The following is a 54,177-nucleotide window of genomic DNA, read 5'->3' as shown; positions in this document are numbered from 1 at the left end:
CGCCCCGGGCCCACGCCGCCGTCACGCTCACCCGGGTGAGCGACTTCGGCTCCAACCCGGGCGCCCTCACCATGTACGTCTACCGGCCCGCCACCCTGCCGGCCCACCCACCGGTGGTCGTCGCCCTGCACGGCTGCACGCAGAGCGCCCAGGTCTACGCCGACAACTCCGGGCTGCCCCAACTCGCCGACCGCGACGGCTTCCTGCTGGTGCTCGCCGAGACCGGCACCGCCAACAACGCGAGCAAGTGCTTCAACTGGTTCCAGACCGGCGACAACCGGCGCGGTCAGGGCGAGGCCCTGTCCGTCCGGCAGATGGTGAGCCAGGCCGTCACCACCTACGGCGCCGACCCGCAGCGCGTCTATGTCACCGGCCTGTCGGCCGGCGGCGCGATGACCGCGGTCATGCTCGCCGCCTACCCGGACGTGTTCTCGGCGGGCGCGGTCGTCGCCGGGCTGCCCTACGACTGCGCCCGGGACAACAGCCCCTACACCTGCATGAACCCCGGCGTCGACCTGAGTCCGGCCGCGTGGGCCCAGCGGGTGCGGGACGCCTACCCCTCGTACGGCGGGCCGTGGCCGCGCGCGGCCATCTGGTACGGCGACCAGGACACCACCGTCGCACCGCGCAACGCCACCGAACTGCGCGACCAGTGGACGGCCCTGCACGGGCTGTCCCAGACGCCCACGCGCACGACGACGATCGGGCCGGACGCCACCCGGCAGGACCAGTACCTGGCCGCCGACGGCACGGTCGCCGTCGAGGTCGACCGGGTCCCGGGCATCGGGCACGGCACCCCGGTCGACCCGGGGACCGGCGGCGAACAGTGCGGAAGCACCGCGGCCCCGTACTTCCTCGACTCGATCTGCTCCAGCCGCTGGATCGCCCGGTTCTTCGGCCTGGACACCAGCGACCCGGGCGGCGGGGACCCGGGCGGCGGGGACCCCGACCCGGGCGGCGGCACCGCCGCCTGCTGGACGGCGAGCAACTACGCCCACGTACAGGCGGGCCGGGCCACCACCAGCGGCGGCTACACCTACGCCAAGGGATCCCAGCAGAACATGGGCCTCTACAACACTTTCGTCACCCACACCCTGAAGGAAGCGCCCCAGGGATACTTCACCCTCGCCGACACCGGCTGCCCCTGACGGGCGGTCAGCGACCGAGACGGGCCACCATGGTGGCCGACGCCGCCGAACGCGCCGTCATCATGGTGGCCCCACACATGTCCGGAACCCCTATACCGCCCCTAGCCTCCAGCGCGTCCCCAACCCGCCGGAGGAACCGCATGCTGCCCCACCACACACCACCGCTCGGCCGCCCCGGACGGCCCGACCCCGGACGGCGCGTCCGGGCCGTGCGGCGCACCGCGTTGACCGCGCTCTCGCTCGCCGCCGCCTGCTCCCTCCTGGTCACCCCCGCCACCGCGGCACCCGTCGGCCCAGAGCCCATGGACGCCCACTGCGCGGAGCAGGCCGGCCTGCGCGTCCCCGGGGCCGCCCGCCAGCAGGCCGACTGCCTGGACGAGCTGACCACCGCCGGGACCGTGGCCACCGGCCACACCGACCCGGCCGACTACGCGGGCCTCACCCCCAAGGACCTGCCCACCCCCAGCGGCGTCCCCGGCATCCAGATCGACGGCTACTTCCCGGACACCTCCACCACCAACACCAACCACGGCTGGCACCACGACTCCCAGTTCGTCATCCGGCTGCCCGACCACTGGAACGGCGGCCTGGTGGTCGCCGGCACCCCCGGCAACCGCGAGCAGTACGCGAACGACCGGGCCATCGCCGACTGGGTGCTCGCCCGCGGCTACGCCTACGCCGCCACCGACAAGGGCAACACCGGCACGGCCTTCTACCGCGACGGCCGCCGTCCCGGCGACGCCATCGCCGAATGGAACACCCGCCTCACCCAGCTCACCCGCGCCGCCCGCGCCGTCGTCACCCAGCGCTACCAGCGGCCCCCGGCCCGCACCCTCGCCACCGGCATCTCCAACGGCGGCTACCTGGTGCGCTGGCAGCTGGAGCACCACCCCGAGCTGTACGACGGCGGAGTCGACTGGGAGGGCACCCTCTGGCGCACCGACGGCCCCAACCTGTTCACCTTCCTGCCGGCCGCGCTGCGCCACTACCCGGCGTACGCCGCGGGCGGCCCCGGCGCGGCCGAGGCCGAGGCGGCGCTGCACCGGGCCGGCTTCCCGGCCGGCTCCGAGTTCCTGTGGCCGTACCACTACCAGGTCTACTGGGACCTGACCCAGCGGATCTACCGCGAGGAACTCGACCCCGGCTACGACGGTGACACCGAGGCCGGCACCCCGTACTGCGCCTCCGGCACCCCGGCGTGCGACGCCGACTACGCCTACCCGGACCGGCCCGCCGCCGTCCACCGGGCGGTCGACCGCATCGCTCTGACCGGACGCATCGGCAAGCCCTTGATCACCCTCCAGGGCACCCTCGACGTACTGCTGCCGATCAGCCAGGACTCGGACGTCTACGCGCGCATGGTGCACCAGGCGGGCCGCGGCTCCCTGCTGCGCTACTACCGCATCGAGGACGGCACGCACACCGACTCGCTCGCCGACGTCTTCCCCGACCGGCTCCGCCCCATGGTGCCCTGCCACCGCTCCGCCTTCACGGCCCTGGAACGCTGGCTCGCCGGGACCGCCCGCCCGCCCGCCGACCGCACCGTTGCCCGCCCCGCAGGCGCCGGCCCCGCCACCCTGCTCACCAGCTGCCCCCTGCGCTAGGTGCGCTGTCCCGGGACGGGTCCGAACGGCAGGGCGTAGTCGATCTTCCGGGCGCCCACAGGTCACCCGCCGGAGCCCGGGCACGTACCATGGCCGCATGTCGTTCCTCCGCCGCCGCAGCGCGACCCCTGCCGGACCCGACTTCGACGTGCTGGCCATGGACCCGGGCGACTGGCCGGGCAACCTCGGCGCGGGTCTGCTGCCCGCCCCCGACGGGACCTGCCAGGGCGTCTTCCTGCGTTACGACCTGTTCGGCGGACGCGGCCCCGCCATGATCATCGGCAACCTCCCCGCGGGCTCCCCGGCCCGTGACGTCGCCGAGGGGGAGATCCCCTTCGAGGTGGGGCAGCTGCTGCTGGCGCTGGAGAACGACGAGGAGGTCACCGTCGTGGGCGTCGAGGACACCCCGGTGCTCCAGGGCGACAACCTCCTCATCGTGCGGCGGCTGAAGCTCTCCGAGAGCCGGATCTCCTGCGTCCAGTTCGACCGCAGCGACGGCGTCCTGGTCACCATCGCCGCCTGGGACCGCCCGATCACCGACGACCTGTACGCCCTGCTGAAGCCGCTCCCGGCGGAGCTGTTCCAGCAGGGCTGAGAGCAGGGACGCGCGCGGGGTGAGGGCCGGGGTGAGACACCCCGGCCCTCACTGGTGCGCCGGCCTTTCGAGCGTCACGTCCGCCGCCCGGACGAACGCGACCCGGTGGCCGTACTGGATCTCGTAGTACAGGTCCTGGCCCACCACGACGCGGTGGGAGTCGGGCGTGAAGGTCACCGCGTAGTAGTACTCGCCCGGTACCTCGTCACCCACCACGTACTTCTGCCCGGCCGGGATCGTGTAGGGCAGCGGCACCACCGACTGGGCGGGGACGCCCGCCGGGTAGGCCTCCTTCTCCGGGTAGGCGCGGCCGTACACCGGGACGCTGGTCAGGCCGTCCCTCGGCCGCACCAGGAGGCCCCTCGCCGGCACGGCCGCCGGGTCCTTGAGGGGGTTGCGGAACCAGGCCTTCTGCCCCAGGTACCAGATGGCCGTCCAGTCGCCCCAGCGGTCCGCCACCGCGTACTGCTGGCCGGTGGAGACCCGTGAGGACAGGTCGTTGACCCCGTCCGTCGGGTCCGTCTTCAGGCCGATGTCCCTGACCAGCGGGGCGGTCACGTCATGATCGGTGTACAGCCGCACCTCGCTGGACCCGTGCGCCGGGCACGGCTCGCCCTTGGTGGTGCAGCCGGTGTACACGGGCCGGTTCGAGGTGTAGTCGGGCAGGATCGTCACCACGCCGGCGTGCCGGCCGGCCGTGGGCCGGAACGGGTGGCCGAGCAGCTGGAAGTAGTGCTGCCAGTCCCAGTACGGGCCGGGGTCCGTGTGCATCCCCGGGACACTGGACGCGGTCGGACCGGGCACGTTGTCGTGGCCCAGGATGTGCTGCCGGTCCAGCGGGACGTCGTACGTCCGGGCCAGGTACCGCACCAGCCGCGCCGAGGACCGGTACATCGCCTCCGTGTACCAGGCGTCCGGCGAGACGAGGAACCCCTCGTGCTCGATGCCGATCGACTTGGCGTTGACGTACCAGTTGCCGGCGTGCCAGGCCACGTCCTTGCCCTGGACGTGCTGGGCGATCAGACCGTCGGTGGAGCGGATCGTGTAGTTCCAGGACACATAGGTGGGGTCCTTGATGAGGTTCATGACCCCGTCCCAGGCGCCCTCGGTGTCATGGATGACGATGTACTTGACGCTCTGCGACGCCGGGCGGTCGCCGAGGTCGTGGTTGCCGTAGTCGTTGTCGCCGAACTCCTCGTACGGCGCCGGGACCGACACGCAGGACACCGACCGGGGGCACTCGGTGCCGTCCGCGGACAGCGTGCGCAGGCCCGTCCGCCCCAGCCTGCTGCTGTCGGCGGTCAGCCGTGGCCGGGCGGGCAGGGACACCCGCTGGCCGTCGTCCGTGACACGCTCCTCGCCGGTGCGCAGCACGTCGTACACGTCGTCGGCGTACGCGGTGGCGGTCGCGGTGTCGTCGGCGCCGGAGAACCGGGCCACCGCCCCGTACCAGTCGGCCGGGTCGGCGCTCAGCGGCCGGTCCAGCTCCTTCTGCGTGGCGGCGAGCAGGGCGGCGCCGCCCGCCACGTTCGCCGCCGGGTCGGTGCGCAGCTCCTCGGCGGGGATGCCGCTCAGCTCAGCCGCCCTCGGCAGCGTCTTCAGCCGGGCCGGGACCGCTGACTCGGCCGGCACGTCGGCCACGGGGTGCAGCGCGGCACGAGCGCTGTCGCCCCGGGCGTCCTCCGTCCCCTCGGCGAAGTGCTCCGCGGTGGCGAGCGCGGTCCGGGCGTCGGTGAGGTGCATCGGGCCGTAGCCGCCGGTCACGCTCGGCGCGCCACCGTGCGCGTCCCAGCGGGACTGGAGGTAGGAGACGGCCAGCAGCACGCTCTGCGGCACGTGGTAGTCGGCCGCCGCGGTGGCGAACGCGTGCTGCAACCGGTGCGCGGAATCCGCGGCGGCGGGGGCCGGGGCGGCGCCGAGCAGGGGCAGCAGCAGGGCCGCGGAGGCCAGCGGGACGGCGGTCCGCCGCAGACGTCTGTGGCCGGGAGCGGACGTGGGGGCGGTGTCGGGTCCTCGCAATGCGGCCTCCTGTGACGGGCAGGGCGTGGCGGGGCGTACGGCGCCGAGCTGGGTCAGTGGTACCGGCTTGCCGACGATCCGTCAATGATGCCCGGGGGAACGTGATTTCCCATGTCACGGAGGGTTTCCGGCGAGTTTCGCGGCGGCGGCGCCCGGGCCTGCGGGGCGTCACTGGCATACACCAGTGGATCCCGGCTCTGGGCATGCTCACGAACGTCCGCGGTGCGCCGCCGCTCAGGGCGCACCGCGGAGCCGTCGCCCGGTCAGCGAGTGCCGACCGCCGCGCGGACGGCCTTGCGGGCCATCTGGCAGTCGTCGTGCAACCGCCTGAGCAGCAGCCGCTGTTCCTCGCCGGACGGCATGGCACCGGGATGGGCCGCGACCGGTGCCGCCGGGGCCGTGTCCTGCATCGAACGCTGCACGGCCGTCTCGTACGTACGGATCTCCCGGGTCAGCAGGAGCATCAGGTTCACCAGGAAGGCGTCCCGGGAGGCCGGGCCCGCCGACTGGGCGATCTGGCTGATCTGCCGCCGGGCCACCGGCGCGTCCCCGAGGACCAGCCACAGCGTCGCCAGGTCGTACCCCGGCAGGTACCAGCCCGCGTGCTCCCAGTCCACCAGCACTGGACCGGCCGGTGACAACAGGATGTTCGACAGCAGGGCGTCGCCGTGGCAGAACTGGAGCATGCCGTGCCGGCCCACCTCATGGGCGATGCCGTGCAGCAGCTTCTGCAGGTCGCCGAGGTCCCGGTCGGTGAACAGGCCCAGTTCGTGGTACCGGGAGATCCGGGCCGCGTAGTCCAGCGGCATGTCGAAGGTGCCCGCCGGCGGCCGCCAGGCGTTCAGCCGGCAGATCGCGCCGAGCGCGGCCCGGATGTCCGTGCGCGGCGGAGCCTCCACCGGATGCCGCTGGAACGAGGCCGTCCGGCCCGGCATCCGCTCGATCACCAGTGTGCAGTTGTCCGGGTCCGCCGCGATCAGCCTCGGCACCCGGACCGGCGGCCGGTGCCGGACGAACGAGCGGTATGCGGCTATTTCCTGGCGGCTCCGCTCCGCCCAGGCGGGCGAGTGGTCCAGGAGACACTTCGCGACGGCCGTGCTGCGCCCTGTCGTCCCGACGAGAAGGACGGACCGTCCGCTGCGCCGCAGGACCTGCACAGGGGCGAACTCCGGGCAGATCCGGAGCACCGAGGCGAGCGCGGTGCGCAGCTGCGCGCCCTGGGGGCCGGACAGGTCCAGCCTCCCGCTGAGCGGTTGGGTGCCGGGCTGGCCCGGGACCCGCCGGGCCCGGCCCGCGACCGGCACGGGACCGCCCGGGCGCGGTGCCGGGTCGAGGTAGGGCCCGCCGCCCGCCGGGCGGGGGCGCAGCGGCCGGGGCGGGGCGGACACGGAGGACGATGCTGCGTACATGGGAGAAACAGATCCCTTCGTGTGCCTGCGGTGCCTGCCTGTACGTCCGCGTCCCGAACTCGTGCTCAGGTCGCGTGCCCCGTGAGCGTGGTTCCGGGAGCGTGCGCCCACCCGGCCCGGCCGTCCGGGTACACCCTGGGGAGTGTGCCCGTCGTCGCCCGCCGTGTTCCGCCGTATACGGCCGTCATATGCGGGTGGCGACCGGGTCGGGGTGGCGCGTTCCTACCTGACACCCGATCGCCGGTGGCACACCATCTGGCGGACCCTGGCGAACCGTGGCGAATAGTCGCTCGGCAAGTTGCACCGGGCTACTGTCAACTCAGCCGAGAACCTGGGGGCTTGACGTGAGCGGACGACCCAACACCCGCCTTGCGGACCTGTTCGGCCTGGCCGGCTGGTCGAAGGGCGAACTCGCGAGGCTGGTCAACCGGCAGGCGGCGGCCATGGGCCACCCCCAGCTGGCGACCGACACCTCCCGGGTGCGGCGGTGGATCGACATGGGAGAGATCCCGCGCGATCCGGTGCCGCGGGTGCTGGCGGCCCTGTTCACCGAGCGTCTCGGCCGTGTCGTGACCATCGAGGACCTAGGTCTGGTGCGGCACGGGCGTACGGGGAAACGGCAGAGCGACGGGATCGAGGAACATCCCGACGGTGTGCCGTGGGCGCCCGAACGGACCGCCGCGGTCCTCACCGAATTCACGGGAATGGACCTCATGCTCAACCGACGCGGCTTGGTGGGCGCGGGTGCCGCGCTCGCCGCGGGATCCACACTCAGCAGCGCCATGCACGACTGGCTGCACACCGACCCGGCCCTGAGGGCCGACGCCCCTGTCCTCGACGACCCCTTGAACGCCGACCCCGCCGGATACGACCGCTACGAGGCCGCTCCCATCGGGTCCCAGGAGATCGAGGAGCTGGAACGCTCGGTCGAGGTGTTCCGCGCCTGGGACGCGGCCCGTGGCGGCGGGCTCCAGCGCAAGGCGGTCGTGGGCCAGCTCAACGAGGTGGGCGGCATGCTCGCCTACCACCATCCACCCCACCTCCAGCGGCGCCTGTGGGGCGTCGCGGCCAACCTCGCCGTCCTCGCGGGCTGGATGTCGCACGACGTCGGCCTGGAGCCCACGGCGCAGAAGTACTTCGTCATCGCCGCCCACGCCGCCAGAGAGGGCGGTGACCGGCCGCGCGCGGGCGAGGCGCTGTCCCGGGCGGCCCGGCAGATGGTGCACCTCGGCCGGCCCGACGACGCCCTGGACCTGATGAAGCTCGCCCGGTCCGGCGCCGGCGACCGGCTGCAGCCACGGACGAAGGCGATGTTCCACACCATCGAGGCCTGGGCGCAGGCGTCGATGGGCAAGGGCCAGGCGATGCGCCGCACGCTCGGGCGGGCGGAGGACCTCTTCGTCTCCGACCGGCAGGACGTGGAACCGCCGGACTGGATGCAGACCTTCAAGGACGAGGATCTGTACGGCATGCAGGCGCTGGCGTACCGCACGCTGGCGGAGTTCGACCCGGGCGCGGCCGCGCACGCCCAGCACTACGCGGAGAAGGCGCTCGCCCTGCGCGTCGACGGGCGGGAGCGGTCGAAGATCTTCGACCATCTGTCCATGGCGTCGGCCTGCTTCATCGCCGACGACCCCGAACAGGCCGACCGCTACGCCCGGCTGGCCCTGATGTCCATGGGCTCGAACTCCTCCCGGCGCACCTGGGACCGGCTGCGGCAGATGTACCGGCTGACCGCGGAGTACGCCGGCTACCCGAGGATCCACGAACTGCGGGAGGAGATCCGGCTCGCGCTGCCCAAGCCCAGGAGCAAGGGGGACGGCACCAGCGCACAGGCATAGGGGCAGGTGCGCCGACCGGCCCGGCGGGGTCGCTCACATGGGGTGACCGTCAGGTCGTGACCTTGGCCACGAGCACGCACGCGTCGTCCTCGCGTCCGGCGCCACCGAACTCCTCGACGACCGTGCGCACACAGTCCTGCGCGGTGCGCGCCGCGCCGAACCGCGGGGCGAGGCCGAGCAGCCGGTCCGCGGCCGCCGTCCCGCTGTGCCCCGACAGCAGCCCGTCGGTGTGCAGGAGGAGCAGGTCGCCCGGTCGCAGGGTGAGGACGGACTGCCCGTAGACGGCGCCCGAGGAGGCGCCGAGCAGGACGCCGTCCGGTGTGTTCAGCACGCGCCCCGTCCCGTCGCGGTACAGCAGCGGGGCGGGGTGTCCTGCCTGCGCCCAGAGCAGGGTGCGGGTCCCGGGCCGGTAGCGACAGCAGACGGCGCTGCCGAGGGCGGGCTGCACGGTGGTGTCGAGTAACCGGTTGAGCAGGGTGAGCAGGTGACCGGGCTCGGTGCCGGCCATCGCCATCCCGCGTACGGCGCCGAGCAGCGTGGCCATGCCGGAGGCGACGGCCACGCCCTGTCCGGTGAGGTCGCCGACGCTGAGCAGCGTCTGGCCGTCGGTCAGTTCCAGGGCGTCGTACCAGTCACCGCCGAGCAGCGTGGGAGTGGCGGCCGGGAGTCGGTGGGCCGCCAGGTCCAGCGCGCCCGGCCCCTGGCGCGGGAGCCGCAGGGAGCCGCGCCAGGGCGGCAGCACGGCTTCCTGCAACTCTGCCGCGATCCGGTGTTCGGTCTGCTCCTGCCGGCGGTGGCGGTGCAGCGAGTCACGGGTCTCGCGCACCGTCCGCTGGCTGCGGCGCAGTTCGCTGACGTCGCGCAGCACGGCCCACATGGAGGTCGTCCCGCCGTCGGCGCCGAGCACCGGCTCGCCCATCATGTGCACGGTCCGCACGGAGGCGTCGGGCCGTACGACACGGAACTCGCCGTCGATCGGCTTGGCGTCGACCAGGCAGTCCGTGACCATGGCGGTGAGTTTCGGCCGGTCCTCGTCCAGGACCAGACTGGGCAGCTCGTCCAGGGTGAGGGCCGGACGGGCCGGGTCGAGGCCGAGGATCTGGTACAGCTCGCCGGACCAGGTGGCCTCGTCCGTCAGCAGGTCCCACTCGGCGCTGCCGACGCGGCTGAGCAGCGAGCCGCTCGGGGCGGCGGCCGGCGCGGGCGGCTCCGGGGGCGCTGTCGCGGGCTCGGCCGGAGCGGGCTGCGGGCCGTCCCGCAGCTGGGCCAGGTGGGCGTCCAGATCGTCGAGTTGGTGCAGGGCGAGGTCGCACAGGGCGCGCTGCCAGCGTTCCTCGGGGTCCGCACCGTCGCTCCGGGTGTCCCGCCGCACGGCGTCCACGTCGCCTTTGAGTCGCCGCGCCTGCGTGATCAGCGCTTCGACCGAGCCACGCCCGGGCGGCTGGGCGGCTGGGCGGTCCGCGGAGACTGGGGACGGCATGACGCACTCCGATGGGGGACGGTACGACGGGGACGATGGGGGACCGCTACGACTGTCGCACAGCCCGCGACGCCCTGTAAGGGATTTGGCAACACACGATACGGTGGTGCTTCCGGCATATGCCAGAGTCTTCCCGGAGGGTTCCGCGGGGACGAATGGCGTACGCGGCGGGGCGGTCAAGTCGTAGCATCGATACGCGAGTTGAGCCAGTCGACGCTCTCCGGCCCCGAGGTTCAAGCGCGTGTTCGTCGCATATGTGTTCCATGGCGATGCCAAGCGGCCGGTACCCGCCGAAGTCTGACCGGAATTGGCGGCATGCGACGGGGCCGCGCCGACTCCTTAAGAGCATGGACATCTCCGTCGCACAGCTCGCCGAGGCCCGGCTCGTCACCGCCCAGGACCAGGACGTCCCGGTGTCCGCCACTCTTCGTTACACCGCCGACGACCCCCTCGCCGTGTTCGTGGACTTCCCGGCCGAGGCCGCGCTCAACGGCGAGGAGGTCACCTGGACCTTCGCCCGCGCCCTGCTCGACCAGGGGCTGCGGGCCCCGGCCGGCCACGGGGACGTGCGGATATGGCCGTACGGCCGGACCCGGACGGTCGTGGAGTTCCACTCGCCGCACGGCATGGCCCTGCTGCTGTTCCCGGCGTCGTCGCTGCGGCGCTTCCTGGTGCGCACGTACGAGGTGGTGGCGGGCGGGCAGGAGGACGTGGCGGACGTGGTGGAGCGGGGGCTGAGCGCGCTGTTCGGCGGGGTGTGAGGCGGCGGTTCCCCGAGCGGCGGCGGCTGGGTCGCCGGCCGGCAGGGCGGTCCCGGCCGGCCGCGCCCCGGCGTCAGCGGCTCGCGGTGGCGTACAGGTCCGGACGCGGGGCCAGGTCGACGGCCGCCCGGCCTCCCGTCTCCAGCGCCCGGACCCCCGCCTCGGCGACGGCGGACGCCGCGTAGCCGTCCCACACGTCCGGCCCGGTGACCTCCCCGCGCCGGGTCGCGTCGACCCACGCCTGCACCTCGCGGTCGTAGGCGTCGGCGAAGCGGACGAGGTAGTCCTGCGCCACCTCTTCCCGGGCGCCGCCCCGGGTGGTGACCACCATGGTGTGCTCGTCGCCGATCCGGGCGCTGCCCGCCTCGCACACGGCCTCGCAGCGCACCTGGTAGCCGAAGCCGCTGTTCACGAACACCTCCACGTCCACCAGCGCGCCCCGCTCGGTCTCGAACAGCACGAACTGCGGGTCGAGCAGGCCCTCGGGCGCGCCCGAGGCCGGCGTGGGCCGCAGCACGGTGACCGCCGTCAGCTCCTGCCCGAGCAGCCAGCGGGCCGCGTCGATCTCGTGCGAGACGGAACTGTTGACGAGCATGGCGCTGGTGAAGCCGGCGGGGGAGGAGACGTTGCGGTGCGTGCAGTGCAGCATCAGCGGCCGGCCCAGGCCGCCCCCGTCCAGCAGGGCCTTCAGCCGCCGGTACTCGGCGTCGTAGCGGCGCATGAAGCCGATCTGGGCCAGCCGGCGGCCGAACGCCGCCTCGGCCTCCACGATCCGCAGCGCACCGGCGGAGTCCGGCACCATGGGCTTCTCGCACAGCACCGGCAGCCGACGCGCGAAGGCGGCGAGCAGCGCCTCCTCGTGCGCGGGGCCGGGGGAGGCGATGAGGACGGCCGCGACACCGGGCGCGTCGAGCGCGGCGAGCGGGTCCGTGTGCACGCTGACCCCGTCGAGCCCGGCCACCGCTGACGCGGCCCGCTCGGCATCGGGGTCGGCCACCGCCGCGACCCTGGCTCCGCTGACCACCCGGTCGAGCCGTCGTATGTGATCGGCCCCCATGTGTCCGGCACCCAGCACCGCCACACCCAGCAGGTCACCCATGCGTGTGCTCCCTTACGCCGACGATCACGCCGTAGCGTACGCCGACGCACGGGGGCCCTCAGGGGTCAGTACCGCAGCACTCCCGCGATGCCGTGGGCGTCGCCGAGCGCGCCGTCGGGCACGAAGCGCACCTCGGCGCCCGTCTCCAGGCACTGCTCGACGATCTCGTCCACGATGTCGTCGCGGGCGTCCAGGTCGCCGGGCTCGGCCGGCACCAGATGTTCGCCGAGATCGCGGACGGTGGCCCGGAAGTCCTCCTCCACCGCCAGCAGCCGCACCCGGCCCTCCCGGGCGCTCTGCCACAGCTCGTCCAGCCCGGCCGCGTACGTGCGGTGACCGCGCGCCGAGACCAGCTCCTCGACCACGGCCGTGGTGTCCTTGCGGGACTCCTCCTCCAGGACCGGGCGCAGCGCCTGCCAGACCGCGTCGGGGCCGGCGTGTCCGAGGCCGCCGCGCGGGACGTGGACGGCGCACGCGGCGACGCTGCCGACCTCGCCCAGCAGCGACAGCGCCGCCTGCTCGCCGATGACGTAGAGCGGCCGGGGCTGTTCGCGCAGGACCGTGCTCATGGCGGTGTCCGCCTCGCGCAGGAACTGGCGGGTGCCCTCGTCGCGGAAGGTGCTCGGCAGATCACCGATGCGCATCTGGCGCTCCGCGTCGAAGTTCTCCCGCCTGCGCTCCAGCGGGAAGCCGCCCCAGTGTTCCTCCACGACGCGGTCCGGGCCGCCGCTCCACAGGGTGACGCGGTCCGCGGAGACGGACAGCACCCAGTAGGGCCGCTCGGCGGTGTGCGCGGCGACCAGGTTGCGGGTGAGGAAGGTGTCGGACAGCACCACTCGGTCGGGGACGGTCCGGGCCAGGGACCAGACCTGGTGCTCACCCGGCGCCGCGAAGATCACCAGACCGTCCTCGGCATGCGTCAGGTCGACCTCCGCGAGGGCGCGGTCGAGCTGTGCCACGACGTCGGCGCGCCGCTCACGGGTGACGGCGGGGTCGGACTCCAGGCGCCTGCGCGCCTCGGTCAGCGCGTTGCGCAGCCGGACCGGGTCCTGGCCGCTCCCGCGTTCGCGACGGTGCGTCGGGGTCAGTACGGAGACTGCCGGATAGGGGCGCGGGCGCCGCAGTTCGGCAAGGGTCACGGGACTCAGTGCGTGCTCCATGACACGACGATAGGGCGGATTCACCGTTACGGCATTCGGGCTAATCCGGGCCCTGGTGCCCCCTGGCCGACCGCCGTCGGCGGCCCCGGTGAACGGCGGTGACGCGGACCCCGTGGCCGGTGACCGCGGAGCCCGGCCGGGCCGGCCCGGGTGCCGGGATCGTTTCTGACCGCGAAGGTGTAGCGGGGGCGTGCCGCCCGAGCCGCTTGAGGAAGTTTTTGCCTGTGGCCGGTTCGTTTCGCCCCGTGCCCGGTGGCGGGCCTGTCCGCGGATTTCGCTGAGGCAAAACGCGGCCGAAACCGTGGGGCGGATGTCCCCGCCGTGTTACGGCCGCGTTGACTCGGCCGACCGGCTGACGGACGCTCGTCATATAGGTGCTCGATACAACTGGTTTGCCGGCCGAACTCCCGCGACCGCGAAAGCGCAGGTGAACGGGGGGCCGACGGGCAGCCGGAGGCAGGAGGTAGCGCATGTGCGGCATCACCGGGTGGGTCTCCTTCGACCGTGACCTGACGGCCGAGGCCACCACATTGCATGCGATGACCGAGACGATGGCCTGCCGGGGCCCGGACGACCGCGGCACCTGGACCGAGGGCCCCGCCGCCCTCGGACACCGCCGGCTCGCCATCATCGACCTCCCCGGCGGCCGGCAGCCGATGTCGCTGGCGACCCCCGAGGGCACCGTCGCCCTCGTCTACAGCGGGGAGGCCTACAACTTCACCGAGCTGCGCCGGGAACTGACGGACCGCGGTCACCGGTTCACCACCGACTCCGACACCGAGGTCGTGCTGCACGGCTACCTGGAGTGGGGCGACGCCGTCGCGGAACGGCTCAACGGCATGTACGCGTTCGCCGTGTGGGACGGCCGCGCCGGCAAGCTGGTCATGATCCGCGACCGCATGGGCATCAAGCCGTTCTACTACCAGCCCACCGCCGACGGCGTCCTCTTCGGCTCGGAACCCAAGGCGATCCTCGCCAACCCGCTGGTCCGGCCCCGCGTCACGCTGGACGGCCTGCGCGAGCTGTTCGTCATGGTCAAGACGCCGGGCCACGCCTTCTGGGACGGCATGCGCGAGGTGGAGCCCGGCACGGTCGTCACCGTCGACCGCTCCGGCCTGTCCACCCGCGTGTACTGGAGCCTGGAGACCCGCCCGCACACCGACGACCGCGACACCACCATCGCCACCGTGCGCTCGCTCCTCGACGACATCGTGCGCCGCCAGCTGGTCGCCGACGTGCCGCGCTGCACCCTGCTCTCCGGCGGGCTCGACTCCAGCGCCATGACCGCCCTGGCCGCCCGGCAACTCGCCGCGCAGGGCGAGAAGGTGCGTAGCTTCGCCGTCGACTTCGTCGGCCAGACCGACAACTTCGTCGCCGACGAACTGCGCGGGACCCCCGACACGCCCTTCGTGCACGACGTGGCCCGGCTCGCCGGCACCGACCACCAGGACATCGTGCTCGACGCCGAGGCCCTCGCCGACCCCGCCGTCCGCGCCCAGGTCATCCGGGCCCGCGACCTGCCGTCCGGCCTCGGCGACATGGACAGCTCGCTGCTGCTGCTCTTCCGCGCCATCCGGGAGAAGTCCACGGTGGCCCTGTCCGGCGAGTCCGCCGACGAGGTCTTCGGCGGCTACCTCCAGTTCTTCGACGAGGAGGCGCGCCGCGCCGACGCCTTCCCGTGGCTGACGACCATGAGCCGCCACTTCGGCGAGGACGCCGGCGTGCTGCGCGCCGACCTCGCCAAGTCCCTCGACCTGGAGAGCTATGTCGCCGACGGCTACCGCACCGCCGTCGCCGGCATCGACCGGCTGGACGGCGAGAGCGACTTCGAGTACCGGATGCGGCAGATCAGCCATCTGCACCTGACCCGCTTCGTGCGCATGCTGCTCGACCGCAAGGACCGCATGAGCATGGCCGTCGGACTGGAGGTACGGGTGCCGTTCTGCGACCACCGGCTGGTCGAGTACGTCTACAACACGCCCTGGGCCCTGAAGTCCTTCGACGGCCGGGAGAAGAGCCTGCTGCGGGAGGCGTCGGCGGACGTCCTGCCGCGTTCGGTGTACGAGCGGGTCAAGAGCCCCTACCCGTCCACGCAGGACCCCCGCTACGCCCGCGCCCTCCAGGAGCAGGCCAAGGACCTGCTCGCCCGGCCCTCCCACCGCGTCTTCGACCTCGTCGACCGGGACCGGGTCCGGCAGGCCGCCGAACGCGAGGCGCCGGTCAGCACCCAGGCGGCCCGGCGGGGCCTGGAACGCACCCTGGACCTCGCGGCGTGGCTGGACCTCTACTCGCCGGAGCTGGTGCTCGACTGAGCGGTCAGCCGAGCCCGATGGCACGGTCGGCGGCCGCCGCCGACCGCTGCCACCACGTGGTCACCGGCTCCCACACCAGCACCCGGCGCCCGGTGCCCAGCCGCCCCGCGGTGAACGAGCGGCCCCCGTGCTCGGCCGACGCCGCCACCCCGACCCCCACCACCCGGCGGGCCTGCGGGTCCGCCGGGTCGGCGATGGTCCGCACGTCGGCGTACGCCGTGCCGCCGGCCGCCAGCCGGTAGCCGCCCGCGCCGCCCTCCGGCACCGGCAACGCGATCCCGTCCAGGTCCCCGAAGGACACCGTGGGCACCCGGTCGACGACGCACGCGCGCGGTCCGCGGTTGGTGACGCTGGTGCGCAGCACGGTCGGGTGACCGCTCACGGCCCGCGCCCGGATCGTCAGCGCCTTCTCCGCGCAGCGGGCGGGCCGGTCCCGGCCGGTGGCGGCCTGGCTCTGCGGGGCGGTCAGCAGCAGGGCCGCCACGGCGGCCGAGGCGGCGGGTACGGCGATGACGGCGCGCATGCGCATGACGGGCTCCCTGTCGCGGTCACGTACGGGATGGGGCGGGACACGGCGGCCTGGCGGCGCCTTGTCGTAGGGGACGGCCGGGGCGGCCGGGGGGTTGCCCCGGTGCGCGGCGTTCACCCGGATGCGCCACAGCCGGTGCCGGCCGGTGCGGCGGCGACCGGCGGCCGGTGGCGTGCGGACCTCAGCCGCCGCTGTCCGGGGTGACACTCTGGCGAACCCCGTCGGCCGGGCAGGAGCTGCCGTTCGCGGGCAGCGAGCCGTACAGCAGGAAGTCGTTGACCTTGCGGTGCACACACACGGAGGACGAGTACCCGGTGTGGCCCTCGCCCTTGTTGTCGAGCACCACGGCCGACGGGCCGAGCCGCTGCGCCGTCTCCACGGTCCACTGGTACGGCGTCGCCGGATCGCCGCGCGTGCCGACGAGCAGCATCTTCGCCGTGCGCACGTCCTTCACCCGGTCGCGGATGAAGTCGGTGCCCTTGGGCCGGCCGTAGCACAGCAGCAACTGGGTGAGCCGGTAGCGGCCGAAGACCGGTGACGCCTGGTCGTAGGCGGCCCGCAGGTCCTTCAGGTCCCTGGTGAGCCGTGCCGCGGTGGGCCGGTCGGGGTCGTCCGCGCAGTTGATCGCCATCAGCGCCGCCGGCAGGTTGTCCGCCGGGACGTCCTCGGTGTCGGCCAGCCCGCCGTCCGTCCGGTGCCGCTCGCGGGGCAGGCCGATGCCGCCCGTGGCGAAGGCCAGGACGCGCCGGGTGTCGCCGTCGTCGATCAGCGAGGCCAGCGCCCGCTCCAGCGAAGGCCACAGATCCCTGCTGTACAGGCCCTGTCCGATGGCGCCCACCAGGTCCTGGCCGGAGAACGAGCCGCCGGAGTACGTGGGCACCGGGTTCTCGTCGAGCGAGCGCACGAGCCGGATCACCTGGTCCCCGGCCCTGCGCCGGTCCTGCCCGAACGGACAGCCGAGATCCGTCGTACACCAGTCCAGGAAGTCGTCCAGTGCCGTCTGCTGCCCCGCGGCCCCCGCCACCCCCTGCTCGGCCGGCGACTCGGTCAGCGTGTCCACGCCGTCCAGGACGACCCGGCCGACCTTGCCGGGGAACTGCGCCGCGTACACCGCGCCGAGCCGGCTGCCGTAGGAGAAGCCGAGGTAGTTGAGCCGGTCGTCGCCGAGCGCCTGGCGGATGACGTCCAGGTCGCGGGAGGCGTTCACGGTGCCGATGTGCGCCAGCACCGGGCCGGAGGACCGGGCACACCGTTCGGCGGCCTGCCGCAGCTGCTTGAGCAGGGTCTGCGGACGGCCGGCGTCGGTGTCCCCTTCCGTCCCGGCCGAGGCGAGGTCGTCGCCGTCGCCGCAGCTGACGGGGGAGGACCGGCCGACCCCGCGCGGGTCGAAGGTGACCACGTCGTAGCCCTTGGTCAGATCCATGAACTGCTTGCCCTCGGCGGCCAGCGCGGGGACGCCGGCGCCGCCCGGGCCGCCGAAGTTCAGCAGCAGCGAGGCCCGGGACGTCCCGCTGGCGCGGTAGCGGGCCAGGGCCACGTCGAGCGTGCCGGCGCGTGGTCGCGCGTAGTCGAGGGGGACGGTGACCTTCGCGCACTGGAGGCCGTCGGGCGTGTCCGTCCCCGGACACGCGGTCCAGGTGGGCTTCTGCCGGTAGAACCGCGACAGGTCGGGCTGCGGCTGGTCGGCGGCAGCCGCGGGCAGCCCGGCTCCGAGCAGCGCCAGGACGAGGGCCGAGGCACCCGCGCAGCGCCGGACGGCGGGCCGTGTGGACAGCTTGGCCAGCATCGTTACGCCTCCCGGGGCGCCCGCCGGGACCGGGGACGGCGCCCTCGGATCAGGTTAAGCGGGCCCCGCACGGCCCGCCTCCGGGCGAGCGGGGCGGCTGCGGGCGGTGTAATCTGCGCGCCCTTCATGCCCCGTTGGTGATCTTTCAGCGGCTTTACAGGCAGTTCGATAACCGTGCCGCTCGATGGGGTGAAAGACCGATTAGCCATAACTCCGATTGGTTCGACTCCGTTTTAGGTGGTGCGGGTGAGTGCTCGCGAAGAAGTCTGGAAGGCAGGGAACCTATGAGACGGGCTACCCGAAACGGTGTGATCGCCGTCGCCGCCGCGTCCGGCGCGATGGCCGTGGCGCTGCCGGTGTCCACCGCCTTCGCGGCGGGCGGGTCCGACGCCCGCGGCTCGGCGGCAGGCTCGCCCGGGCTGGTCTCCGGCAACGGCATCCAGCTGCCGGTGCACGTGCCGGTGAACGTCTGCGGCAACACGGTGGACGTCGTCGGGCTGCTCGATCCGGCCGCGGGCAACGCGTGCGCGAACACCGGCGGCAGGAGCGGCGGCACGGGGAAGACCGAGGCGCCGACCGCGTCCGGGGGCGCCTTGGCCCACGGCGGCGCCGAGGACTCGCCCGGGGTGCTCTCGGGCAACGGCATCCAGCTCCCCGTCGACCTGCCGGTCAACGTCAGCGGGAACAGCGTCGACGTCGTCGGCATCGGCAACCCGGCCCACGGCAACCAGTCGGTCAACGGCCCCGGCGAGGAACCGACCCGGCCCCCGCGGACCCCGGCCCCGACGCACCGGGCCCCGAAGCCGCCGGCCCCCGTCCGGTCGCACCCCGCCCCGCACCCGGCGACCTCCACGCTGGCGCACACCGGAGCCGACGTGACGGTCCCGGCCGTCGCCGGCAGCGCCGCGCTCCTGCTCACCGGCGCGATCCTGTACCGCCGCTCCCGCCCGGGCCGCACCCACTGACCCACCCCCCACGGCCCCGCCGGACCCCGGCCCGGCGGGGCCGTGCCGCGTCCCCTCCTGCCCTCGCCTCTGCGTACCCGAGAGTCTTCCGACTCCCCGCCCCGGCGGCGCAGTCCAGCCGCACCGGCCGGTCTCCCCGTGGCGCGGCCCGTCTTGATCCGAAAGGATGCTGCGGGCGGCCGGCGGACGCCCCTGCCGTGCGGACAGCCCCACCCCGACGGAGAACGGAGCGCAGCGATGACCTCTGCCACCCCCCACGACCTCGTCGTCACGCGGGCCACCCTCGACGACTGGCCGGTGATCAGCGGGTGGGCGGCCGCGGAGGGATGGAACCCCGGGCTGTCCGACGGGCCCGCCTTCTTCGCGCAGGACCCCGAGGGGTTCTTCCTCGGCCGGATCGACGGGGAGCCGGTGTCGGCCGTCTCCGTCGTCAACCACGGCCCCGACTACGCCTTCCTCGGCTGCTACCTGGTCCGCCCCGACCTGCGCGGCCAGGGACACGGCCTCACCACGTGGAAGACCGCGCTCGCCCACGCCGGGAACCGCACCGTGGGCCTGGACGGAGTCGTCGCCCAGCAGGCCAACTACCGCCAGTCCGGCTTCCGTCCCGCCCACTGCACCATCCGCTTCACCGGCACCGCCCCCCACACCGGCACCCCCGCCGGCGTCCGCCCGGCCGGACCCGCCGACGTGGCCGCGCTCACCGCCTACGACAGCGCCTGCCACCCCGCGGACCGCCCCCGCTTCCTCGCCGAGTGGCTGCGCACGCCCGGCCACCGTGCCGTCGTCCGGGAGGAGGGCGGGCGCCCGACCGGCTACGGCGTGCTCCGCCCCGGCCACGACACCCTGCGCGTCGGCCCCCTGTTCGCGGACACCGCCGACGACGCCCGGGTCCTGTTCGCCGCCCTCACCGCCGAGGCGGCCGGCAGCGAGGTGGCGATCGACGTCCCCGAGCCGAACACGGCCGCCGTCGCCCTCGCCGAAGAGGCGGGCCTGCGCCCCTCCTTCGAGACCGCCCGCATGTACACGGGACCGGTGCGCCCGTACGCCCGGGAGCGGGTGTTCGGCGTCACCACGCTCGAACTGGGCTGACCGTCAGGCGCGTTCGGTGTTCCCGGCGTGGAAACGGCGGTGCAACCGCCGTACTTCGTCCACCAGTTCCGGAACCGGCCCCTCCACCGCCACGTCGGGCGCGATGTCCCGCACGGGCAGCGTGCGCACCGGCGGCGCGGGCACACCCAGCTCGGCCAGCAGACCGGAGAGCTGGACGGAGGAGACGACGTACACGATCCGGCCGAGTCCCACCCAGGCGTGCGCCGCCGCGCACATCGGGCAGTGCTCGCCGGAGGTGTAGACGGTCGCCGCCGCCCGCTCCCCGGGCGTCAGGTGCGCGGCCGACCAGCGGGCCAGCTCGAACTCGGGGTGCCGGGTGCGGTCACCGCCCGCCACCCGGTTGCGGTCCTCCGCCAGCACGGTCCCGTCCCCGGCCACGAGCACCGAACCGAAGGGCTCGTCCCCGGCGTCCAGCGCCTCCTCGGCCAGCTCCACACAGCGGCGCAGATACCGCAGCTCACTGTCCCGTACCATCGGCCCACCTCCTCACGGCATGATCTCCGGCGGGGCACGTTACGGCCACCTCGGCCGCCCCCGCCAGCGCGTTCGCCTCAGCGGCAACGGCCGGGCGCCGCGCCGGGAAGGCGTACCGGCGCCCGGCCGCGACCGTGACGAGCGCCAGCAGCACCGGCGGCAAGGCGGTCCACGGCAGGGCCCCCGCGCCCGCGGCGTCCAGCGCCAGACCGCCGGTGAACGACCCGGCCGCGATGCCCGCGTTGTACACCGTGGTCTGCAACGAGGTCGCCACATCGGCGTCGGCCGGCCCCGACGCGTCGACGAGCGCCGTCTGGATCAGCGTGGGCGCCCCGCCGAAGGCCACACCCCACAGCGCCACCGCGCCGGCCAGCAGCCAGGGCACCCGGGCGCCCAGGCCCAGCACCGGCAGCACGGCCGCGACCAGGGCGAGCGCCGTGAGCAGGGTGGGACGCGGCTTGCGGTCGACCAGCAGGCCGGTGAGCCAGACGCCGGCCACCGTGGCGCAGCCGAACACCGCGAGCAGCACGTCCGTACGGCCGTACCCCGCGTGCGCGGCGAACGGGGCGACATAGGTGTACATCACCTGGTGCCCCAGCAGCAGGAACAGCGTGACGGACAGCACCGGGCGGATCCCGGGGCGCACGGCGACCCGGACCAGGGGCAGGCGCGCGTGCGGGGGTTCACCCGGGAAGCGGGGCACCGGCAGCCGTACCCAGCCCACGAGCAGCACGGCGAGCACGGCGAGCGTGCCGAACGCGGCCCGCCAGCCCACCGCCCCGGCCAGCGCGGTACCGGCGGGCACGCCCAGCGCAAGGGCCAGGGTGATCCCGGCGAGCACCACCGCGACGGCCCGGCCGCGCCGCTCGGCCGGCGCCATCCGGGCCGCGTACCCGGCGAGCATCGCCCACAGCGTGCCGCCCGTCGCCCCGGCCAGCAGCCGGGCCGCGACGGTGAGCGGGTACGACGACGACACCGCGACCAGCGCGTCGGCCGCGGCGAACCCCAGCAGCGTGCCGCACAGGACCGGCCGCCGGGGGAGCCCCCGCAGGGCCGCGGTCAGCGGGATCGCGGCCACGAACGAGGCCGCGGCGTAGGCGGTGACGAGGAAACCGATCCGGGACTCGGCCACCCCCAGCGGGGGCGCCATCGCGGGCAGCAGGCCCGCCGGGAGGAGTTCGGTCAGTACGGCGGTGAACGCGGCGCAGGACAGGGCGAGCAGCCCCGACCACGGCAGCCGGCCGCCCTTGACCTGGGAGGACAGGGTCATGCCACCATGGTCGAAGCCTCACATCAGTGTGAAGGTCAAGCGCGGCTCCGGGAGGCCGGCATGCGGATCGGTGAGCTGTCCCGCCGTACGGGCGTCCCCGCCCGGCTGCTGCGGTACTACGAGGAGCAGCGCCTGCTCCATCCGGAACGCGCCGGCAACGGCTACCGCAGCTATCCGGAGTCCGCGGTCGCGCGGGTGGGACAGATCCGCGGCCTGCTGGACTCCGGCCTGACCACCGAGATGATCCGCGCGATCCTGCCGTACCTGTGCGGCCCGGGGCATCTCGTGCCGGCCCCCGAGGACGTGCCGGCGGAGACGGCCGCCCTGCTCCAAGGGCACATCGACCGCATCCAGTCCCGCATCGACTGCCTGGCCCGCAACCGCGACCGCCTCACCGCGTACCTGGCGGCGGTACGGCCGGACGGCCGCTGACGTCCCGTCAGTTGCCGCCCGGACGGCTGGTTAATCCTTTGTCCCGGCCCGGCCGCCGTGCTGAAGTGGAGCCATGGATCATGCCTCAGTGCTCGCTGTGTACGACCGTGACCTGCGCGAGGGTGCCCGGCCCGACGGACCCGGGGCCCGGATCGAGAGGGCCGGCGGGGTGGTGCGCCAGGTCGCGGACGCGCCCGGCTGGAACGGCGTACTCTGGTCCGCCCTGGACGCGGCGGACGCGGACCGGGCCGTCCGCGACCAGATCGCCTACTTCGGCGGTCTGGGACTGGACTTCGAGTGGAAGCTGTACGCCCACGACGCGCCGGCCGATCTCGGCGACCGGCTGCTCGCCGCCGGATTCCGGGCCGAGCCCGCGGAGACACTGATGGTGGCCGAGGTGACCGAGCTGCCGCTGGACACCGCGCCACCGGCCGGCGTCCGCTTCGTCGAGGCCACCGATCCGGCCGGCGTCGATCTCGTCGTGGACGTGCACGAGAGGGCCTTCGGGACCGACGGGGGCGGGCTGCGGCACCGGTTGCTCTCCCGCCTGGCCACCGACCCCGGCACGGTCGTCGCCGTGGCCGCCCTCGCCGGCGGCGAGCCGGTCGCCGCCGCCCGCATGGAGCTGGTGCCCGGCACCCGGTTCGCCGGGCTGTGGGGCGGCGGCACGGTCGCGGCCTGGCGGGGCAGGGGCATCTACCGCGCCCTGATCGCCCACCGCGTGCGCGTCGCCGCCGCCCGGGGCTACCGCTACGTCCACGTCGACGCCTCGTCCATGAGCCGCCCGATCCTGGACCGCCTCGGCTTCCACGCACTGAGCACGACGACGCCGTACCTCTACGAGAACTGACTCAGCGCCGGGCCCGGCTCCGGTCCAGCGCGGCCACACCGACGGCCGCCAGGGCTATCTGGATGAGCCACTCGATCCAGTCGGGCCCCTTGGTGTCGGCGACCCCCAGCCCGGCGGCGATCGCCGAGCCCAGCAGCGCGGCCACGATGCCGACGACGATGGTCCACAGGATCCCGATGTGCTGCCGCCCGGGGACGACCAGCCGCCCCAGCACACCGATGACGAGGCCGATGACGATGGCGCTGATGATGCCCGAGATCTCCATGGCCGACCCTCCTTGACGGTCTTGTTGATGATCCCCGTTGATGTGGAATGTGCCCGCTGTAAGCGGAGCCACTCCGCCCCGGTCGCCCCCGGAAACCTCTGTTCACGGCCGTTGATGCCATGTACCTTTCAACCGTTCGACGCGTGTAGAACCTCACGCCGGTTCTACGCGCGCAGACTTGGCGCCCGCACCGCCCGCTTCCCCACCCCTTCACGGAGGTTCGACGGATGCCCGGATCCGGGAGATCCCGCCCCAGATTCACCACCGCCCTGGCCGCCCTCGGCCTGCTGGTCACCGCAGCCGCCGTTCAGGCCGGCGCCGGCACCCCCGCCCACGCGGCGACCACGCACCGCGTCCTGTTCGACAACGCGCACGCCGAGACGGCCGGCAACGCCGACTGGATCATCTCCACCAGCCAGCCCGACCCGCTCGGCCAGGACTCCACCCCGTCCGCCGAGACGGACTGGACCGGCGCCCTGTCCTCCTGGGGGGTGGCGCTGCAGAAGACCGGCGGCTACAGCCTGAAGACGCTGCCGTCGGGCTCCAGCCTCGCCTACGGCGGCACGTCCGCGACCGACCTGTCGAACTTCGACACGCTGGTCTTGCCGGAACCCAACACGCTGTTCACGAGCGCCGAGAAGACGGCGATCATGAACTTCGTGAAGAACGGCGGCGGCCTGTTCATGATCTCCGACCACACGGGCGCCGACCGCAACAACGACGGCTACGACGCGGTCGAGATCCTCAACGACCTGATGACGAACAACAGCGTCGACTCCACCGACCCGTTCGGCTTCTCCATCGACTCGCTGAGCATCAGCTCCGACCACCCTGCCGCGATCAGCGACAGCACCGACCCGGTGCTGCACGGCTCCTTCGGCACCGTCACCAAGAGCCTGATCGCCAGCGGTACGACCGCCACGCTCAAGCCCGCCGACAACCCGTCCGTCAAGGGCCTGCTCCACCGCACCGGTTACTCCGGCAACACCGGTGTCTTCTTCGCCACCAGCACCTTCGGCAGCGGCCGGGTGGCGTTCTGGGGCGACAGCTCCCCGATCGACGACGGCACCGGCCAGTCCGGCAACACGCTGTACGACGGCTGGAACGACTCCTCCGCCACCGACGCGGCCCTCGCCCTCAACGCCACCGAGTGGCTGTCCGGCGCGAGCGGCAGCGGTGGCGGCGGTGGAGGTGGCGGCACCTGCACGTCCGCCCAGCTCCTGGCCAACCCCGGCTTCGAGTCCGGCGCCGCTTCCTGGACCGCCACCAGCGGCGTGATCACCAACGACACCGGCGAGGCCGCCCGCACCGGCTCCTACAAGGCATGGCTGGACGGCTACGGCTCGGCCCGCACCGACACCCTCGCGCAGTCGGTGACCGTCCCGGCCGGCTGCACGAGCGCCACCCTGAGCTTCTACCTCCACGTCGACACCGCCGAGACGACCACCACGACGGCCTACGACACCCTCAAGGCGCAGGTCCTGGGCAGCGGCGGAACGGTGCTGTCCACCCTCGCGACCTACTCGAACCTGAACGCGGGGAGCGGCTACACCCAGCGCAGCTTCAACCTCGCGAGCTACGCCGGCCAGACCGTGACGATCAAGTTCACCGGCACCGAGGGCTCCACCCTCCAGACCTCGTTCGTCCTCGACGACACCGCGCTCACCGTGAGCTGAGCCGGGACAGGGGGGTTGGCCACGCGGGTCCGCCCCCCTGTGCGGTGTCAGCCCGCCGGCACCGTCCGCTCCGGCGTGTTCCATCCGGAGATCCGCACGGCCGGTGCCGAGCCGCGCAGGCCGGCCGTCCGGTAGGTGGCGGTCAGCGTCACCGACTCGCCCGGCCACAGGCTCACCTCGTTGTCCGACCAGCGCACCGGCAGCACGGGCTTGCCGTGCTCGTCGACGAGGTGCACGTCCGTCAGCAGCGCCGGGGTCGTCCCGCTTCCGCCGTGGCGCAGGGTCACCGTCGTGGTCGCCGTGCCGTCCGAGGCCCGCGTGGTCGCCGTCGCCGTCACCGGGACCGGCGCCATCGAGGTGAGCCCCTTCATGTCGGCGTAGCTCGTCGTCGGCGTGTGGTACCAGGTGGTGCCGTTCCAGTCGAGGGTGTCGGGCCGGGTGGAGAGCCAGTACACGTTCCGGCTGACCTCCCTGCCGTCCGCGTCCGTCAGCACCAGCCGGAGCAGGTACGTGCGCGCCAGCCCGCTCACCGAGGACGGCAGGGTGAGCGGTGTGCCGTGCGCCCCGCCGCCGTCCACCGCGACACCGGTGACGGTCCTGTCGTACTTCCGGGTGCCGTCGGGATCGAACAGCGTGGCCCGCGCGGTGAGGCCCTCGGCGGCGGCGGGCCGGTTGTTCACCACCACGACCGAGCGGTCGTCGTAGGAGTACTGGATGTGCAGCGGCTCGTTCGCCTTCTTCGCGCCGTAGTAGGAGCCGTTCTGGTCGAGGTAGCGGTCGGTCAGCTGCCAGTGCAGGGACGTCCAGCCGCTGTTGAACATCCAGTGGATCACCCCGGTGGCGGGCCGGTCCCGGTCGGTCGCGTTGCGTCCGTACGCCTCGAACTGGGCGCGGACGTTCTCGTACTGGGCGAGCTGGGCCTTGCGGACGTAGTCGGTGAGGCCGGTCGGGGCGCCGTAGCGGCCGGCGAGGGCGTCGTCGTAGATCTTCAGCGTGCCGAACACGGGGGACGGTGAGCGGTGGTACTGCCTGGCGTCCGGGTCCTTCCACAGGGTGTCGAGTTCGGCGGGTGTCATCATCCGGCGCAGGGTGTCGAGGGTGGGGATGCTGGGGCCCGCGCTGGTCTCGGAGTTGAACCCGGTCGCCCCGCCCTCCCGCTTGGCGTACCAGTAGCCGGGCGGTACCCAGTCGTAGGGGCCGGTCATCTTCATGCCCGAGCTGCCCAGCCGGGGGGAGGACCGGTCGGAGGCGGAGGAGACCACGGGGGTGGGCCAGTCGGCGGACTCCAGGGCGTCCAGATAGGTCTTCTCGATCGTCGCGTCGGGGGCGAAGTCGCTGCCGATCAGGAAGGAGACGACGCTCGGGTGGTCACGCAGCCGCGCGGCCTCGGCGGCCATGGACGCCCGGGCGACCGGGTAGTCGGCGTCGGTCCACCGGTCGCCCTTCTCACTGCCGTTGACCTGGCCCTCCCATTTGTCGCAGCACTCCCAGCCCGGCAGGGTGAGCAGGCCGTAGCGGTCGGCCAGGGTGAAGAACTCGTCCGGTTCCAGGTGGCCTTCCAGGCGGAGGGTGTTCAGGCCCAGGTCCAGGGCGTACTTCAGGCGGTCCTCGACATAGGCGGGGTCCCAGCGCAGGAACTCGTCCGGGGACCAGCCGCCGCCCTTGATCAGCAGCCTGCGGCCGTTGATCCGGTACTGCCGGGCGCCGTGGGAGTCCAGCGGGGCCTTCACGTCCCGGATGCCGAAGGTCTCGTGCGCGGTGTCCGACGTGGTGCCTGCCACGGTGGCGGTGAGGCGGAGGTCGTACAGCGGCTGCCCGCCCATGCCGGCCGGCCACCACACCTTGGGGCCGGTCAGGTGCAGGCCGGGGGTGCCGGCGGGGGAGAAGGTGACGGTCTTCGTCTCGTGCGCGGCGAGCGAGACCGTCGTACGGAACGCGGTCCCGGCGACCCTGCCGCCGACCTCCGCCGTGACCGGCGCGTCCGTGTCGTTGCGGGCCTGCGCCTTGACCGTCAGGTCGGCCGTGCCGAGCTTCGGCACCGCCAGCTTCGTGACCACGTGCGCGTCGCGCAGGGCGACCGGGCCGCCCCTGCGGACCAGGACGTCCCGGACGATTCCCATGTTCTGGTCGGGCGGCGGCTGGAGCCAGTCGATCCAGCCCATGGTCAGGTCCTTGAGCGGGTCGTTGGGCCGGACGCGGAAGGCGACCGTGTTGGTGCCGGACCTGACCAGCGGGGTGATGTCGAGCTCGTGGCGGGTGTAGGCGCCGGTCACCTCGGCGGCCTTCGCCACCCGCCGGCCGTTCACGTAGACGTCCGCCGCCGAGACGACCCCGCTGAAGTCGAGGGACGTGCGCTGCCGGGTGTCCCGGAGGGTGAAGTCGGCGCGGTACCACCAGGGCACCTCGAAGTCGGCCCGGGGGATCTTCTGCTGCTCGGTGGAGTGGAACGGGTCGCCGTAGAGCCCGTTCGCCAGCAGTGCGGCCAGTACCGTGGAGCGCGGGCCCGCCGGATACCAGTCCCGCGCCCGATAACCGGGGGAGGACACGGCCGCCGCCGAGTCGCCCACCTTCGCCGTGGACTGGACGGCGTAGCCGGACAGCGGGGTGCTGCTGCCGGCCGCGGAGGGCACATGGGTGATCCGGGCGGGCCGGTGGGGCTCCGCCGTGTCCCGGGGGCCGGCCCAGGCGCCGGCGGTCAGGGAGCCGACCAGGGCGATGAGTGCGGCGGTCATGGGGAGCCGACGGGCGGGGCGAGGGAACACGGCGGTCTCCAGCCTCGTAAAGTTAGGAAACTTTACTAACTCCGGCCACGCTAGGGCGCGCCGTGGACCGTGTCAACGACCCCCGCCGCGGTGGCCGTTGAACGGGTCAGGTTCCGGCCGTACGGCGTTCGAACACCAGGTCGCGGGCCGTGTCCAGGGCCGTCGCCACCGCGCCCAGCAGCACGGCGTCCTCGCCGAGCCGGCTCGGCGCGATCCGGGGCCGCAGCGGGGTCAGCGCGCGCAGCCGCTCCCGCACGGGCCGCAGCAGCAGGTCGACGCTGTGCCCGACACCACCGCCGAGCACCACGAGGTCCGGGTCCAGCACGGCGGCGGCCGCCGCCACGGTGTGCGCTATCCGCTCGCCCTCCAGCTCCACCGCCCGCACCGCGCCCGGATGCCCCTGCCGGGCCGCGTCGAACACGGCCTTCGCCGTGAGCTGCCCGCGCATCCCGAACTCGCGGGCGGCCTCCACCACCGCCACCCCCGACACCGCGTCCTCCAGCCGCTCCTGCTTCTGCCGGCCGCGCCACGGCAGGAAGCCGATCTCCCCGGCCAGCCCGTGCGCGCCCGTGAACAGCCGCCCCTCGCTGACCACCCCCATCCCCAGGCCGGTGCCGATCAGGATGTACGCGAAGAGCCGGCTGCCCGCGCCGACGCCGTAGGTGTACTCGCCGAGCGCCGCCAGATTGGCGTCGTTGTGCACCTCCAGCGGCACGCCCAGCTCCGTGCGCATGCCGTCCACCAGCCCGGGCCGCCCCCAGCCCGGCAGGTGCATCGCGTAGCGCACCCGCCGCCGCTTCTCGTCGTACACCCCCGGCGTGCCCACCACGCCGTGCACCACCTGAGCCGGGTCCACGCCCGAGTTGGCGATCACCTGGCGGGCGGTGCCCACGACCAGGTCGGTGAGGGCGGCCGAGGCGCGCGCCCGGTTGCGTATGTCGGCCCGCGCCACGACCGTGCCGTCCAGGTCCACCACCGCCACGCGCAGCCAGCCCCGGCCGATGTCCACGCCGAGCGCGTACCCGGCGGCCGGATCGGGTGCGTAGAGCACGGCGGTGCGCCCGCGCTCCGGGGCCTGCGTGCCGACCTCGTGCACCAGGCCGGCCGCCGCCAGCGAGGCCAGCGCGCTGGAGACGGTCGGCTTGGACAGGCCGGTCTCCCGGGCCAGTTGGGCGCGCGAGGCGGCGCCGAGGGCACGCAGCCGGTCCAGCAGCAGCCGTTCGTTGGTACGGCGCAGCCGCCGGCGGCTCCAGGGCTGTTCCGGCTGCTCTACGACGTCGCTGGCGGGCATCGCACCATTCTCGTGCATTCCTGTCACACACTTGACGCCTCTAGTAAGGCTCCTTAACTTTATCCGCCAGTCACCCTCCGCCGGGCGTCGCGCGCCCGTCGCGTCAGGAGTCCCCATGTCCGGTAGCCCGCCACCTCCGGGTGGTTTCGTCCGCCGTGTCGGCCTGTTCCAGGCCACGGCGATCAACATGAGCCAGATGTGCGGCATCGGGCCGTTCGTGACGATCCCGCTGATGGTCGCCGCGTTCGGCGGCCCCCAGGCCGTGATCGGGTTCGTCGCCGGCGCGATCCTGGCGCTGTGCGACGGCCTGGTCTGGGCCGAGCTGGGCGCCATGTTGCCCGGCTCCGGCGGCAGTTACCTCTATCTGCGCCAGGCCTTCCAGTACCGCACCGGCCGGCTGATGCCGTTCCTGTTCGTGTGGACGGCGATGCTCTTCATTCCGTTGATCATGTCCACGGGCGTGGTCGGCTTCGTCCAGTACCTGGGCTATCTCGCCCCCGGCCTCGGGCAGACCGCCGGTGACCTGATCGGCCTCGGCGTCATCGCCCTGGTGGTGGTCCTGCTCTGGCGCGGCATCGAGCACATCGCCCGGATCACCGCCGTGATGTGGACAGTGATGATCGCCTCGGTGCTGCTGGTGATCGTCGCCGCCGCCACTCATTTCAGCCCACACATGGCCTTCACCTATCCGGCGGGGGCTTTCAATGTGATGAGCAACCACTACTGGCTCGGTTTCGCGGCGGGCCTGACCATCGGCATCTACGACTACCTCGGCTACAACACCACCGCCTACATGGGTGCCGAGATCAAGGAGCCCGAACGTACGCTGCCGCGCTCCATCCTCTTCTCGATCCTCGGCATCATGGCGATCTACCTGCTGCTCCAGATCGGCACGCTCGGTGTCGTGGACTGGCACCGGATGACCGACCCGAACGACATCGCCTCCTCCTCGGTGGCCTCCGCCGTGCTGGAGGAGACCTGGGGCGAGGGCGCGGCCGACACGGTGACGGTGCTCATCCTGATCACCGCGTTCGCCTCCGTCTTCGCCGGCCTGCTCGGCGGCTCCCGGGTGCCCTACGACGCCGCTCGGGACCGGGTCTTCTTCCGCCCGTACGCGAAGCTGCACCCGAGGCACCGCTTCCCGATGCTCGGCCTCGCCACCATGGGCGTGATCACCGCCGTCGGCTTCCTCATCGGCCGCCACACCGACCTCGCGACCCTGATCCAGCTGCTCACCACGGTGATGGTCATCGTGCAGGCGCTGGCCCAGATCGTCGCGCTGACGGTCCTGCGCCGACGCCGGCCGGACCTGCCCCGCCCGTACCGGATGTGGCTGTACCCCCTGCCGAGCGCCGTCGCCTTCGTCGGCTGGTGCGTGATCTACGGCTACGCCGACGAGAACTCCCCGGGCCGTCATCCCCTCGAGTGGTCCCTGGCCTGGCTGGCCCTCGGCGGTGCGGCCTTCCTGGTCTGGGCGCGGACGGAGAAGGTGTGGCCGTTCGGCCCGAAGGAGATCAGCGAGGAGACCGGCACGGAACCCGCGGGGGCGGTCACGGCAACGCCCTCGGCGTGAGCTAGAGTCACCCCTGAGCAAGCACACCTCCCCGGCCGGACCGCTGTCCGCCGGGGAGGCTTCGGTTCATGACCGACATCATGAGCGCGGACGTCACCGTCCGCCCCGCGACCCCCGAGGACCAGCCCGCCGTGGAGCGGCTGTGGCTGATGTTCCGCCACGATCTGTCCGAGTTCACGGGCCTCCTGCCCGCCGCCGACGGCGCCTTCCGCAGCGAACGCGTGGCGTACGCCTTCACGCGGCCGGGCTGGGCTCCCTATCTGCTGACCTGCGAAGAGCGCCCCGCCGGGTTCGCCTTCGTGCGCGGGCTCGACGCCCCGGCCCGCGTGCTGAACAGCTTCTTCGTGGTGCGCGGCGCCCGGCGCCGGGGCATCGGGCTGCGGGCCGCGCGCGAGGTGCTCACCCGGCACCCGGGGCCGTGGGAGATCGCCTTCCAGCGGGACAACCGGGCCGCGGTGGGCTTCTGGCCCCGCGTCGCCGAGGACCTGGCCGGCGGCGCCTGGACCCGCGAGCCGCGGCCGGTGCCCGGGCGGCCGGACCTGCCGCCGGACCTGTGGATCTCCCTCACCGTCTCCGGCTGACAGCGCCGGGCCGCCGGGCTTCTCGGACCTGCGGGTCATTGCCGCCCGGCGCCCGGCCGTCCTGAGGTCCGCCGGCCTGGTCATCGGCACGGTGCGGCGGGGGCGGACGGCCTGACGGCCGCCTGCCGGGGGCACCGCAACGCCTCCGGCCGGCGGCCCGGCTCCCGCCGGGAGCACGTGCGCACCGGCGGTTCCGGCACCGCCGACGCGGTCGGCCGGGTCATGGAGAGCGAGCCGCCGACCGGTCCGGTGACCATGTGGGCCGCCCCCGGCCAGGCGGGGCGGGAGGACCGGCACTCCCGGGTCGCCCGCGAGATCCGCCCGCACGAGGACATCGTCCGGCCGACCGTCACCCTCGAGGACGCGGAGGGCGAGGGCGAGCGCGCGGACGCGGCAACGCGGAGCCGGTCCGCCGGGGCGGACCGGCCCGCGTTCTTCTCTTCCTTTCCTCGGTCTCCTCTTCAAAGGCTCGAGACGGTTCTTCCAGGGCTCGTCCGGTCCGCTACGGCCTCGGGGCGCTCTTCGCCGCCGTACCGGCGCACACCAGTCCGAGGACGAGGGCCAGGCCTCCGATGACGATGTTGCTGATGATGACGCCCGTGTCCGGGGCCCTGCCCACGACCCACGGAGCGATGATCATCCAGATACCCAGGGCGCACATGGCCCAGCTCAGGCCGTACATGCGCTCGGGGGCCCGGGTGAATCCCAGCGCCAGCAGGCCTATCGCGATGCCCATGATCAGGTTGTGGGTCCTGAGGGCGGGCTGGCTGGCCGCGTAGTGCAGGATCCACGGGGAGGCGGCGCAGTACAGGCCGAGCAGGAAGACCGGCCCGTCCACGAGCGCCACGTCACGACCGCCGAGCATGCGGGCGTAGCGGTCCCGCATTTCGGAGACATCGGGATGGCTCGATAGGTCACCCCTGTGCAAGTTGGCCATGAGTCGTCTCCTTTGACTTTGCAGGCCAGAGCGCGTCTGGTGCGGCATGCGACAAGCTCCGCATACTCCAGTTTGCCCTTATTTGTTCCTTATGTGTAGGGCTTGGGGCGTATGGGGCGCTCGACCCTGGCCCTCAATCGCGGCTCCGCGCCCGTCTGAACCGGGCCAGCCCGTCGGCGAGGTCGACGATCGGCTCGGGATACGCGGCGACGAGCCCGCGGTCCGGTCCCGCCAGCTTCCACGGCTCGTGCGCCGCCGCGCCCGCCACCTCCCTCAGCTCGGGCACCCAGCGCCGGACGTACACCCCGTCGGGGTCGTACCGCTTGGCCTGGATCAGCGGATTGAGGACCCGGTTGGGGCGGGTGTCCGTGCCGGTGCCCGCGATCCACTGCCAGTTCAGCTGGTTGTTGGCCAGGTCACCGTCGACCAGCCACTCCAGGAAGTGCCGGGCCCCGACGCGCCAGTCGACGTACAGCGTCTTCGCCAGGAAGCTCGCCGTCAGCAGCCGGGCCCGGTTGTGCATCCAGCCCTCGTGACGCAGCTGGCGCATCCCCGCGTCGATGACCGGCCAGCCGGTACGGCCCTCCCGCCACGCCTCGATGTCGTCCCGCGCGGTCCGCTCGGAGCGCCAACGGTCGTGCCGGGTGCGGTAGTCGGCCGCGGCGGCGCCGGGCCGGGCCGCCAGCACCTGACGGTGGAAGTCCCGCCAGGCGATCTGCCGTACGAAGGCCTCCGCTCCCGGACCGTCCGCGCGGCGCGCCCGGTGGACCACCTCGACGGGGGACACCGTGCCGAAGTGCAGGTGCGGGGAGAGCCGGGAGGTCGCGTCCCCGGCCAGGTCGTCGTGCCGGTCGGCGTAGGCCGCCATGCCGGAGCGGAGCCAGCCGGCGAGCCGCTCGCGGCCGGCCGCCTCGCCGCCCTCCGCCAGCCCCGGCGAGGTGCCCGGCAGCGAGGCCCGGGACGGCAGCTCCTCGGAACCGATGCCGGGCGGCACGGGGACCGAACGGGGCGCACCCAGGACGTCCCGCGGCCGATGCCGCGCCCACTGCCGGAAGTACGGCGTGAACACCGCGAAGTGGTCCGAGGAGGCGGGGGTCACCTCGCCGGGCGGCACCACCGTGGTCACGGCCTCGTGAACGTGCAGCCGCCGCCCTTCGGCCTCCAGGGCGCGCCGCAGCCGCCGCTCCCGCGACCGGGCGTAGGCACTCGCGTCGGCCGCCATGTGCACCTCGTCGGCGTCCGCCTCCGCGGCCACCGCGCAGACCTCCTCGACGACGTCGCCGGAGCGCACCACCAGCCGCCCGCCACGCTCACGCAGCCCGGTGTCCAGGTCCCGCAGGCAGTCGGCGAGGAACGCCAGCCGATTGGGCGCGGCGAAACCCGCGTCCGCCACGCCCCGGTCGCGCACGAACAGCGGGACGACCTGGCGGGGGCCCTCCAGCGCGGCCCGCAGCGGTGGGTGGTCGTACAGGCGCAGGTCGGCGGTGAACAGGACGACCGAGACATCCATGGCGCGGCTCCGGAACGAGGACGACGGAGGAAGAGGCGAGGAAGAGAGAACGAGGCGAGGAAGAGAGGACGGGACGAGGGAGCGAGGACGGGACGAGGGAGCGAGGACGGGACGAGGGAGCGAGGACGGGAGAGGGGGACGTCAGAGCCAGGCGAGGACGGCAGGGCGGGGGGACAACCGGGTGCTTCCGGTCCGGCCCGGCAGGGCCCGGCGTCAACGGGAGGCGTCCGGGCCCTGCCGGGCCGCCGCCCGCGCGATGTTGCGGGCCATCCCGCCGAAGACCACGGCGTGGAACGGCGAGACGCTCCACCAGTACGCGTGGCCCAGCAGCCCGCGCGGGTGGAACAAGGCCCGCTGCCGGTACCGGCTGCGACCGTCGCCGGCCGGTTCCGCGCACATCTCCAGCCAGGCCAGCCCGGGCAGGCGCATCTCCGCCCGCAGCCGCAGCAGGCGACCCCGCTCGATCTCCTCCACCCGCCAGAAGTCCAGCGAGTCGCCCGCCCGCAGGCGCTCCGCGTCCCGTCGGCCCCGGCGCAGACCCACCCCGCCGACCAGCCGGTCCAGCCACCCCCGAAGGCGCCACGCCAACGGGAAGGAGTACCAGCCGTGCTTTCCGCCCACGCTCTCGATCACCCGCCACAGTGCGTGCGCCGGGGCGTCCACCACCGCCTCGCGCCGGTCCGTGTACAGGCTGCCGCCGGCCCAGTCGGGGTCGGTGGGCAGCGGATCGCTGGGCGCGCCGGGTACGGCGGCGGAGGACCAGCGGGTGGTCACGCGCGCCTCGCGCACCCGGCGCAGGGCCAGCCGTACGGCCTGGTCGAAGCCGAGCGGATGCCCCGGCGGGTCGGGCAGGTACCGGGCGATGTCGTGTTCGCGGCAGACCACCTCGTGGCGCAGCGACTCCGTCAGCGGACGCGCGAGGGACGCCGGGACGGGCGTGACGAGTCCCACCCAGTGGCTGGACAGGCCCGGCGTGAGGACCGGCACGGACACGATCAGCCGCCGCGGAAGCCGCGCGATGCGCGCGTAGCGGACCATCATCTCCCGGTACGTGAGGATGTCCGGCCCGCCGATGTCGAAGGTCCGGTTGACGTCGTCCGGCAGGCCCGCGCTGCCGACCAGCAGCCGCAGCACGTCCCGTACGGCGATGGGCTGGATGCGGGTGCGCACCCAGCTGGGCGTGACCATCACCGGCAGCCGTTCGGTGAGGTAGCGCAGCATCTCGAAGGAGGCCGAACCCGAGCCGATGATCACGGCGGCACGCAGCACCGCGGTCGGTACGCCGGAGCGCAGCAGGATGCGGCCGACTTCCGCCCGGGACCTCAGGTGCGGGGAAAGCCGGTCCGCGGGCACCCCGGACGGCGTGAGACCGCCGAGGTAGACGACGCGCCGCACACCGGCCGCCCGCGCCCGTTCCCCGAAGACGCGGGCCGCGCGGCGGTCGACATCCTCGAAGCCCTCGCCGCTGGTCAGCGCGTGCACCAGGTAGTACGCCACGTCGACGTCCCGCATGGCCCGGGCGACCGAGTCCGCGTCCGTGACGTCCCCGCGCACCACCTCCGCCTCACCCGCCCAAGGGTGGTCGCGCAGCTTCCCGGGGGAGCGGGCCAGGCAGCGCACCCGGTACCCGGCGGCCAGCAGTTCGGGCACGAGCCGGCCGCCGATGTAGCCCGTGGCCCCCGTCACCAGGCAGCGGGGCCGGTCCGTCGAGTCGTCGTGGTTCATCCCGTGCAGGTCCTCCGCGTCGGTGGTCTCCCGGTCATCACTTCCCGCGGGGCCCGGCGGACGGATGCGTGTCCTCCCCTCGGCCGAACCCCGCCGGACGCGGTGACATGTCCTCAGCGATCGGGGGCAGCCGGACCGGTACAAGCCGCACATACCGTTCGGTCAGTGACGCAGGAGGTGCCCGCCGCCATGAGTGCCAAGGTGCTGGAGCGATTCCCCGCAGGGTCTCCCCGTGGGTCGTGGCCCGCGGAGGAGTACGCCGCCGCCCGACGTGCCGAGGGCGAACCGGCGACCGTGGTCATGGACTTGCAGACGGACGCGTTCCTCGTCGTGGTCGAGGGGCGGGAGGACGACGGCCGAGCCTGAGCCGTCCGGTCGCGCGGGAGCCTTTCCCTGGGTTCCCGCCCGGCCTGCCTTCACTTGTCCGGTCCGCCATACGAGACCGGCCGGGATTTCCTTGACGGCCGTCGCCGGGTGCTGCGACGATCACGGCATGACGATGCGACTGGACCTCACGCGGCGACGCCATGTCGACCTCGCGCGCGTCTCCAGTGCCTCCTGTCGCCCCACGGTCTGATCCGCGCCTTCCCGCCGGTCCCGTCGGGCCTCACCGCGTGCCTGACCCGCCTGCTCACTCCGCCCTGCCGGGGCCGGGATCCGGCGTGCCCGAAATCGCGCCGGGCACTTCCACGGCAGAGCCCCGGGGTTCCGCCGTTCTTCGGTTCGCGGAGTTCTCACAGTGCGCGGTTCCGCGGAACGTGCGGTTTCGCGGAGTGCGCGGGTTCGTGGAGCTGACCGAGTTCCGCATGCCCGGAACGCCCGCGGAATCCGCCCGCCCGTTCACCGCCTGACCGCCGAGCCGGAACCCGCTCCATCCGACTTCACCGGGCGCCCGTTCCCGTGCGCGCGTGCCCGGAGCACCCCAGAAACGAGGCACCCATGGCCACCGTCCTGTCCGTCTCCGGCAGCCCTTCCGCCTCCTCACGCACCGGCCGTCTGCTGCGCCACCTCGACCAGCGGATCACCGCCCAGGGCCACGAGGTGATCCCGCTCGACGTCCGTACCGTCCCGGCCGAGGCCCTGCTCGGCGCGGACTTCCGGCACCCCGCCATCGTCGAGGCCACCGAACTGTTCGCCCGCGCCGACGGCGTCGTGGTCGGCACTCCCGTCTACAAGGCCTCGTACTCCGGCGTCCTCAAGGCGCTCCTGGACCTGCTCCCGCAGTACGCGCTCACCGGCAAGACCGTGCTGCCGCTCGCCACCGGCGGCTCCACGGCCCATGTCCTCGCCATCGACTACGCCCTGCGCCCGGTGCTGAACTCCATGGGTGCCGCGCACATAGTCCAGGGCTGGTTCACCCTCGACAAGGACATCACCGTGCGGGAGGACGGCTCGGTGACGCTCCCACTCACGACCGCCGAGGCCCTGGGACACGTGGTGGACCAGTTCGCCGCTGCCCTGGACCGCACCCCGCTGCTGGCGGCGGCGAGCTGACGGCCCCGGCCGCCGGGCGCCCGCCCCCGTCCCGCACTCCGCACCCCCCGGCGAGGCGCACGCACTGCGCCGCACCGCTCCACCCGGCCGCCCCGGCACGGCCTGCTCTGATCGGAGACCCCGCGTGTCCCTCACCTTCCACTGGTTCCTGCCCACCAACGGCGACAGCCGCCATGTCGTGGGCGGCGGCCACGGCAGCCCGGCCACGGAGTCCGGGCGCGACCGGCCGCCGACGGTCGCCTACCTGAGCCAGATCGCCCGGGCCGCCGAGGACCTGGGCTTCGCCGGTGCGCTGACGCCGACCGGCGCCTGGTGCGAGGACGCGTGGCTGACCACCGCGATGGTCAGCCGGCACACCGAGCGGCTGAAGTTCCTCGTCGCCTTCCGGCCGGGCTTCGTCTCGCCCACCCTCGCCGCCCAGATGGCGTCCACCTTCCAGCGGCAGAGCGGCGGACGGCTGCTGCTCAACGTCGTCACCGGCGGCGAGAGCCAGGAACAGCGCGCCTACGGCGACTTCCTGGACAAGGACGCCCGCTACCGCCGTACCGGTGAGTTCCTGGAGATCGTCCGAGGGCTGTGGGAGGGCAAGACGGTCGACCTGCGCGGGGAGCACCTGCGGGTGGAGGAAGCGAGGCTCGCCCGGCTGCCCGACCCGGTCCCCGAGGTGTACTTCGGGGGCTCCTCGCCCGCCGCCGGCAAGGTCGCGGCCCGGTACGCCGACGTGTACCTCACCTGGGGCGAGCCGCCCGCGCAGGTCGCCGGGAAGATCGCCTGGATACGGAAGCTCGCCGCGGAGCACGGCCGTACCCTCCGCTTCGGGATCCGGCTGCACGTCATCACCCGGGACACCTCGGCGCAGGCGTGGGCGGAGGCGGACCGGCTGCTCGAAGGCTTCGACCCGGAGACCGTACGGGCGGTCCAGTCGGGCCTGGCGCGCAGCGAGTCGGAGGGCCAGCGGCGGATGCTCGCGCTGCACGGCGGCAGTCGTGACCGCCTGGAGATCCACCCCAACCTCTGGGCCGGCATCGGCCTGGTACGCGGCGGCGCGGGCACGGCGCTGGTCGGCAGCCACGAGGAGGTCGCCGAGCGCATCGAGGAGTACCACGCCCTCGGCATCGACGAGTTCGTCTTCTCCGGCTACCCGCACCTGGAGGAGGCGTACTGGTTCGGCGAGGGCGTCCTGCCCCGGCTCGCCGCCCGAGGACTGTGGACACACCCCGAGGGCAGGGGCGCCGCATCGGCGCAGGTACCTTTCGCCGGCTGAGCGGGCGACGGGCGGCAGTCCCTGCTCCTACCGGTCCTGCTCCCCGGTGGTGGCGGGTGCCGCGCCCAGCGTCCGCAGATGTGCCGCGCGCGATTCCGCCGTCTGGCCCTGCACCAGCAGGAACAGTCCTTCCCGGGCCAGGCGCTGGGCGCGGCTCGTCAGGGCCATCGCTCGGCCGCCGCCGGCCACCACCGCCGCCGTGGTGGCCGCGCGCAGCACCTCGTACGCCTCCGCGCGCACGGCCAGCCGCTCCCCGGCCCAGTCGTCCACGCCTTCCCCGGCGCTCCCTCCTCGTGGCGCCGGCCCGTGCCCGGCCCCCTCGGCGCCCGCCCCGCCCGGCCCCACGCCCCGCGCCTTTGGGACCGGAGCGTCGGCCAGGGCGTACCCCCGTTCGCGAAGGCCGGACAGGCGGGAGCGCAGCGGGGCGGCCGTTGCGTCGTCCAGGAGGGACAGCGCCGCCTCCGCCACGCCGAAGACCGCCGGGCTGACGGCCAGGGTCCTGACCCGGTCGCCGGCGGCCCACCGGTCGTACGGCGTGCGCAGGGCCACCGCCTCCGCGGGCAGCCGGAAGCCGTCCAGCTCCAGCGACACCGTGCGCGCGGCGGTGAGCGCCGCCAGCCGCATCGGCGCCGACGCCCGCAGCCCGGGCTGTTCGCGTGCCTCCGCGAAGGCGAACAGCGCCTCGCCGGAGTCCGTCACCCCGGCCAGCAGCAGCACGTCGTTCAGGCCCCACCCGGTGTACCAGGGGACGGTGCCGTCGAACCGCCAGCCGGTGCCCTCCCGGCGGACCCGCACCGGGCGGCGCGGATACGACCGCAGGTGCGCGTACGCCACCCCGGACAGCAGCTCCCCGCGGGACAGCGGGCCCAACAGCCTGTCCCGCGCCGCGGGTTCACCGTGCGCCAGCGTCTGCACGGGCGTGTGGTGCTGCGTCTGCACGAACCAGGTCGCACAGCACGCGCCGGACAGGATCTCCGCGGTCTCCCGCAGCACGGCCGGCGGCGCCCCCGCGCCGCCGTACTCCGCGGGCGCGGCCACCCCGAGCAGCCCCGACCGCTTCACCGCCTCGATGTGGCTCGCGGGAACCCCTTCCTGGTCGACCCGCTCGGCCTCGGGGAGCAGCAGGTCCGTGGCGAGCCGGCGGGCGCGGACGACGAGCGGGTGCGAGGTGAGGTCCATGCGGGGGATTCTTCCGCTGTTCCGGCGCTCCGGAGATTTTTTCCGCGACCGTGGCGCGCGGTGCCGATCCGGGGCCCGGCCCTTCGTGTAGGAGGTGACACAGAGCCCGCCACGGGCCCGACGCCTTGGAGGACGTCATGAAGCACTACCTGCTCAGCGTGGTCCAGCCGGCCGGCGCGACCCCGCCCGGTCCCGAAGCCCTCGCCGCGATCATGCGCAACGTCGAGGCCTTCAACGACGAGCTGCGCACCGCGGGCGCCTGGGTGTTCGCCGGTGGTCTGCACGGTCCGGAGACCGCGACCATGCTCCGCCCCCAGGACGGTGACGTGCTCGTCACCGACGGCCCCTACGCCGAGGGCAAGGAGTACCTGGGCGGTCTGTGCCTCATCCGGGCCGCCGACCTGGACGAGGCCCTGGACTGGGGCCGCAAGGCCGCCCTCGCGACCACCCTGCCCATCGAGGTACGGCCCTTCGTGGACCAGCACTGAGGCCCGCGTACCTGGAGCGGCGGCGACGGGAGACGGAGGGATGGGAGACGGAGGGACGGGAGACGGAGGGACGGGGGCACCCCTGGCCGGTGCAGACCCTCGGGATGACACCGGGTGCCGGCCTGTACTGACGGCACACCTCCGGTCCGGCCGGGTGCCGTGTGCGAGACTCCGTCGATGACTCCCGACGACATGATCAGCGCGGACGCGTCCGGCACCTGGAAACTCGGCGACCTGCCCGTCCACCGGATCGGCTTCGGCGCGATGCGGCTGACGGGCAGCGCCGCCTTCCACCATGGCACCCCGAGCGACCGGGAGCGGTCCCTCGCCGTCCTGCGCAAGGCGGTCGACCTGGGCGTGAACCACATCGACACGGCGGCCTTCTACTTCTCGTCGCTGCGGTCCGCCAACGAACTCATCAACACCGCGCTGTCCCCGTACCCCGACGACCTGGTCATCGCCGCAAAGGTGGGCCCCTACCGCGACTACCACGGCGAGTGGGGCACCTCCGCCCGGCCCGACCAGCTGCGCGGGCACGTCGAGGAGAACCTGCGCCAGCTCGGGCGGGACCACCTCGACCTGGTCTACCTCCGCCGGATGCGCCAGGACTCCATAGCCGAGCACTTCGGCGCCCTCGCCGAGCTGCGCGAGGCCGGTCTGGTCCGGCACCTCGGGATCTCCGGCGTCGAACCCCGGCACCTCGCCGAGGCGCTGCAGATCGCGCCGGTGGTGTCCGTGCAGAACCGGTACGCCGTGGACCGGCCCGATCCCGTCGACGACGAGGTGCTGCGGCTGTGCGGCGAGCACGGCATCGCCTTCGTCCCCTTCTACGCCGTGGCCGGAGCGGCCGGGGAACGCGGTGCGACGACCGCCCACGACGACGCGGTGTTCTCCGCCGCCCGGGCCCACGGCGTGAGCCCGGCGCAGGTCCGCATCGCCTGGACCCTGCACCAGGGCCCGCACGTCCTCGCCATCCCCGGCACCGGGAACCCCGGCCACCTGGCCGAGAACGTCGCGGCCGGCGCGCTGCGGCTGACGCAGGAGGAGCTGGCCCGGCTCGACCAGGCCCGGGCGCAGGCGGGCTGAACGCGCGGGGGACCGACCGCACGCAGACCGGCGGGCCGAGGGCCGGTGTCACACGGTGAACGGGTCGGTGGTGCGCGGGCCGCACCCGGACGCCCGTTCCTGACGGACCGCGGCCGGGTCCGGTGGGCCGGGCTGGCTACGATGGCGTGGACGCGCCGCTGGACCGCGCACCAAGACGACGACCGCACACGAAGACGACCGCACACGGAGACGGGTGAGGAACCTCCCCATGACCGACGCCAAGGACGAACGCCGGCCGGCCGGCGAGCTCGAAGCGAGCGTCCTGGCCGCGCTCTGGGCCGCCGGCGCACCCCAGACCCCCGGCGAGGTCCAGTCCAGCCTGGGCGCGGACCTCGCCCGTACGACGGTGACGACGATCCTCACCCGCCTGCACGACAAGGGCGTCGTCCACCGGCGGCGCCAGGGCCGCGGGTACGCCTACTTCCCCGCCCAGGACGTCCAGGACGCCCACGGCCTCACCGCCCGCCGGATGCACAGCGAACTGGACCGGGACAGCGACCGCGAGACGGTCCTCGCCCGCTTCGTCGCCCAGCTGAGCCCGGACGACGAACGCGTCCTGCGCGACCTGCTCGAATCCGACGGCCGATGACCGCGCTCCTGCTGCTCCTGCTGCCGCTGCTGCTGCCGTGCACCCTGCCGCCCCTGGCCCGCAGGGCCCTGGACCGGCTGGCCCCGGCCGCCGCGCTGTGGTCCGTCACGGGCTGCGCGGTGCTCCTCGCCGGCTGTTCGACGCTGGCACTCGGCATGTCCGTCCTGACCGGGCTGCTGAAACTGCCGCTCTTCGCCGCGCTCGGCGAACTGGTCCATCCGCTGCGCACCGCCTCCGACGCCTTCGTCGTCCCGGCCGCCATCGCCTCCGCCGGCGCGCTGGCCGGGTGCGGCTGGAGCCTCGTCCGCGCGGCGCTGGACCAGGCGCGTGCCTTCCGGGCGGCCCGGGCGGAGGCCGCGTGCGGAGCCGTCGCCGGTGACCTGTGCGTGATCGACTCGTCCCGCCCCGACGCGTACGCCCTGCCGGGCCGGCCGCACCGGGTCGTCGTCACCACGGCGATGCTGCGCAGCCTGGACGGTCCCGAGCGGGAGGCGCTGCTCGCCCACGAGCGGGCGCACACCGCGGGCGGCCACCACTACGCCCTCGCCGCCGCCGAACTCGCGGCGCACTGCCACCCGGCGCTGCGCCCGGTCCGCGCGACGATCCGGCTGGCCGCCGAGCGCGCCGCGGACGAGGCCGCCGCCGTCTCGGTCGGCGACCGGCGCCTGACCGCCCGCGCCATCGCCCGCGCCGCCCTCGCCGGGCAGGCCGCCCGGTCCGCACGCCCCGGCATCGCCCCCGGCGCGGCCACGGGTCCTGTCCCCCAGCGCGTCCAGGCCCTGCTGACCGCCCCGAGCGCCCGCACCGCCCGCGCGATCTCCGCCCTCCTCATCGCCTGCACCGCCCTGTCCTGCGTGGCCTCGGCCACCGCGACGGCCGACGTCCACCACCGCGTGGAGGTCGCGCAGGGCGAGGAGAGCCCCTGACGCGACGCCCGCGTGGCGGTCCGCGGTCCGCTGCCCGGCCACCCCGTCGCAACGCGCGTAGACCGAGACTGGCGTCCCGTAGGTTTTACGTATAACCTCACCGGCTAACCACCCTCACCGGAAGGTCGCCATGCGTCGCGTCGCCCTTGTCACCCTCGTCGTGCACGACTACGACGAGGCCGTCCGCTTCTACACCGAAGCCCTCGGGTTCCGGCTCGTGGAGGACGCCCCGCGTCCCGACGGCTCGCGCTGGGTCGTCGTGGAGCCGGGGGGCGACGGACCCGGACTGGTGCTGGCCCGGGCGAAGGACGACGCGCAGCGGTCCCGCGTCGGCGACCAGACCGGCGGGCGCGTCGGCTTCTTCCTGCACACCGACGACTTCGCCCGCGACCACGCCCGGATGACCGCCGCCGGCGTGACCTTCCTGGAGGAGCCGCGCCACGAGCCGTACGGCACGGTCGCCGTCTTCCAGGACCTGTACGGCAACCGCTGGGACCTGCTCCAGCCCGCCGGCCACTGACCCACCACCGCACCGCCTGCCCCAGGACCCGAGGAAACGAAACGCCCATGACCGCGTCCCGCATCGACACCGAGACCCTCCGCCGGCTCCCCAAGGCCGTCCTGCACGACCACCTCGACGGCGGCCTGCGCCCCGCCACCGTCGTCGAGCTCGCGGCCGCGGTCGGCCACACACTGCCCACCACCGACCCGGACGAGCTGGCCGCCTGGTACGTAGAGGCCGCCAACTCCGGTGACCTGGTCCGGTACATAGCCACCTTCGAGCACACGCTCGCCGTCATGCAGACCCGCGAGGGCCTGCTGCGCACGGCCGAGGAGTACGTCCTCGACCTGGCCGCCGACGGCGTCGTCTACGCCGAGGTCCGCTACGCCCCCGAACTGAACACGAGCGGCGGCCTCACCCTGCGCGAGGTCGTGGAGACCGTGCAGGAAGGTCTCGCCGCCGGGATGGCCAAGGCGGCCGCCGCCGGCACCCCCGTCCGCGTCGGCACCCTGCTGTGCGGCATGCGCATGTTCGACCGGGTCCGCGAGGCCGCCGACCTGGCCGTCGCCTACCGCGACGCGGGCGTCGTCGGCTTCGACATCGCCGGCGCCGAGGACGGCTTCCCGCCCGCCGACCACCTCGACGCCTTCGAGCACCTGCGCCGTGAGAACGTCCCGTTCACCATCCACGCCGGCGAGGCGTACGGTCTGCCCAGCATCCACCAGGCCGTCCAGGTGTGCGGCGCCCAGCGCATCGGCCACGGCGTCCGCATCACCGAGGACATCCCCGACCTCGCGGCCGGCAAGCTCGGCCGTCTCGCCGCCTGGGTGCGCGACCGCCGCATCGCCCTGGAGATGTGCCCGACCTCCAACCTCCAGACGGGCTGCGCGACCTCGATCGCCGAGCACCCGATCACGGCCCTGAAGGACCTCGGCTTCCGGGTCACCCTCAACACCGACAACCGTCTGGTCTCGGGGACGACGATGACCCGGGAGATGTCCCTGCTGGTCGAGGAGGCCGGCTGGACGGCAGAGGACCTGCGCACGGTCACGGTGAACGCCCTCAAGAGCGCCTTCATCCCGTTCGACGAGCGCAACGCCCTCATCGAGGACGTGGTCCTGCCGGGTTACGCGTCCGCGCTCTAGAGGAGCCCCCTGAGGTAGGCGGCCTGTCCGACGTGCTGGAGGTCGTCGGACAGGACGCTCACCAGGCGCACCCCCAGGGTCACCGGGGGGTCCCAGCGCTCGTCCACGACGCGTTCCAGGTCCTTGGCGGCCAGCCCGCGCAGGCAGCCGAGGGTCTGTTCGTGGACGGCGTCGTAGTACCCGGTCAGCAGGTCCGCCGACTCCACCCGTACCTTCGCGACCTTGGCGGGGGTGTGTGCGTACCCGGTGTCGTGCCGTGGCAGGTCCAGGCCGAAACGCTTCTCCCAGCCCTGCGCGAGCCACACCTGGTCCAGGTCGAAGGCGTCGGCGATGTGGTCGTCCTGCACCCGTGTGAGGTGCCAGACCAGCCAGGCGACGGAGTTGGCGCCGGCGGCCGGGCGGTGGTGCAGCTCCTGCGGGCCGAGGCCGTCGAGGGCGGCATGGACTTCTTCCCGGATGCGGCCGTAGCCGTCGATGAGGATGTCCTTCGCATGCATACCGTCCACCATCGCAAATCACCGGCGCGCACGCGCCCGGAACCCGGCTTCCGCTCAGGCCCGTGCGGCTCCCGCCGGGAGACGGCGCCGAGCCTGCCCCCGTGCCTGGCTCCCGGCCGCCGTCACCGCTCCTCGTCGGCGGGCGCGGACAGGACCCCCGTCTCGAGCAGGGTGACCAGCGCCCGCGCGGCCGGGCTCGTGGCCCGTTCCGGCGGCAGCAGGGCGACCGTCTCGTACTCCGGCTCTCCCGCGCCCTTCACCGGCAGCGCCGTGAGCGTCGGCCGCTTGTGCCGGAAGTGCCGGGGTACGACGGCGATCCCCAGGTTCTCGTCCACCAGGTCCAGCAGGCTGTGCACGTCGTTGACCTCCAGCGCGACCGTGCGCCGGACGCCTGCCGCGGCGAACGCGGCGTCGGTGGTGCGGCGCGGACCCCAGTCCGGGTGGAAGTCGACGAAGACCTCACCGGCGAGATCCTCCGCGCCGAGCACCGCCGGGGCGCAGGCCAGGCGGTGGCTCGGGTGGCACAGCACCGTCATGGGCTCGCTGGTCAGCGACACCGAGCGCAGCTGGTCGGTGTCGGCCTGGGTGCGGTAGGCGAAGGCCAGGTCGAGCCGCCCGGCCGCGACCTCCTCGGCCAGCGCGCCGGAGCCGGCCTGCCGCAGCCGGATCTCCACGTCGGGGTGCCGGCCCCGGAAGGCCGCCAGCAGCCGGGCCACGTGTACCCCGGCGATGCACTGCTCGGTGCCGAGGGCCAGCGTGCCCCGCAGCACACCCTGCACCGCGGCCACCGCCTCGTGCGCGGAGCGCACCTGTGCCAGGATGCGTTCGGCTTCTCCCAGCAGCGCGCGCCCGGCCTCGGTGAGCGTCACCCGGCGGGTGGTCCGTACGAACAGCGGCGCCCGCAGCTCCCGCTCCAGCGCCCGGATGGACGCCGACAGGCCCGACTGGGACACCATCAGGCGTTCCGCGGCCCGGGTGAAGTGCTGGTCCTCGGCGACCGCGACGAAGTGCTGGAGATGGCGCAGTTCCATGATTGAGAAGCCTATCCGCTGAATTCCATCGGATTCTTCTGTTGGACCGCTGCCCACCGTCCGGGGAAGAGTGGCACCGGTAGATCGTGTGCCAACCCCTCTGGAGTCGCGTTGTACACCGCACACCCCGACCGCTACGCCGACATGCCCTACCGGCGCACCGGACGCAGCGGCCTGAAGCTCCCCGCCCTGTCGCTCGGCCTGTGGCACAACTTCGGGCCCGACCGGCCCGTGGAGACCCAGCGGGCCATCCTCCGCCGCGCCTTCGACCTCGGCGTCACCCACTTCGACCTCGCCAACAACTACGGCCCGCCGCCCGGCGCCGCCGAGTCCGCCTTCGGCGAGGCGCTCAAGGCGGACTTCGCCGGTTACCGCGACGAACTGGTGATCTCCACCAAGGCCGGTTACCTGATGTGGCCCGGTCCGTACGGTGAGTGGGGCTCGCGCAAGTACGTGCTGTCCTCGCTGGACCAGAGCCTGAAGCGGATGGGCCTGGACTACGTCGACGTCTTCTACTCGCACCGCTTCGACCCGGACACTCCCCTGGAGGAGACGATGGGCGCCCTGCACACGGCGGTGCAGCAGGGCAAGGCCCTCTACGTCGGCGTCTCCAACTACTCCGCCGAGCAGACCCGCGAGGCCGCCCGCATCCTCGGCGAGCTGGGCACCCCGCTCCTCATCCACCAGCCGCGCTACTCGATGCTCGACCGCCGCCCCGAGGACGAGGGCCTGCTCGACGCCCTCGACGAGCTCCAGGTCGGCTCCATCGTGTACTCCCCGCTGGAGCAGGGCCTGCTCACGGGCCGCTACCTGGACGGCATCCCCGAGGACTCCCGGGCCGCGAGCGACAGCCCGTTCCTGAACTCGGACGCGGTCACCGAGGACCTGGTCGCCCGGCTGCGGGCGCTGGACGAGATCGCCAAGTCCCGTGGCCAGACCCTGGCGCAGCTCGCCCTCGCCTGGGTGCTGCGCGGCGGCCGGGTGACGTCCGCCCTGGTCGGCGCGAGCAGCCCGCGGCAGATCGAGGACAGCGTCGCGGCCATCGGCAACCTCGACTTCGACGCCGAGGAGCTGGCGCGGATCGACGCGATCGTCCGGCCGTAGCGCCGTAGTGCCCGACGGTACGGGGGAGCGGCCGCGACGAACCGCGGCCGCTCCCTTCGGCGTACCGTCACCCCCTCGCCTCTCCGGAGGCGGTCCGGGCCCGGTCAGGCGCCCGCCGGAACCCGGTCCAGGAACCCCAGCACCTGCCGGATGCGGCCCTCGTCGTCCAGCGTGACCACGTCGAACCCGGCCACCGGCGCCGAGCCGTCCTGCTCGTTCACCAGCTCCCACCCGAAGCGCGCGGTGTCGTGGTGGCCGTCGACCGCGCCGAGCGGACGGAACACGAAGCCGGGGAACTGCTCGTGGGCCGCCGCGATCACGGCCGCGATCTGCTCGTGCCCGCGGACCTCCACGAGCGGGTCGGTGTAGCCGCCGTCCTCGGTCCACGCGGCGGCTACGGCCTTCTCGATGTCCTCGCGCCGGGTGGCGTTCCAGGCCTCGAAGTAACGGGCGGCGGCGTTCTCGTGACGGTCGGTGTGCGTGGTCATGGCGAAGCTCCTCCATCGAGGTCGTCCGTGCTGGTCAGTCCCGGATGCGGGGTCCGCCGATCCGGTGTGACCACCATGCGGGAGGAGCGGGTGCCGGGTCGATTACCTCCGGGGTCATGGCCGGGGCGCGGGACGGCCCGTCGCATTCCGGCCAGAAGGGGCGCTGAATATGCCAACAGACTGGCCGGAAAGACATGGTGACAGTGGTTCAGTAGTGAACATACTCGACAGTGAGGACTTCACTTCCAGCGAGGTCCCGATCACGCACCGCACACGGCCGTACCGCAGGCGAGCCGCACCGAAAGCGAGGCCAGCCGCCAGGCGAACGACGCGACGGGGAGTGCGCATGCACGACGAGTTCCTGTGCCATGTCACCGCGTACGGCACATGCGGCGGACAGCGCATCGGAGTGCCCCTGGGCACCTACCGGGCGCCCACCCTGGCCCTCGCCCTGTGGTGGCTGCGCGACCGCGCCAACTGGATCGCCGACCGGCTCGACCCCCGGCCCGAGGCCGGGCACTTCCCGTCGGGGGCGCTCGTCCCGGTCGCGGAGACCGTGCCCGACGTGCCGGCCGTCCTGCGCGCGTGGTGCGGCGACCCGGCCCAGCAGGAGCTGGTCGCCGACGAGCTGGCCGCGGGGAGGCTGGTGCGGATCGCGACGGGCGACGACACGACCGAGTACGAGCTGCTCGCGGAGTCCGTCGACGCCCTGCGCATGCAGCGGACCGTCCCGGCCCTCGTGGTGCCCGTCGCCTGACCGGTCGCCCTCCGCCGGGCCGTGAGCCGCCCTCCCGGCCCCTCCCGGTCCGCGTGAGAAGCGTGCGCCGTGACCCTCGCCACTGTGCGCGGTGGGCGAACGCATCAGGTGGACTGGCGGGGCGGGCTCGGGGTACGAGGACTGGTGCAACAGCGACCGGACCGGACCGGGTTTTCGAGAGAGACAGCATGATCAAGCACCTGGGCGGGGCAGTGATACCGACTGGTTTCGACGTACCCGTGGAGCCGCTGCGGCGCGCGGCACACTACACCGGCGAACCCGGATGCATCGCCGAAGCCCGTGCCTTCGCGTCCCAGTTCCTTCAGCAGCTGCGCACCGAATGGTGCGCCACCGCCGACGGCCGGGCCGACGGCGAGCTGCTGCTCATGGTGAGCGAACTGGTCACCAACGCCGACCAGCACAGCAACGGCCCGTACATCCTGGAACTGGAGGGCACGGACGCTTCGGTCGCGGTGTCCGTGTACGACAGCAGCACCGCTCTGCCCCGCCGTTACCCGAAGGACCCCCAGCGCGTCGGACGGCACGGGCTGGAGATCGTGCACGCCCTGGCCTCGGAGGTCACCGTCGAGCGGGTGCCCGTGGGCAAACGCGTGCGGGCCGTCTTCCCGCTCCGGCGCGAGGGCGGCGGACGGCCCCCGACCGGCTGAACCGGGTCGTTGGCGACGTAACGGCACAACCGAGAAACAGGGCCGGCGCCTGGGCGCCGGCCCTGCCTGGGTGTCAGGCGCAGCCGAGCTCGCCCAGCATCCCCTGCCGCAGCCGGGCGATGATCCGCTTGATCAGCCGGGACACGTGCATCTGGGAGCAGCCCAGCCGCTCCCCGATCTCGGCCTGGGTGGCCTCCTCCACGAACCGCATGTGGATGATCTGCCGGTCCCGGTCGCTCAGCTCCGCCATGAGCGGGGCGAGCGCGTGGAAGTCCTCGACGAGTCGCAGGCCCTCCTCCTCCACACCGATGAAGTCGGCGAGCACGGCCTCGCCGTCCTCGGGGCCGTCGCCGGTGAGCGCGGCGTCCAGGGAGGCGGAGTTGTACCCGTTGGAGGCCAGCTGGGCCTCGACCACCTCTTTCTCGGAGAGGTTCATCAAGGTGGCCAGCTCGGCGACGGTCGGGTCCCGGTCCAGCCGGCTCGACAGCTCCTCCCTGGCCTTGGCCAGCTCCACCCGCAGCTCCTGGAGGCGGCGCGGCACATGGACGGCCCAGGTGGTGTCCCGGAAGAACCGCTTGATCTCGCCGACGATGTAGGGCAGCGCGAAGGAGGTGAACTCGACCTCGCGTGCCAGCTCGAACCGGTCGATGGCCTTGATCAGGCCGACCATGCCGGTCTGGACGATGTCCTCCATGTCGTCGCCGCGGCCGCGGAACCGTCCGGCCGCGAACCGCACCAGCGACATGTTCATCTCGATGAGGGTGTTGCGCGCGTACTGGTACTCGCGCGTCCCCTCCTCCAGCTCGGTCAGCCGGCGGAAGAACTGGCGGGACAGCTCCCGTGCGTCCCGCGGGGCGACGGACGCGGGGTCCGCGATGCCAGGCAGTGCTCCTTCGCCCGTCCTGTCCTGCTCGGTCTCTTCGGCGACCTCTGCTTGCGACCGGATCCCGGCGGCGGTTGTCATTGCCTCTCCCACGAAAGTCACGGTTCGACGTCTCCCCGTACGGCAGCCGGTCGGCCCCCGGACACAGGTCACGTCCCCGCGGATACCCGATGTACGGCGGGTCATTCCTCCCGCGGAGCCGCTCACGGCGCGAGTACCCCCGGTGACGGCACGCATGCGCGCGCCGCGCGCAAGTGGCGCGAAACAGCCGCTGCGCGCCGGGTTTCCCTGAGGGCGGAACGCCGCGCCCTTGCCCCTCACCGTACCGCTCCTAGGCTGACGGGATGAGCAACCCGCTGAGCGAGGAAGCCCGAGTGATCCCCCTGCGGCCCGCGCCCGGCCGCCCGGACGTGCCGGACGGCGCACCCGCGCCCCCGGAGCCGCTGTGGCGGGATCTGGTCGGCGAGGTGCTGCGCCGGGAGCGGCAGGCACAGGAGCGCACGCTCAAGGACGTGGCCGACGCGGCCCGGATCTCGCTGCCCTACCTGTCGGAGGTCGAGCGGGGCCGCAAGGAGGCGTCGTCCGAGGTGCTGGCCGCCGCGGCGCACGCGCTCGGCCTGGGCCTCGGCGACCTGCTGGCGCTGGCGCACGGCGAGCTGACCCGGCGCACGGCCGGGCGGCGCCGGCCCGCCGCCGTACCGCACCGGCCCGCCGCCGCGCCGGACCGGACGTACCGGGGGCTCTGCCTGGCCGCCTGACCGGGTGCCGCGGGCGGCCCGGCCGGCCGCCCGCGGCCGGGCTTCCTTCCGGCGGTCGCGGGGCGGACCGATGAGTTTCGCGCGGGGGAGCGGTCTTCCTGTGTACGACGGCGTTCCACGCCCGGTTCCACCCCCTCGTTCAGCCCCCAGGAGGCGCTCATGACCACCGGCGGATTCACCACGTGTCTCTGGTTCGACGGCCAGGCGGAAGAGGCCGCGCACCACTACGTGTCCGTCTTCAAGGACGCCGCCCTCGGGCGCGTCGTCCGCTGGCCCGAGGGCGGCCCCGGACCGGCCGGCTCGGTGCTGACCGCGGAGTTCACGGCCAACGGCCAGCGGTTCGTCGCGCTCAACGGCGGTCCCGAGTTCGCCTTCAACGAGGCGGTCTCCTTCCAGGTCCTCTGCTCCGACCAGCAGGAGATCGACCACTACTGGACGAAACTCACCGAGGGCGGCGGCGAGGGAGGACCGTGCGGCTGGCTCAAGGACAAGTACGGCCTGTCCTGGCAGGTCGTCTACGCGCGGCTGCTCGACATGGTCGCCGACCCCGACCCGGAGAAGGCCGCGCGCGCCACCAGGGCCATGATGGGCATGGGCAAGCTGGACGTCGCCGCGCTGGAGAAGGCGTACGCCGGCGAGTAGCGGGAGTCCGGCCGGCCGCCGTCACCGTCGCCCGGCCTCGGCGAGGATCTCGGCGATCACATGCCGGGAGTTCTCCGCCAGGGCCGGGTTGGTGTGCCAGTAGTACGGCAGCTGGATCAGCGAGATGGACAGCGCCCACCCACGCCCGCGCGCCCACTCCGCGTCGTCGGCGCCGACGGCCTCGCGGAAGGTGTCCCGGGCGCAGGCGGGCAGCAGGTTCCAGGCCACGATCAGGTCCACGGCCGGGTCGCCGACGCCGGCGCAGCCGAAGTCGATGACCGCGCTCAGCCCGTCCTCGTCGACCAGCACGTTCCCCGGGGAGAGATCCCCGTGCGCCCAGGCCGGCGGGCCCGGGTGGGCCGGGGCGCCCAGCGCCTCCTCCCACCGGGCCGCCACGGCCGCCGTGTCGATCCGGTCGGTGAGCCCGCCGAGCCGCGTCAGCGCGGCCCGGGTCGGCTCGTCGCGGGAGGCGAGCGGCACACCCCGGGAGGCGGCCGGCCCGCCGCGCGGGTCGATCCGGCGCAGCGCCGCCACGAACGCCCCGAGCCGGCCGGCCAGGCGCTCCGGCTCCGCGACGGCGCCGGCGACCGGGTTCCGCCCGTCCAGCCAGCGGTACACCGACCAGGGCCACGGGAACTCCTCGTCGGGCGCGCCGAGCCCGGCCGGCTCCGGCGTGGCCACCGGCAGCAGCGGGCCGAGACGGGGCAGCCAGCGCTGCTCGTGCGTCACGTCGGCGACGGCGCCGGGATGCCGGGGCAGCCGTACCACCAGGCCGCCGCCCAGACGGAACATGGCGTTCTCCGTGCCGGAGGAGTCCAGGCGCCGTACGGGCAGCGCCGCCCACTCGGGAAACTGCCGGGCGACCAGCCGGCCGACCAGCGGCGGGTCGACACCGACCTCGCCCTCGCGCATCGTGACCGTGTTCATCGGACTCATCACAGCGCGAGGCGGGCCCCGCTGTCGACCGGATTGCGGCTCTTGGCTCGGCGCGCGGGCCGGACCCCCGGTGGCTAGCGTGAACAAACGGGACAGACCACGTCAGGAGGGCCGCCAGCATGGCCGTGCAACCCGAGGGAACGCCCTGTTGGGCCGATGCGATGTTCAGTGACGTCGAGGGAGCCAAGCGGTTCTACGGCGACGTCCTCGGCTGGACCTTCGGCGAGTCGTCGTCGGAGTACGGCAACTACACCCAGGCCTACGTGGACGGCAAGGCAGTGGCGGCGGTCGTCCCGCCCATGCCCGGTCAGGAGGGCCAGTCGCAGTGGTGCCTGTACTTCGCCTCGCCGGACGCCGCGGCCACCGCGGAGCGCATCCGGGAGAACGGCGGCGAGGTGCTGATGGAGCCGATGCAGGTAGCCGACTTCGGCACGATGTGTCTGGCGCGGGAGCCCAGCGGAGCCGTGTTCGGCGTGTGGCAGGCGGGCACCCACGAGGGCTTCGAGGCGACGGCCACGCCCGGGGCGTACTGCTGGGCCGAGGTCTTCACCAGGGAGCCGGAACAGGCGGACGCCTTCCTCGCCGCCGTGTTCCCGTACCGCATGAAGGAGATCGAGGACGACGCGGTGGACTTCCGGATGTTCGACGTCGGCGAGGACACCGTCCTCGGCCGGATGCGGATGACCGACGACTTCCCGCCCGAAGTGCCGTCGTACATCAACGTCTACTTCACCGTCGACGACTGCGACGCGGCCGTCGACCGGGCCGTGAGGCTCGGCGGGATCCTGCGCTTCGGGCCGATGAGCAGCCCCTTCGGCCGGTTCGCCGCGCTCAGCGACCCGCAGGGCGCGAACCTGTCGGTGATCGACATCACCACCACCGAGGGCGAGATGCCGAAGGTCAGGGACGTCTGACCGGGCACGGGGGAGCGCCCCGCACGGCCATGGCATGATCGGGCCCATGCGTGAACGTGTGGTGGCCGCGTGCGACGGGGCTTCGAAGGGAAACCCCGGACCGGCCGGATGGGCGTGGGTGGTCTCGGACGACGACGAGCGGACCCCCGCCCGCTGGGCGGCGGGCCCGCTCGGCCGGGCCACCAACAACGTCGCCGAACTGACGGCCCTGGAGCAGCTGCTAGCCGCCGTCGACCCGGACGTGCCGCTGGAGATCCGGATGGACTCCCAGTACGCCATGAAGGCCGTCACCACCTGGCTGCCCGGCTGGAAGCGCAACGGCTGGAAGACCGCCGCCGGCAAGCCCGTCGCCAACCAGGACCTGGTGGTCCGCATCGACGAACTGCTCGGCGGCCGGTCCGTCGAGTTCCGCTACGTCCCCGCCCACCAGGCCGACGGCGACCCGCTGAACGACTTCGCCGACCGCGCCGCCAGCCAGGCGGCCTCCGTGCAGGAAGCGGCGGGCAGCGCGCTCGGCTCCCCGCAGCCCCCGCCGTCGCCCGACACCCCGGCGGGGGCCGGTGCGGCGCGCGGGAAGGCGCCCCGCCGCACCGGCGGCACCGCGTCGGCCCGCACCATCAAGGCGAAGTTCCCCGGCAGGTGCCTGTGCGGACGGTCCTACGCGGCCGGCGAGAAGATCGCCAAGAACGCGCAGGGCTGGGGCCACCCGGAGTGCCGTGCCGCCGAGGCCTGATCAGGCGTCGTCGAAGGTGGTGCAGGTCGACCCCGCGCCAGCCCTCCAGGTGGTTGCGGAAGCCGTCCGAGGCGCTGTTGTACGGCGCCATGTCGTACGTCGCGATCGACAGCACCGACTCCACCTCGGCGGGCGTCGGCAGCTCGCGCACACCCGTGCCGAGCGAACGGCGCAGGAAGGTGCGGCCGTCGACCCGTACGGGGTGCCCACCCGGAACGGGGAAATCCGTGCCGGTCCTGCCGGCTTCCGGGCGATCCTTCCCGGCCGCCGCGCGTGCCGGTGGCGACGCGGCTCACCGCGCCGGACTGACGCGATCCGGCACGCCCGCGTCCTGCTACTCTCCGGTGCCGATCGACCACGTCCGGTGACTGTCAGGGGTGTGCGCGTGAAGGTCGTCTGTGTCGGAGGCGGGCCCGCCGGTCTGTACCTCGCCATCCTGCTCAAGCGGCAGGACCCCGCCCATGACGTCACCGTCCACGAACGCAACCCCAGGGGCTCCACCTACGGCTGGGGCGTGACGTACTGGCGCGGCCTGCTGGACAGGCTCCAGGCCCACGATCCCGCTTCGGCGCGGGCGATCGAGGAGCACTCCGTCCGCTGGAGCGAGGGCGTCGCCCACGTGGGGGACCTGACGACCCGGCACCACGGCGACGAGGGCTTCGGCATCGGCCGGCACCGCCTGCTCGACCTGCTCGCCGCCCGGGCCCGCGCCCTGGGCGTCCGTCTGGAGTACGACAGCGAACTCACCGAGCCGCCCGCCGGCGCCGACCTCGTCGTCGCGGCCGACGGCGTCCACAGCGCCCTGCGCACCCGCCGGGCCGGCCACTTCGGCACCCGGATCACCCCCGGCCGCAACCCCTACATCTGGCTCGGCACCAGCAAGGTCTTCGACGCCTTCACCTTCG

General features: G+C 73.5%; 52 protein-coding genes and 1 pseudogene (2 of these 53 only partly in view). 31 read left to right on the top strand and 22 right to left on the bottom strand.

Annotation, left to right across the window (positions count from 1 at the left end; translation table 11 throughout):
* The 3 genes from ACZ5DC_RS34200 to ACZ5DC_RS34190 all read left to right on the top strand — a co-directional run.
* Nucleotides 1–1,148, top strand: the 3' portion of a protein-coding gene (locus tag ACZ5DC_RS34200) for an extracellular catalytic domain type 1 short-chain-length polyhydroxyalkanoate depolymerase (RefSeq protein ID WP_366752947.1). The gene continues 124 nt to the left of window position 1, outside the view; 1,148 of the gene's 1,272 nt are visible here — the last part of the coding sequence; its start codon lies off the left edge, out of view; its stop codon occupies nt 1,146–1,148.
* A gap of 140 nt (nt 1,149–1,288) precedes the next feature.
* Nucleotides 1,289–2,752, top strand: a complete 1,464-nt coding sequence (locus ACZ5DC_RS34195) for a 3-hydroxybutyrate oligomer hydrolase family protein (RefSeq protein WP_468659303.1) — start codon at nt 1,289–1,291, stop codon at nt 2,750–2,752.
* A gap of 97 nt (nt 2,753–2,849) precedes the next feature.
* The gene (locus ACZ5DC_RS34190) at nt 2,850–3,347 is read left to right on the top strand and encodes a glycosyltransferase family protein (protein WP_366752949.1); all 498 of its coding nucleotides are present in this window, start codon (nt 2,850–2,852) and stop codon (nt 3,345–3,347) included.
* Nucleotides 3,348–3,395: 48 nt separating this feature from the next.
* On the opposite strand, the gene ACZ5DC_RS34185 is transcribed toward ACZ5DC_RS34190, so the two are convergent.
* Both ACZ5DC_RS34185 and ACZ5DC_RS34180 read right to left on the bottom strand, forming a co-directional pair.
* Complete coding sequence (locus ACZ5DC_RS34185) at nt 3,396–5,366, bottom strand: N-acetylmuramoyl-L-alanine amidase (RefSeq protein WP_468659300.1); 1,971 nt, start codon at nt 5,364–5,366, stop codon at nt 3,396–3,398.
* Between the two features lie 263 nt (nt 5,367–5,629).
* Nucleotides 5,630–6,775, bottom strand: a complete 1,146-nt coding sequence (locus tag ACZ5DC_RS34180; protein WP_468659298.1) for an aminoglycoside phosphotransferase family protein — start codon at nt 6,773–6,775, stop codon at nt 5,630–5,632.
* 344 nt (nt 6,776–7,119) lie between these two features.
* On the opposite strand from ACZ5DC_RS34180, the gene ACZ5DC_RS34175 reads away from it, so the two are divergent.
* On the top strand, nt 7,120–8,616 hold the full coding sequence (locus ACZ5DC_RS34175; RefSeq protein ID WP_468659296.1) for a DNA-binding protein NsdB: 1,497 nt from the start codon (nt 7,120–7,122) through the stop codon (nt 8,614–8,616).
* Nucleotides 8,617–8,665: 49 nt separating this feature from the next.
* On the opposite strand, the gene ACZ5DC_RS34170 is transcribed toward ACZ5DC_RS34175, so the two are convergent.
* The gene (locus tag ACZ5DC_RS34170) at nt 8,666–10,096 is read right to left on the bottom strand and encodes a PP2C family protein-serine/threonine phosphatase (RefSeq protein WP_468659294.1); all 1,431 of its coding nucleotides are present in this window, start codon (nt 10,094–10,096) and stop codon (nt 8,666–8,668) included.
* A gap of 347 nt (nt 10,097–10,443) precedes the next feature.
* Between ACZ5DC_RS34170 and ACZ5DC_RS34165 the strand changes: the two genes are divergently transcribed.
* Nucleotides 10,444–10,857 (top strand): SsgA family sporulation/cell division regulator, encoded by a 414-nt coding sequence (locus tag ACZ5DC_RS34165; RefSeq protein ID WP_468659292.1) that lies wholly within the window; start codon nt 10,444–10,446, stop codon nt 10,855–10,857.
* A 73-nt stretch (nt 10,858–10,930) separates the two neighbouring features.
* Here the strand turns inward: ACZ5DC_RS34165 and ACZ5DC_RS34160 are convergent, their stop codons facing one another.
* Nucleotides 10,931–11,956 (bottom strand): Gfo/Idh/MocA family protein, encoded by a 1,026-nt coding sequence (locus ACZ5DC_RS34160; protein WP_468659290.1) that lies wholly within the window; start codon nt 11,954–11,956, stop codon nt 10,931–10,933.
* A 65-nt stretch (nt 11,957–12,021) separates the two neighbouring features.
* On the bottom strand, nt 12,022–13,116 hold the full coding sequence (locus ACZ5DC_RS34155; RefSeq protein ID WP_468659288.1) for a baeRF3 domain-containing protein: 1,095 nt from the start codon (nt 13,114–13,116) through the stop codon (nt 12,022–12,024).
* A gap of 470 nt (nt 13,117–13,586) precedes the next feature.
* On the opposite strand from ACZ5DC_RS34155, the gene asnB reads away from it, so the two are divergent.
* Complete coding sequence (gene asnB, locus ACZ5DC_RS34150; RefSeq protein WP_468659286.1) at nt 13,587–15,428, top strand: asparagine synthase (glutamine-hydrolyzing); 1,842 nt, start codon at nt 13,587–13,589, stop codon at nt 15,426–15,428.
* Nucleotides 15,429–15,432: 4 nt separating this feature from the next.
* Here asnB and ACZ5DC_RS34145 read toward each other — a convergent pair whose 3' ends face one another.
* Together ACZ5DC_RS34145 and ACZ5DC_RS34140 are read right to left on the bottom strand one after the other, a co-directional pair.
* Nucleotides 15,433–15,957 (bottom strand): DUF4232 domain-containing protein, encoded by a 525-nt coding sequence (locus ACZ5DC_RS34145; RefSeq protein ID WP_468659284.1) that lies wholly within the window; start codon nt 15,955–15,957, stop codon nt 15,433–15,435.
* A gap of 181 nt (nt 15,958–16,138) precedes the next feature.
* Nucleotides 16,139–17,743, bottom strand: a complete 1,605-nt coding sequence (locus ACZ5DC_RS34140) for an alpha/beta hydrolase (protein ID WP_468659282.1) — start codon at nt 17,741–17,743, stop codon at nt 16,139–16,141.
* 308 nt (nt 17,744–18,051) lie between these two features.
* Between ACZ5DC_RS34140 and ACZ5DC_RS34135 the strand changes: the two genes are divergently transcribed.
* The gene (locus ACZ5DC_RS34135) at nt 18,052–18,708 is read left to right on the top strand and encodes a chaplin (protein ID WP_468659280.1); all 657 of its coding nucleotides are present in this window, start codon (nt 18,052–18,054) and stop codon (nt 18,706–18,708) included.
* Nucleotides 18,709–18,945: 237 nt separating this feature from the next.
* Nucleotides 18,946–19,800 carry a GNAT family N-acetyltransferase gene (locus ACZ5DC_RS34130; RefSeq protein WP_468659278.1) on the top strand — a complete coding sequence of 285 codons (855 nt, stop codon included), beginning with the start codon at nt 18,946–18,948 and terminating at the stop codon, nt 19,798–19,800.
* 3 nt (nt 19,801–19,803) lie between these two features.
* Here ACZ5DC_RS34130 and ACZ5DC_RS34125 read toward each other — a convergent pair whose 3' ends face one another.
* Nucleotides 19,804–20,295 carry a nucleoside deaminase gene (locus tag ACZ5DC_RS34125; protein ID WP_468659276.1) on the bottom strand — a complete coding sequence of 164 codons (492 nt, stop codon included), beginning with the start codon at nt 20,293–20,295 and terminating at the stop codon, nt 19,804–19,806.
* Nucleotides 20,279–21,565, bottom strand: a complete 1,287-nt coding sequence (locus ACZ5DC_RS34120) for an MFS transporter (RefSeq protein ID WP_468659274.1) — start codon at nt 21,563–21,565, stop codon at nt 20,279–20,281. The genes ACZ5DC_RS34125 and ACZ5DC_RS34120 overlap by 17 nt, the downstream gene beginning before the upstream one ends.
* 60 nt (nt 21,566–21,625) lie before the next feature.
* On the opposite strand from ACZ5DC_RS34120, the gene ACZ5DC_RS34115 reads away from it, so the two are divergent.
* The gene (locus ACZ5DC_RS34115; protein WP_468659272.1) at nt 21,626–21,997 is read left to right on the top strand and encodes a MerR family transcriptional regulator; all 372 of its coding nucleotides are present in this window, start codon (nt 21,626–21,628) and stop codon (nt 21,995–21,997) included.
* A gap of 73 nt (nt 21,998–22,070) precedes the next feature.
* Nucleotides 22,071–22,847: a GNAT family N-acetyltransferase gene (locus ACZ5DC_RS34110; RefSeq protein WP_468659270.1), complete on the top strand. Its 777-nt coding sequence runs from the start codon at nt 22,071–22,073 to the stop codon at nt 22,845–22,847.
* Nucleotide 22,848: 1 nt separating this feature from the next.
* Here the strand turns inward: ACZ5DC_RS34110 and ACZ5DC_RS34105 are convergent, their stop codons facing one another.
* The gene (locus ACZ5DC_RS34105) at nt 22,849–23,112 is read right to left on the bottom strand and encodes a GlsB/YeaQ/YmgE family stress response membrane protein (protein ID WP_468659268.1); all 264 of its coding nucleotides are present in this window, start codon (nt 23,110–23,112) and stop codon (nt 22,849–22,851) included.
* A 227-nt stretch (nt 23,113–23,339) separates the two neighbouring features.
* On the opposite strand from ACZ5DC_RS34105, the gene ACZ5DC_RS34100 reads away from it, so the two are divergent.
* A complete protein-coding gene (locus tag ACZ5DC_RS34100; protein ID WP_468659266.1) occupies nt 23,340–24,788 on the top strand; it encodes a hydrolase in 1,449 nt (482 codons plus the stop codon).
* Between the two features lie 47 nt (nt 24,789–24,835).
* On the opposite strand, the gene ACZ5DC_RS34095 is transcribed toward ACZ5DC_RS34100, so the two are convergent.
* Nucleotides 24,836–27,550: a glycoside hydrolase family 2 protein gene (locus ACZ5DC_RS34095; protein WP_468659264.1), complete on the bottom strand. Its 2,715-nt coding sequence runs from the start codon at nt 27,548–27,550 to the stop codon at nt 24,836–24,838.
* A gap of 106 nt (nt 27,551–27,656) precedes the next feature.
* Nucleotides 27,657–28,841 (bottom strand): ROK family protein, encoded by a 1,185-nt coding sequence (locus tag ACZ5DC_RS34090; RefSeq protein WP_468659261.1) that lies wholly within the window; start codon nt 28,839–28,841, stop codon nt 27,657–27,659.
* A gap of 115 nt (nt 28,842–28,956) precedes the next feature.
* On the opposite strand from ACZ5DC_RS34090, the gene ACZ5DC_RS34085 reads away from it, so the two are divergent.
* Both ACZ5DC_RS34085 and ACZ5DC_RS34080 read left to right on the top strand, forming a co-directional pair.
* Entirely contained in the window at nt 28,957–30,414 is a 1,458-nt protein-coding gene (locus ACZ5DC_RS34085) for an APC family permease (protein ID WP_468659259.1), read from the top strand.
* 68 nt (nt 30,415–30,482) lie between these two features.
* On the top strand, nt 30,483–30,995 hold the full coding sequence (locus ACZ5DC_RS34080) for a GNAT family N-acetyltransferase (RefSeq protein WP_468659257.1): 513 nt from the start codon (nt 30,483–30,485) through the stop codon (nt 30,993–30,995).
* A 502-nt stretch (nt 30,996–31,497) separates the two neighbouring features.
* Here the strand turns inward: ACZ5DC_RS34080 and ACZ5DC_RS34075 are convergent.
* From ACZ5DC_RS34075 to ACZ5DC_RS34065, 3 genes are all read right to left on the bottom strand, one after another.
* Nucleotides 31,498–31,932, bottom strand: a complete 435-nt coding sequence (locus ACZ5DC_RS34075; protein ID WP_468659255.1) for an SPW repeat protein — start codon at nt 31,930–31,932, stop codon at nt 31,498–31,500.
* Between the two features lie 133 nt (nt 31,933–32,065).
* Nucleotides 32,066–33,442, bottom strand: coding sequence for a cryptochrome/photolyase family protein (locus ACZ5DC_RS34070; protein ID WP_468659253.1), 1,377 nt, complete (start codon nt 33,440–33,442; stop codon nt 32,066–32,068).
* A 213-nt stretch (nt 33,443–33,655) separates the two neighbouring features.
* Nucleotides 33,656–35,167, bottom strand: coding sequence for an SDR family oxidoreductase (locus tag ACZ5DC_RS34065; RefSeq protein WP_468659251.1), 1,512 nt, complete (start codon nt 35,165–35,167; stop codon nt 33,656–33,658).
* Nucleotides 35,168–35,332: 165 nt separating this feature from the next.
* Here ACZ5DC_RS34065 and ACZ5DC_RS34060 point away from each other — a divergent pair, with 165 nt between their 5' ends.
* The 4 genes from ACZ5DC_RS34060 (at nt 35,333) to ACZ5DC_RS34045 (ending at nt 37,925) form a co-directional block, all read left to right on the top strand.
* A complete protein-coding gene (locus tag ACZ5DC_RS34060) occupies nt 35,333–35,533 on the top strand; it encodes a hypothetical protein (RefSeq protein ID WP_468659534.1) in 201 nt (66 codons plus the stop codon).
* Between the two features lie 127 nt (nt 35,534–35,660).
* The gene (locus ACZ5DC_RS34055) at nt 35,661–35,744 is read left to right on the top strand and encodes a putative leader peptide (protein ID WP_468659520.1); all 84 of its coding nucleotides are present in this window, start codon (nt 35,661–35,663) and stop codon (nt 35,742–35,744) included.
* A 362-nt stretch (nt 35,745–36,106) separates the two neighbouring features.
* Entirely contained in the window at nt 36,107–36,661 is a 555-nt protein-coding gene (gene ssuE, locus ACZ5DC_RS34050; RefSeq protein WP_468659249.1) for an NADPH-dependent FMN reductase, read from the top strand.
* Nucleotides 36,662–36,785: 124 nt separating this feature from the next.
* A complete protein-coding gene (locus ACZ5DC_RS34045) occupies nt 36,786–37,925 on the top strand; it encodes an LLM class flavin-dependent oxidoreductase (RefSeq protein ID WP_468659247.1) in 1,140 nt (379 codons plus the stop codon).
* A gap of 27 nt (nt 37,926–37,952) precedes the next feature.
* On the opposite strand, the gene ACZ5DC_RS34040 is transcribed toward ACZ5DC_RS34045, so the two are convergent.
* A complete protein-coding gene (locus ACZ5DC_RS34040) occupies nt 37,953–39,104 on the bottom strand; it encodes an acyl-CoA dehydrogenase family protein (protein WP_468659245.1) in 1,152 nt (383 codons plus the stop codon).
* 137 nt (nt 39,105–39,241) lie between these two features.
* Here ACZ5DC_RS34040 and ACZ5DC_RS34035 point away from each other — a divergent pair, with 137 nt between their 5' ends.
* The 6 genes from ACZ5DC_RS34035 to ACZ5DC_RS34010 all read left to right on the top strand — a co-directional run bounded on the left by ACZ5DC_RS34035 (nt 39,242) and on the right by ACZ5DC_RS34010 (nt 43,861).
* Nucleotides 39,242–39,592: a YciI family protein gene (locus ACZ5DC_RS34035; protein ID WP_468659243.1), complete on the top strand. Its 351-nt coding sequence runs from the start codon at nt 39,242–39,244 to the stop codon at nt 39,590–39,592.
* Between the two features lie 177 nt (nt 39,593–39,769).
* Nucleotides 39,770–40,678, top strand: a complete 909-nt coding sequence (locus ACZ5DC_RS34030; protein ID WP_468659241.1) for an aldo/keto reductase — start codon at nt 39,770–39,772, stop codon at nt 40,676–40,678.
* A gap of 229 nt (nt 40,679–40,907) precedes the next feature.
* Nucleotides 40,908–41,288 (top strand): BlaI/MecI/CopY family transcriptional regulator, encoded by a 381-nt coding sequence (locus tag ACZ5DC_RS34025; RefSeq protein ID WP_366752979.1) that lies wholly within the window; start codon nt 40,908–40,910, stop codon nt 41,286–41,288.
* Nucleotides 41,285–42,214, top strand: coding sequence for a M48 family metalloprotease (locus ACZ5DC_RS34020; protein ID WP_468659238.1), 930 nt, complete (start codon nt 41,285–41,287; stop codon nt 42,212–42,214). Before ACZ5DC_RS34025 ends, ACZ5DC_RS34020 begins: the two co-directional genes overlap by 4 nt.
* 130 nt (nt 42,215–42,344) lie before the next feature.
* A complete protein-coding gene (locus ACZ5DC_RS34015; RefSeq protein ID WP_366752981.1) occupies nt 42,345–42,734 on the top strand; it encodes a VOC family protein in 390 nt (129 codons plus the stop codon).
* Nucleotides 42,735–42,781: 47 nt separating this feature from the next.
* Nucleotides 42,782–43,861 carry an adenosine deaminase gene (locus ACZ5DC_RS34010; protein ID WP_468659236.1) on the top strand — a complete coding sequence of 360 codons (1,080 nt, stop codon included), beginning with the start codon at nt 42,782–42,784 and terminating at the stop codon, nt 43,859–43,861.
* Here the strand turns inward: ACZ5DC_RS34010 and ACZ5DC_RS34005 are convergent.
* Complete coding sequence (locus ACZ5DC_RS34005) at nt 43,858–44,358, bottom strand: mycothiol transferase (RefSeq protein ID WP_366752983.1); 501 nt, start codon at nt 44,356–44,358, stop codon at nt 43,858–43,860. The genes ACZ5DC_RS34010 and ACZ5DC_RS34005 overlap by 4 nt on opposite strands.
* A 122-nt stretch (nt 44,359–44,480) precedes the next feature.
* Complete coding sequence (locus ACZ5DC_RS34000) at nt 44,481–45,389, bottom strand: LysR family transcriptional regulator (RefSeq protein WP_468659233.1); 909 nt, start codon at nt 45,387–45,389, stop codon at nt 44,481–44,483.
* A 111-nt stretch (nt 45,390–45,500) separates the two neighbouring features.
* On the opposite strand from ACZ5DC_RS34000, the gene mgrA reads away from it, so the two are divergent.
* Nucleotides 45,501–46,493 (top strand): L-glyceraldehyde 3-phosphate reductase, encoded by a 993-nt coding sequence (gene mgrA, locus ACZ5DC_RS33995; RefSeq protein ID WP_468659231.1) that lies wholly within the window; start codon nt 45,501–45,503, stop codon nt 46,491–46,493.
* 104 nt (nt 46,494–46,597) lie between these two features.
* On the opposite strand, the gene ACZ5DC_RS33990 is transcribed toward mgrA, so the two are convergent.
* On the bottom strand, nt 46,598–46,981 hold the full coding sequence (locus ACZ5DC_RS33990) for a nuclear transport factor 2 family protein (RefSeq protein WP_468659229.1): 384 nt from the start codon (nt 46,979–46,981) through the stop codon (nt 46,598–46,600).
* A gap of 346 nt (nt 46,982–47,327) precedes the next feature.
* On the opposite strand from ACZ5DC_RS33990, the gene ACZ5DC_RS33985 reads away from it, so the two are divergent.
* A complete protein-coding gene (locus ACZ5DC_RS33985) occupies nt 47,328–47,738 on the top strand; it encodes a hypothetical protein (protein ID WP_468659227.1) in 411 nt (136 codons plus the stop codon).
* Between the two features lie 188 nt (nt 47,739–47,926).
* The gene (locus ACZ5DC_RS33980; protein ID WP_468659225.1) at nt 47,927–48,406 is read left to right on the top strand and encodes an ATP-binding protein; all 480 of its coding nucleotides are present in this window, start codon (nt 47,927–47,929) and stop codon (nt 48,404–48,406) included.
* Nucleotides 48,407–48,479: 73 nt separating this feature from the next.
* Here ACZ5DC_RS33980 and ACZ5DC_RS33975 read toward each other — a convergent pair whose 3' ends face one another.
* Nucleotides 48,480–49,370 carry an RNA polymerase sigma factor SigF gene (locus ACZ5DC_RS33975; RefSeq protein WP_468659223.1) on the bottom strand — a complete coding sequence of 297 codons (891 nt, stop codon included), beginning with the start codon at nt 49,368–49,370 and terminating at the stop codon, nt 48,480–48,482.
* A gap of 263 nt (nt 49,371–49,633) precedes the next feature.
* Between ACZ5DC_RS33975 and ACZ5DC_RS33970 the strand changes: the two genes are divergently transcribed.
* Together ACZ5DC_RS33970 and ACZ5DC_RS33965 are read left to right on the top strand one after the other, a co-directional pair.
* Nucleotides 49,634–50,047, top strand: a complete 414-nt coding sequence (locus ACZ5DC_RS33970; RefSeq protein ID WP_468659221.1) for a helix-turn-helix domain-containing protein — start codon at nt 49,634–49,636, stop codon at nt 50,045–50,047.
* Nucleotides 50,048–50,206: 159 nt separating this feature from the next.
* On the top strand, nt 50,207–50,689 hold the full coding sequence (locus ACZ5DC_RS33965; protein ID WP_366752991.1) for a VOC family protein: 483 nt from the start codon (nt 50,207–50,209) through the stop codon (nt 50,687–50,689).
* A gap of 21 nt (nt 50,690–50,710) precedes the next feature.
* On the opposite strand, the gene ACZ5DC_RS33960 is transcribed toward ACZ5DC_RS33965, so the two are convergent.
* Entirely contained in the window at nt 50,711–51,625 is a 915-nt protein-coding gene (locus ACZ5DC_RS33960) for an aminoglycoside phosphotransferase family protein (protein ID WP_468659219.1), read from the bottom strand.
* Between the two features lie 119 nt (nt 51,626–51,744).
* Between ACZ5DC_RS33960 and ACZ5DC_RS33955 the strand changes: the two genes are divergently transcribed.
* Together ACZ5DC_RS33955 and ACZ5DC_RS33950 are read left to right on the top strand one after the other, a co-directional pair.
* Nucleotides 51,745–52,539: a VOC family protein gene (locus ACZ5DC_RS33955; RefSeq protein ID WP_468659217.1), complete on the top strand. Its 795-nt coding sequence runs from the start codon at nt 51,745–51,747 to the stop codon at nt 52,537–52,539.
* Nucleotides 52,540–52,573: 34 nt separating this feature from the next.
* Nucleotides 52,574–53,272 (top strand): ribonuclease H family protein, encoded by a 699-nt coding sequence (locus tag ACZ5DC_RS33950; RefSeq protein ID WP_468659215.1) that lies wholly within the window; start codon nt 52,574–52,576, stop codon nt 53,270–53,272.
* A gap of 16 nt (nt 53,273–53,288) precedes the next feature.
* On the opposite strand, the pseudogene ACZ5DC_RS33945 reads toward ACZ5DC_RS33950, so the two are convergent.
* Nucleotides 53,289–53,471: pseudogene (locus tag ACZ5DC_RS33945) on the bottom strand (tyrosinase family protein); the annotation flags it as partial.
* A gap of 180 nt (nt 53,472–53,651) precedes the next feature.
* Between ACZ5DC_RS33945 and ACZ5DC_RS33940 the strand changes: the two are divergent.
* Nucleotides 53,652–54,177 carry the start of an FAD-dependent monooxygenase gene (locus tag ACZ5DC_RS33940; protein WP_468659214.1) on the top strand. It continues 677 nt past the right edge of the window, so 526 of the gene's 1,203 nt are visible here — the first part of the coding sequence; it begins with the start codon at nt 53,652–53,654; the stop codon falls past the right edge of the window.

It is taken from the genome of Streptomyces sp. NPDC031445 (genome assembly GCF_055581365.1).
The sequence above is the reverse complement of the archived record's forward strand: the minus strand, read 5'-3'. Positions and strand labels throughout refer to the sequence as shown.

What these genes read in the sequence shown, in the direction of transcription:
- ACZ5DC_RS34195 (WP_468659303.1), top strand. Translation starts at nt 1,289, where the DNA reads ATGCTGCCCCACCACACACCACCGCTCGGCCGCCCCGGACGGCCCGAC.
- ACZ5DC_RS34190 (WP_366752949.1), top strand. Translation starts at nt 2,850, where the DNA reads ATGTCGTTCCTCCGCCGCCGCAGCGCGACCCCTGCCGGACCCGACTTC.
- ACZ5DC_RS34180 (WP_468659298.1), bottom strand. Translation starts at nt 6,775, where the DNA reads ATGTACGCAGCATCGTCCTCCGTGTCCGCCCCGCCCCGGCCGCTGCGC.
- ACZ5DC_RS34170 (WP_468659294.1), bottom strand. Translation starts at nt 10,096, where the DNA reads ATGCCGTCCCCAGTCTCCGCGGACCGCCCAGCCGCCCAGCCGCCCGGG.
- ACZ5DC_RS34165 (WP_468659292.1), top strand. Translation starts at nt 10,444, where the DNA reads ATGGACATCTCCGTCGCACAGCTCGCCGAGGCCCGGCTCGTCACCGCC.
- ACZ5DC_RS34160 (WP_468659290.1), bottom strand. Translation starts at nt 11,956, where the DNA reads ATGGGTGACCTGCTGGGTGTGGCGGTGCTGGGTGCCGGACACATGGGG.
- ACZ5DC_RS34155 (WP_468659288.1), bottom strand. Translation starts at nt 13,116, where the DNA reads ATGGAGCACGCACTGAGTCCCGTGACCCTTGCCGAACTGCGGCGCCCG.
- asnB (WP_468659286.1), top strand. Translation starts at nt 13,587, where the DNA reads ATGTGCGGCATCACCGGGTGGGTCTCCTTCGACCGTGACCTGACGGCC.
- ACZ5DC_RS34145 (WP_468659284.1), bottom strand. Translation starts at nt 15,957, where the DNA reads ATGCGCATGCGCGCCGTCATCGCCGTACCCGCCGCCTCGGCCGCCGTG.
- ACZ5DC_RS34140 (WP_468659282.1), bottom strand. Translation starts at nt 17,743, where the DNA reads ATGCTGGCCAAGCTGTCCACACGGCCCGCCGTCCGGCGCTGCGCGGGT.
- ACZ5DC_RS34130 (WP_468659278.1), top strand. Translation starts at nt 18,946, where the DNA reads ATGACCTCTGCCACCCCCCACGACCTCGTCGTCACGCGGGCCACCCTC.
- ACZ5DC_RS34125 (WP_468659276.1), bottom strand. Translation starts at nt 20,295, where the DNA reads ATGGTACGGGACAGTGAGCTGCGGTATCTGCGCCGCTGTGTGGAGCTG.
- ACZ5DC_RS34120 (WP_468659274.1), bottom strand. Translation starts at nt 21,565, where the DNA reads ATGACCCTGTCCTCCCAGGTCAAGGGCGGCCGGCTGCCGTGGTCGGGG.
- ACZ5DC_RS34115 (WP_468659272.1), top strand. Translation starts at nt 21,626, where the DNA reads ATGCGGATCGGTGAGCTGTCCCGCCGTACGGGCGTCCCCGCCCGGCTG.
- ACZ5DC_RS34110 (WP_468659270.1), top strand. Translation starts at nt 22,071, where the DNA reads ATGGATCATGCCTCAGTGCTCGCTGTGTACGACCGTGACCTGCGCGAG.
- ACZ5DC_RS34105 (WP_468659268.1), bottom strand. Translation starts at nt 23,112, where the DNA reads ATGGAGATCTCGGGCATCATCAGCGCCATCGTCATCGGCCTCGTCATC.
- ACZ5DC_RS34100 (WP_468659266.1), top strand. Translation starts at nt 23,340, where the DNA reads ATGCCCGGATCCGGGAGATCCCGCCCCAGATTCACCACCGCCCTGGCC.
- ACZ5DC_RS34090 (WP_468659261.1), bottom strand. Translation starts at nt 28,841, where the DNA reads ATGCCCGCCAGCGACGTCGTAGAGCAGCCGGAACAGCCCTGGAGCCGC.
- ACZ5DC_RS34085 (WP_468659259.1), top strand. Translation starts at nt 28,957, where the DNA reads ATGTCCGGTAGCCCGCCACCTCCGGGTGGTTTCGTCCGCCGTGTCGGC.
- ACZ5DC_RS34080 (WP_468659257.1), top strand. Translation starts at nt 30,483, where the DNA reads ATGACCGACATCATGAGCGCGGACGTCACCGTCCGCCCCGCGACCCCC.
- ACZ5DC_RS34075 (WP_468659255.1), bottom strand. Translation starts at nt 31,932, where the DNA reads ATGGCCAACTTGCACAGGGGTGACCTATCGAGCCATCCCGATGTCTCC.
- ACZ5DC_RS34070 (WP_468659253.1), bottom strand. Translation starts at nt 33,442, where the DNA reads ATGGATGTCTCGGTCGTCCTGTTCACCGCCGACCTGCGCCTGTACGAC.
- ACZ5DC_RS34065 (WP_468659251.1), bottom strand. Translation starts at nt 35,167, where the DNA reads ATGAACCACGACGACTCGACGGACCGGCCCCGCTGCCTGGTGACGGGG.
- ACZ5DC_RS34055 (WP_468659520.1), top strand. Translation starts at nt 35,661, where the DNA reads ATGACGATGCGACTGGACCTCACGCGGCGACGCCATGTCGACCTCGCG.
- ssuE (WP_468659249.1), top strand. Translation starts at nt 36,107, where the DNA reads ATGGCCACCGTCCTGTCCGTCTCCGGCAGCCCTTCCGCCTCCTCACGC.
- ACZ5DC_RS34040 (WP_468659245.1), bottom strand. Translation starts at nt 39,104, where the DNA reads ATGGACCTCACCTCGCACCCGCTCGTCGTCCGCGCCCGCCGGCTCGCC.
- ACZ5DC_RS34035 (WP_468659243.1), top strand. Translation starts at nt 39,242, where the DNA reads ATGAAGCACTACCTGCTCAGCGTGGTCCAGCCGGCCGGCGCGACCCCG.
- ACZ5DC_RS34030 (WP_468659241.1), top strand. Translation starts at nt 39,770, where the DNA reads ATGACTCCCGACGACATGATCAGCGCGGACGCGTCCGGCACCTGGAAA.
- ACZ5DC_RS34025 (WP_366752979.1), top strand. Translation starts at nt 40,908, where the DNA reads ATGACCGACGCCAAGGACGAACGCCGGCCGGCCGGCGAGCTCGAAGCG.
- ACZ5DC_RS34020 (WP_468659238.1), top strand. Translation starts at nt 41,285, where the DNA reads ATGACCGCGCTCCTGCTGCTCCTGCTGCCGCTGCTGCTGCCGTGCACC.
- ACZ5DC_RS34015 (WP_366752981.1), top strand. Translation starts at nt 42,345, where the DNA reads ATGCGTCGCGTCGCCCTTGTCACCCTCGTCGTGCACGACTACGACGAG.
- ACZ5DC_RS34010 (WP_468659236.1), top strand. Translation starts at nt 42,782, where the DNA reads ATGACCGCGTCCCGCATCGACACCGAGACCCTCCGCCGGCTCCCCAAG.
- ACZ5DC_RS34005 (WP_366752983.1), bottom strand. Translation starts at nt 44,358, where the DNA reads ATGCATGCGAAGGACATCCTCATCGACGGCTACGGCCGCATCCGGGAA.
- ACZ5DC_RS34000 (WP_468659233.1), bottom strand. Translation starts at nt 45,389, where the DNA reads ATGGAACTGCGCCATCTCCAGCACTTCGTCGCGGTCGCCGAGGACCAG.
- ACZ5DC_RS33990 (WP_468659229.1), bottom strand. Translation starts at nt 46,981, where the DNA reads ATGACCACGCACACCGACCGTCACGAGAACGCCGCCGCCCGTTACTTC.
- ACZ5DC_RS33985 (WP_468659227.1), top strand. Translation starts at nt 47,328, where the DNA reads ATGCACGACGAGTTCCTGTGCCATGTCACCGCGTACGGCACATGCGGC.
- ACZ5DC_RS33980 (WP_468659225.1), top strand. Translation starts at nt 47,927, where the DNA reads ATGATCAAGCACCTGGGCGGGGCAGTGATACCGACTGGTTTCGACGTA.
- ACZ5DC_RS33975 (WP_468659223.1), bottom strand. Translation starts at nt 49,370, where the DNA reads ATGACAACCGCCGCCGGGATCCGGTCGCAAGCAGAGGTCGCCGAAGAG.
- ACZ5DC_RS33970 (WP_468659221.1), top strand. Translation starts at nt 49,634, where the DNA reads ATGAGCAACCCGCTGAGCGAGGAAGCCCGAGTGATCCCCCTGCGGCCC.
- ACZ5DC_RS33965 (WP_366752991.1), top strand. Translation starts at nt 50,207, where the DNA reads ATGACCACCGGCGGATTCACCACGTGTCTCTGGTTCGACGGCCAGGCG.
- ACZ5DC_RS33960 (WP_468659219.1), bottom strand. Translation starts at nt 51,625, where the DNA reads ATGAGTCCGATGAACACGGTCACGATGCGCGAGGGCGAGGTCGGTGTC.
- ACZ5DC_RS33955 (WP_468659217.1), top strand. Translation starts at nt 51,745, where the DNA reads ATGGCCGTGCAACCCGAGGGAACGCCCTGTTGGGCCGATGCGATGTTC.
- ACZ5DC_RS33950 (WP_468659215.1), top strand. Translation starts at nt 52,574, where the DNA reads ATGATCGGGCCCATGCGTGAACGTGTGGTGGCCGCGTGCGACGGGGCT.